A 57671-nucleotide genomic window follows, 5' to 3' on the forward strand; every position below is an offset into this window, starting at 1 on the left:
AACCATGCCGCCGCCGCTTTCCAAGCGCAGCACCACTTCGTCCTTGGGCGTGGCCAGGGTCAACAACGCGGTAATTTCGTGGCGCAGGCTGTCGGTGGCGGACGCCTTGATGTCACCGTCGAAATCCAGGACGAACACCCGCGGCTTGGTATCGGGCTGTTTCTTCTGCTTTTTCTCGGCCTTGCCCTGGGACTTGCGCAGCGCCTTAAGTTGCTCTTTGCCCAGCAGCGCCTGCTCCAGGCGTTCGCGCAGGTCCTTGTAGAAGTCGTTGAGCTTGCTCACTTGCAACTGCCCGGACGCCTTGCGCCGGCCCTTGCTGCGCAGGGCGGCGAAACTGGCCAGGACCACCAGAATTGCGATCACCAGGGTCACGGTTTTAGCCAAAAAACTTGCATATTCGGCAAGAAAATCCACGGATGCTCCTTATATAAGCGGTGCGGCGCGACGCACTCTGCCGCGCAAGGCCCCAGCATACCCACGCGACCGGTCGACGGCCAGCCGCGAAACGCGGGGCAGCCAGTCTCCAACGGGCATTTCAAACAAGCGTATGTTTTTTCATTGACAGCTCTTCGCCATCCCCATAACCTCGCCCCACTTACAACGTACCGGGACGACGCGGACGTGGGCAGCATTTACCTGATTCGACATGGCCAGGCCTCCTTCGGTGCAGACGACTACGACGTGCTGTCGCCGACCGGTATTCGCCAGGCAGAAGTGCTGGGCAGCCACCTGGCGCAACTGGGCTTGAGCTTCGATCGCTGCCTGTCCGGCGACCTGTTGCGCCAACAGCACACCGCCCGTTCGGCACTGGAGCAATTCAGTGCGGCCGGCATGCCGATACCGCCGCTGGAAATAGACCCGGCCTTCAACGAATTCGACGCCGACGCCATCCTCCGTGCCCTGCTGCCCGGCCTATTGCCCGATGAGCCCGAAGCCCTGCATATCCTGCGCAACGCCGTGCAAAACCGTGGCGAGTTCCAGCGCATCTTTGCCCTTATCATCAGCCGCTGGCTCAGCGGCACCTACGACACCCCGGGCCTGGAAAGTTGGCTGGGGTTTGTCGGGCGGGTCCAGGGCGGGTTGCAACGTATCCTGGAGCAGGCCGACGACACCCAGAAAATCGCCGTGTTCACTTCCGGCGGCACCATCACGGCCCTGCTCCACCTGATTATCCAAGTGCCTGCCGCGCAGGCCTTTGAACTGAACTGGCAAATCGTCAACACCTCGCTCAACCACTTGAAGTTTCGCGGTCGCGAGGTTGCCCTGGCTTCCTTCAACAGTCAGACCCACCTGCAACTGTTGAAGGCCCCGGAACTCATCACCTTTCGGTGAGTGCCGGCTTACTGTGACCCTTGTTGCAATCAACCCTAAAAGGATCGAACCATGACCTCCGTAGCTGACGCCGTACAAGCAATGAAAGCCAAGTTCAACCCATCCGCCGCTGCGGGCCTGGACTTGGTGTTCGGTTTCCGTATCGATGAAGAAAAGAACTTCTCCCTGGTCGTCAAGGACAGCACTTGCGAGCTGCAAGAAGGCGTCAACCCTGACGCTCAGGTGACCCTGGTGATGGACAGCGAAACCCTGCAAGGCATCGTCAGCGGCGAAACCGACGGCATGCAGGCCTTCATGGGCGGCAAGCTGCGCGCTGAAGGCGACATGATGCTGGCGATGAAACTGAGCGAACTGTTCCCAGCCTGATTCCCTGGCCGGCCAACAGCGAATCCCGCCCTTGTGGCGGGATTCGTGTTTCTGGGCCTGCCCGGCGCCTTGGCCTACAATGGCCGCCTCCTTGCCGACCTGAAACCCCATGGACATCGACCTCGCCCGCACTTTTCTGGAGATTGTCCGCAGTGGCAGCCTCGCGGCCGCCGCCGAAAAGCTCCACGTCACCCAAACCGCCATCACCGCTCGGGTGCAGAAACTCGAAAGCCAATTGGCCAGCACCCTGTTCGTGCGCAACCGCGCCGGTGCGCGCCTGACCGCCGACGGCGAAGCGTTCGTGGTCTACGCCAATCAACTGGTGCAGACCTGGGAAGCGGCCCGCCGTGACCTGCCGCTACCCGACGGCTATCGCAACGTGCTGCACATCGGTGGCGAGGTGAGCCTGTGCAACCCGCTGATGCTCAATTGGGCCCGGGCGCTGCGCGAGCACATCCCCGGCCACGCCTTGCGCACGGAAATCCGCGACGGCGAGCACCTGCTGCGCCAATTGGAGCTGGGGGTGCTGGACGCCGCGCTGGTTTACCAGCCGCAGTACTGGCCGCGTTTGCAGGTGGAGCAGTTGTTGGAGGAAAAGCTGATCCTGGTGCGCCTGGTCGCCCGGCCCGAACCCTATGTGTACGTCGATTGGGGCGAGGATTTTCGCCGCCAGCATGACGCCGCGCTGCCGGAACGGGCCCGCGCCGCGCTGAGTTTCAACCTCGGCCCGCTGGCTCTGCAGTACCTCCTGGAAAACGGCGGCAGCGGCTACTTCCGTACCCGCGTTGTGCAAAGCTACCTCGACAGCGGCGTGATGGAGCGCGTGCCCAAGGCTCCGGAATTCAGCTACCCGACCTACCTGGTGTACTCGCGCGACCGCGACTCGGCCACCCTGCAACAGGCGTTCGAGCTGCTGCGGGCACTGGTGCGGGCCGACAACGACTGGTCACAGCGCTGGGACCCGATGATCTGAGGTGTCCGCTTGTGGCAACCCTGGCCCCGCCATTGGCCGAGGAGGCGAACCGGGGCTAGGCTGCTGTCACTGTGCCCACCTGCGGAGCGTACCGTGAACCCCACCACCCAAGCCTTTCGCCAGCGCTATCGTGCTGGCGTCCACCCGCGCTACAACCCCTGGTTGCACGGTGGTTTCGTGCTGACGTTCGGGCTGCTGGCCATCGGTTTTTTCGCCAGCACCCTGCATCAGGTCATCGCCCTGCAATGGCTAGCACTGCCGGCCACCCTGCTGTTGTTCAACCTGGGCATTTACCTGGTGCACCGCTACCTGGGCCACCATAAACGGGGCTGGGCGCGGCTGTTCTACGCCCGTCACACGGGCGATCACCACAGTTTTTTCAGCCCCGGCCACATGACCTACGACAGCCCCCGGGACTGGCGGGTGATTCTGTTCCCGGCCTGGCTGATCGTCGCCCACAGCCTGCTGATAACCCTACCAGCGTGGTGGCTGTTGCAGTACTGGGACGCCAACGTGGCCGGGCTGTTTGGCGCGGGGATGATTCTGGGCTACCTCAGTTATGAAGTGTTCCACGCCTGCGAGCACCTGCCGCCCGAACACAGGCTGGCGCGCCTGCCGTGGATTCGCCAAATGCGCCAACTGCACGCACTGCATCACCGCCGCGAGCTGATGCAGGGGCGCAACTTCAATATCGTTTTGCCCCTGATGGACTACCTGTTCGGCACCCTACACTGGGAGCCGGATGACACCCACTCGCCAAGCAGCACCATGACCTGCCTCCAGCATCAGGTCGACATCCCGCACCCACCCCAAGCCGTGCTGGCCTATGCCAGCAGCGTCAGCCAATGGCCGCAGTGGCACCCCTCATCCCTACGGGTCGAGGCGCCGCCCGGGCCGCTGGCGGCCGGCGCACATTTCGAGGAAGACATCCACGCCGGCGGGCGCGCCGGGCACCTGAGCTGGGAGGTACACGAATACTTGCCCGGCCACCGCTGGGTAGCCCACGCCCACGGCGAAGGCCTGCACCTGCGCCTGACTTACGAGTGCCAGCCCACCGCGAGCCTGGGCACGCGGTTTATCCGCACCCTGGAATATCGCTTCAGTAGCAGGTGGATGCGCCTGGCCAACCGGCTCTTGCTCAAGCGGCGGATCGAACGGGAATCGGCGGCCTCGATGCTGGCCTTGCGGGACGTGGCACAGCGGGCATTGGCAGGGTAGAAACAGCAGGCGGGGCCATTTGGCCCCGCCCTGGGTGGAACGAATTCAGGAAGGTGCGACCAGGCGCTGGGAAATTTCATCCTTGAGGTTCACTCGCTTCTCCTTGAGCTTCTTCAGCTCTTCATCGCTGCGGGCCTCAGCCTCGGCCTGGAGCACTTGTTTATCGAGGTTGGCGTACTTGTCGATCAGTGCATCAAGATGCGGATCTTGCGCCCGACGTCCTTGAATCTCGTCGTGCGAGCGGTTCAAGTCCTGGCACAGGTCATGTTTCACCGGCATGGAACACCTCCGTCTAGTGATCGGAAGCCAGCACAGGGCATCGTGCTGGCCAGTCAACAGCATGGCCTCGGCGATAACCTTCTGTCGACCTCCCATCAGACCAGCGGCCCTTTTAACCCTGTAGCAAGCGGGTGCGCAGCGGCCGTAAAAATCCGCCAGGCGCCACACTGCTGGAGGGCTGCTACGCAGCGCAGCGCGGGCAAGCCCGTTTGCTACATACGGGGTCAATCGCTGCCGTACTTGGGCGAACGCGGGCCGTACAGCAGGCCGGCAGGTTGCCCGGCCGAGAGCAGGCGCTGGCTGGCGACGCCGGCAATCGGGTGCCCAGCGTCAGTGGAGCTGTTGATGACCTGCTTGACCGCAGCGGTAATCAACATGCCCACCAACCCACCGGCGTTGGCGTTGTTGCCCTCCTCGCTCGAAGCCCGGGCAGTGCCGGTCCACAGCGCGGCGCCGGTGCGCAGGTCCACCAGGCGAGCGCTGGCAGTCACGGCGGTTTCGCTGGTAATCAGCATGTAGCTGGTGCCGTACTCCTTGACCGTGATGTACAGCGCCGCGTCCGCGCCAAAGATCTCTTGCAGCTTGGCCGGCGACACCTGGTGGATATCGCCTGGGGTGTTGAGGCCGTTTTGCTTGAAGGTCTCGTCCACCAGGGCGATCGGCATCACGTAGTAGCCAGCCTCGGCCAGCGGGTACGTGACCTGGGACAGCAGACTGTAGGTGGCTTTGACATCCGGCGACTCATTAAGTGGCGGCAGCACCAGGATAGTCTTGGGGCGGCTCTGCTTGAACGCCGAGTAATCCACCGTCTTGGGCGTCGCGCAGCCGCCCAGCAAGGCCAGGGCACACAAGCCCACCAGGGTTTTAACCATGCGCAGGCTCATTTGGCGTCTCCGGTCTTGGCGTTCTTGAGCAAAAAGTCCATGTACGGCCCCGATTCGGGGAACAAGGCTTTTTCGGTGCGCAGCTGCTGCACCATCTGGTCATCCTTGCCCATGCTCAGGTACAGCATGCCCAGGTGGGCGTGGTAACCCGGCGGTGCCTTGTTGCCGGTGGAGGCGATTTTCTGCAAGTCGCGCTCCAGGGCTTCGGCCTGGGCCTGGGCAGGCTCTTCGCCCTTGAAGTACTCGTACACCTGGGGTTGGTAGCCTTCCCATTGGTAGAGGGTTTTCGGGGCGCTGGCACAGCCGCTCAGCAGCAGGGCAGCGGCCAGCGCGCAGGCCGGCAGCGCCCGTGAAGTCTTGATAAAGCCCATTGCGATGAAACTCCCTGTGTTCGCCACGTATCAGTTCGAAGGTTTCCAGGCGCCGGCATCGATGCCTTCGACCAAGCGATTGATCGCCTCGCGCATGGCCAGGTCGAGCACCTTGCCATTGAGGGTGGAGTCATAGCTGGCGGTGCCGCCAAAGCCTATGATTTCGCGGTTGGACAGTTCGTACTCGCCCGCGCCCTGGGTCGAATACACCACTTCCGAGGTGCTGATGTTGACGATGTTCAGGTTGACCTTGGCGTAGGCCACTTGGGTCTTGCCGCGCCCGAGGATGCCGAACAACTGGCGGTCGCCCACTTCCTTGCGGCCGAACTCGGTGACGTCGCCTGTGACCACGAAATCCGCGCCCTTGAGGCGTTGGGCCTGGCCCTTGAACTGGGCTTCCTGCTGGATTTCGCCGAGGTTGTCGCGGTCCAGCACATTGAAGCGGTTGGTCTGCTGCAGATGGGTAATCAGGATGGTCTTGGCCTGGCCACCGAGCCGGTCCACGCCATCGGAAAAAATCCCGCGCATGTAGCTGGAGCGGTTATCGAACTTACCAACGGCCATCGGTACACGCACGCCGGAATACACCCGGCTGGCGCTTTCGACCTTGGTCACCGTCAGCGCGCGGGAGCTTTCGGTGGCGCAGCCACCCAAGGTGCCCAAGGCCGCGACGGCAAGACCAGACAACAAAAACCGCGAGATCATTCTCACTGTGCACTTCTCCTGAAAAACCAATAAAGGGTGACGTCCTGGACGAAACCGCGGGCGATTATGACGAGATACCACCCGTGCGCACAGAAAAAAAATCATTCGCACTTCTCAAAACCTACAAAAAAAACGCCCTGAAAAGCCTGCCTATCAACGGAAATCCCGGCTGCGCACGGCGATACCTTCAAGCATCGCGCTCAGGTCCGTGAGGCGCCCGGCGATGACGTGGACCACGCCGTCCTTGGTCTCCAGGGTGCCCTCGACCTTGAGCAGTTGCGCCCCCACCAGCACCCGCCGCTGGCGTTCGGCCAAGTCGCGCCAGACCACCACATTGAGGTTGCCGAACTCGTCTTCCAGGGTGACAAACGTCACGCCGCTGGCAGTGCCGGGGCGTTGGCGCCCGGTGACCAGCCCGGCGACACGCACCGCCCGCCCATTCTCGACCGCCAGCAAGGCTTTGGAACTGCGGCAGCGCAAGGCGTTCAAGGACTCGCGCAACAGCGCCAGCGGATGGGGCCCCAGGGTGGTGCCCAGGGTCAAATAGTCGGCTTGCACGTCTTCGCCAACGCTGGGGCTGGGCAGGCGCACCTCCGGTTCGGCCTGCTCCGCCAAGCCGGCGAACAGGCCCAGTTGCGTCTGCACCCCGGCCACCGCCCAACGGGCGCGGTGGCGGTCGCCGGCTAAACCGCGCAAGGCGCCGGCATCGGCCAGCAGTGCCTGAGCGCGGGCGTCCAGCTGTGCGCGCTCGGCCAGGTCGGCGATATCGCGAAAAAGCGCCCCTCGGCGCGCCGCTTCAAGGCGCACGGCGTCTTCCTGGGCAAAGCCCTTAATCATGCGCAGGCCCAGGCGAATCGCCGGTTGCGCACCGGCCATGGGCTCCAGGCTGCAATCCCAACTGCTGGCACCCACGTCCACCGGGCGCACCTGCAAGCCATGGCGGCGGGCATCCTGGAGAATCTGGTCGGGGCTGTAGAACCCCATCGGCCAACTGTTTATCAGCGCACAGGCGAACGCCGCCGGTTCGTGGCATTTGAGCCAGCAACTGGCGTAGGTCAGCAGGGCAAAACTGGCCGCATGGGATTCGGGAAAGCCATAGCTGCCAAAGCCCTTGATTTGCTCGAAGATCTGCGCCGCGAAGGTTTCGCTGTAACCGTTGTTCAGCATGCCCTCACGCAGGCGCACTTGGTGGTGCTGCAAACCGCCGTGGCGCTTCCACGCAGCCATGGAGCGGCGCAGCTCATCGGCCTCACCGGGGCTGTAGTCGGCGGCGACAATCGCAATCTGCATCACCTGCTCCTGAAACAGCGGCACCCCCAGGGTGCGCTTGAGCACTGACTCCAGCGCAGGGGATGGGTAGGTGGCGGCCTCCTCGCCGTTACGCCGGCGCAGGTACGGGTGGACCATGCCGCCCTGGATCGGCCCGGGCCGCACGATGGCCACTTCGATCACCAGGTCGTAAAAGGTTTTCGGACGTAGGCGCGGCAGCATGGACATCTGCGCCCGGGACTCGATCTGGAACACGCCAATGGTGTCGGCGCGGCTAATCATGGCGTAGGTCTGCGGGTCTTCGGCGGGGATGCTTGCCAAGCTCAGTTCCAGGCCGCGCAAGCGGTAGATCAGCTCGAAACTGCGGCGAATGGCGCTGAGCATGCCCAGGGCCAGGATATCGACCTTGAGCAGGCCGACCCGGTCCAGGTCGTCCTTGTCCCACTGGATGATGGTGCGTTCGGCCATGGCCGCGTTCTCCACCGGCACCAGGGTGTCCAGGGGCTGCTCGGAGATCACGAAGCCACCGGGGTGCTGGGACAGGTGCCGGGGAAAACCGATCAGTTGCCCGGTCAGCCCCAGCACCCGCCGCAGCACTGGGCTGTCGGGGTCAAAACCGCCCTCGCGCAAGCGCTCGAGGGGCGGCGCCTGGTCGCTCCAGCGCCCGCAGCAATCGGCCAGGGCATTGATCTGGTCGGGCGGCAGGCCCAGGGCCTTGGCCACATCGCGCACCGCACCGGCGCCGTGGTAGGTACTGACCACCGCCGTCAACGCCGCCCGGCGCCGGCCATAGCGCTGGAACACGTATTGCAGCACCTCTTCGCGGCGCTCGTGCTCGAAATCGACGTCGATGTCCGGTGGCTCGTTGCGCTCGCGGGACAAAAACCGCTCGAACAGCATGTTCATGCGGCTGGGGTCGATTTGCGTGATGCCCAGGGCGTAGCACACCGCTGAGTTGGCCGCCGAACCGCGCCCCTGGCAGAGGATTTTTTGCGTGCGGGCAAAGCGCACGATGTCGTGCACGGTGAGGAAATAGCTCTCGTAGCCCAGCGCCTCGATCAACGCCAGTTCTTTTTCGATCAGTTCGCGCACCTTGGCGTCGGCGCCCTGCCCTGGCCAGCGCCAAAGCAAGCCGTCTTCGGTCAACTGGCGCAGCCAGGACGCAGGCGTGTGCCCCGCCGGCACCAGTTCCCGGGGGTACTGGTAGCGCAATTGGCCCAGCCCGAACGTGCAGCGCCGGGCAATGTCCGCCGAGGCTTGCAGCAGGTCGCGGGGGTAGTGGCGCAGCAGGTCGTCGAGGCTGCGTAGATGGCGCTCGCCGTTGGGGTACAGGCGTTGGCCGGCCTCGGCCACCGGCACATGGTGGCGAATAGCGGTCATGGTGTCCTGCAGGGCCCGGCGCCCACGCACGTGCATGTGCACATCGCCACAAGCTACCAGCGGCAGGCCCAGGCTGGCGGCCAATTGGCGCAGGCCGGCGAGGTGGCGGGCATCGTCCTGGCCGCAATGCAACTCCACGGCCAGCCACAGGCGTTCGCCAAACACGCCGCGCAACCAGTGGCCGGCGGCGTGGTCGTGGGGGCCATCGGGCAACCACAGGGCCAGCAACCCCGGCAGGCCACCTTCGAGGTCTTCGCGCAGCACCTGGTAGTGGCCTTTTTCACTGCGGCGCCGGGCCTGGGTAATCAGCCCGCACAGGGCTTGATAACCGGCAAGGTTTTCCACCAGCAGCACCAGTTTCGGGCCGTTTTCCAGGCGGATTTCGCTGCCCACGATCAACGCCAGGCTCACCGCCTCGGCCGCCTGCCAGGCGCGCACGATGCCGGCCAGGGTGCATTCGTCGGTAATGGCCAGGGCCTGGTAGCCGAGGCGCTTGGCTCGCTCGAACAATTGTTGGGCACTGGAGGCGCCGCGCTGGAAACTGAAATTGGACAGGCAATGCAACTCGGCGTAGTCCGGGGTCATGCGAACCAGCCTTGCAGCCACAACGGCCCGCCCTCGCCCACGCTGCGATAGGCCCAGCCCTGTTGGCCGTCACGGGTTTGCACCAGGTAATAGTCACGGCGCACGTCCTCCCCGTCCCACCAACCAGACTCGATGCGCTCAGGGCCCATCAGCACTCGCACCGCGCCATCGGCCAAGGCCTGGGGCTGGGCCAGCAGCCACCCGGGGCGGCGCACGCCGGCGGCGCACGGACCGGGCGGCACAACGGGGCGCGGCACCCAACTGTGTTCTGGGCGGTGGTCGGCCACCCGGCCCAAGCCGTGTACCGCGTCATCCCCCAGCCGCGCGCGCAGGCGTTCGCGCAGTTGCTCCCAGGGCAAGGATTGCTGCGGGCGCTCGTCGAACAGTTCACGGTGCTGGGGGGCAAAGGCCGGCAGGTCTTCGGCCACCAGGCGCACACCCCGCACCGGCGCCTGCACCTGCACTTGCTCCAGGCGCCCCCGGGCCAGCTCAAACAGCATGGCCGGCTCGCGCTCGGCGCTGAGCAGGCCCACCGGGATGCTGCTGTCCGGGCGCCCGGCATGCTCCAGGTGCAGGACAAAACGCTGCACGCCGCAGTCACGCCCACAGAGGAACGCAGCCAGGTCAGCGGTCAAGCGGCGCAAGGGAAACAGCAGGGCCTGATGGGACAGGACGTCGTAGTTCAACTCGATCCGCAGGTCGAAGTACTGCGGCGGCTGGTAGAACGCCAGGGCCAGGGGCCGCTCGCCGAGCAGGGTGTCCAGGTGCTTGAGGACCTGGGCCTCGAAGCGCCGCGCCAGGCTTTGCCGGGGCAAGGCGCGCACCTGATCCAGGGTGCGCAAGCCCATGCGCGACAGGGCCGTGGCCACGTCCTGGGGCCAGCCGAGGCGCTCGACCGGCATTTGCCCGAGCATGCGCTGCAACGCCGGGGCATCGGCCACGGCCAAGCCGTCATAGGCATTGGCCAGCACCCGCGCCGCCAGCGGGTTGGGCGCCGCCACCAAGCGATGACGAAACCCCAGGGCCGTCAACTCGGCCCGCAACCGCGCCTCGAACTGCGGCCAGGGGCCGAACAGGCCCAGGCTCGACTCGATCTCCAGAAGCAAGGTGCGCGGGTAGTCGAGGCTGACCTGGGAGCTGAAACGGTAGGCCCAGGCCGCGAGAAACTGTTGCCAATGTTCGATTTGCGCCGGGTCATGCTCGGCGCAGGCAAAGTCCTTGCAAAGGGCCTGGGCCGCCACCAGCGATTGCCCGGGGCGCAGGCCCAACGCCCGTGCCGGCGCATTGACCGCTTGCAGGACCCGGCGCTGGGCGCTACCGCTGAGCAGCACCAACGCCTGGTCCGCATCGGGGCGCTGGCGCAGCACGGCGTCCAGGGCCAATTGGGGGAAGACAATACACACCCAGCGCATGCCAACCTCACAAGCCCTGGGCGAAGGCGATCGGCGCCGAGCGGGCCAAGCCGCCACGGCACTTGAGGACGCGCAACTGCGCCGGGTGAGCGTCCATGGCCAGGCGCAAGGCCGCAGGCGATGGGTTGATGGCGTGGGTCAGGTCACGGTAGGCAAATGCTAGGGTCTGCCCCGTTTCGGCCGCCACCTGCAAACGGCGCAAGGCGCGGTCGTCCGCGTGGTTTGGCCAGCACAGCACCGCGGCGCAACTGCCCGAGCGCAGGCACTGTTCAGCGGCCCACAGGGCCTCGCGCTCGCCAGCCCGCACCAGCGCCAACTGCGCCAGGTCTACCCCGACGCTCTGCCACGCCTGCGGATAGGGCACATGGGGCGGCGCCACCAGCACCACCCGTTCGCCCTGGGCCGTCAGCCGCGCCAGAGTCGGCCAGAGCAAGCGTAATTCGCCAATGCCGGGGGCGGCGGTGAGGATTTCCGTCAGCGCCCCGGGTGGCCAGCCGCCACCGGGCAGGGCCGCGTCCAGCAGGCTATGGCCGGTGGGCTGGGGGCTGGCCACGGGCGCTGTTGGGCGCCCTTTCCATACCTGGCCGGCGTTGAGCAGGCTGTCCAGTGCGACGACGGCGCCCATCAGCCTTGCCTCAGCAAACCGCAAAACACCCCTTCGATGGCCAGGTCCTGGTCGGCCCGCACCACGATGGGCGCATACGCCGGGTTGCGCGGCAGCAGGCGCACGCTGCCGGCGCGGCGCTCCAGGCGCTTGATGGTCACCTCACCGTCGAGCCGCGCGACCACGATCTGGCCGTTCTCGGCCTCGGCGCTGCGGCGCACGCCCACCAGGTCGCCATCGAGAATGCCGTCGTCGATCATCGAGTCGCCCTGCACCCGCAGCAGGTAGTCGGGTGGGCGCGAAAACAGCGCCGGGTCCAGCAGCAAGCGGCTGTGCACCTCGGCATCCACCCCGATGGGCGCGCCCGCCGCCACGCGGCCCAGGACCGGCACGTCGAGCATCTGCGCCGCTGGGGCCTGGCCGAGCACGCGAATACCCCGCGCCTGGTTGGGGTTGACCTCGATAAACCCGGCCTCGGTCAACGCCAGCACATGCTTGCGCGCCACGCTCCGGGAGGCAAAACCAAACGCCTCGGCGATCTCGGCGAGGCTGGGGGGCTGGCCCTGGTTCGCGATGCGCTCGCGGATAAAGGTCAGGATGGCGGTACGGCGGGGGCTGAGTGTGGTCATGGAGTACATTTGTACTCCTGTGGGAATTCTCTGACAACTGCCTTCAGTCAGGTCAGGCTCGGGCGACGAACGTGCCCTTGCCCTGAATTTTGAAAATCAGCCCTTGGCGATGCAGTTCGGCCAAGGCCTGGCGCACGGTAATGCGGCTGACGCGAAATAGCCGCCCCAGTTCGCTTTCCGAGGGCATCTGAGTGTCTGCGGGGTATTCGCCGTTCACAATGCGCGCGTGCAGCACGTCGTACAGCTGGCGGTACAACGGCACATAGGCCAGGGGCAGGATGGGGTGGGAAAGGTCTGTCATGACGATCGCGATTCACACAAGGGAGGCGATCTTAAAGAGCACCCGGCGCGGCAAAAGTTGCCGGGTGCTGGATAAAAAACTATCGCCACGCGGGCGACAGGGGCCGTCAGGCCGGGCGCAGGGCGCGCAGGTCGAGGCGGCCGTCCTGGAGCGGCGGGCACCAGTAGTAGCCACCGGTAATCGGCCGGCTCATGCGGTACAGGCCATCGACGATGCCGTCTTCCAGGCCACTCATGCGCCGCAGTTGCACCTCGAAGGCATCCAGGGAAAAGCCGAACGCGAGGAACATCAGGCCAGCGCGGTTGCCCTCCACCCAAGGCATGGAACGGCGTACTACAAAGGCCTCGGGCGCGAAGCTTTCCTGGGCGGTGCGCTTGACGTGGGCCGATGCGGGCGCGTCGTCGAGTTCTTCGTTATCGCTTTTGCGCCGGCCGATGATGTGGTCCTGCTCCTGGCCCGGCATCGCGGCGAAACCGTCCAGGTCATGCTGCCATTGCTGGATCGCGGCGAAGCTGCCGCCCACCAGGCCCTCGCGGCCCGCAGGCACCAGCGCGGCGGCAATGGCGGCTTCGTCGTGGGGGTTTTCGGTGCCGTCTTCGTAACCGGAGAGGTCGTGCCCATTGAGGTGGCGGAAGCCTTCGGTCATCTGTACCAGGCGCAGGGCCGGGGCCAGCGCGGCTTCGACGGCGCGGCTGCGGTGCAGCAGTTCACCGCGGTCTTCGCCGTGCAGCCAGCACCACAGGGCATGCTGGGTGGAGGGGTTGTCCACGCCGACGCCGCTCATGGCCGGGAACGTGCGCAGCCCCTCGACCTGGGCGCCCATGGCTCGCACCAGCGATTCGCCCAGCCCGATCACCGCACGCTCGTTCACCAGGGGCAGCAAGCGGTCCAGTGCCGCTGGCAGCGCCGCGGTGGACTCCAGGACAAAAAACAGATGGCGCGCCTGCGGCGGTACGGGGGTGGCGAGAATGCCGGGCTGGTAGTAACTCATGACAACTCCTCTGAAAAGCCGCGCAGTTTACGCTGCACCTCACCGTTTGTGGGGTTTATGCAAGCTGCGAGGTGACGCCGGTCATGTACCCCGACCGGCAAAAGCGGCTAGGCTTGCAGCTCATACCCAGACCTGCCCTGCCCACTGCCAACCGATATCGCTCTCCTTCATCGCCAGCACCAGACACAGGGTAATGCCATGACCACCGCCGCTTTCCTCGACTCGCTGTTCCCCCGCGCCACCGACATCCCGCCTGCCTACCGCCTCGATGGTCCCATCGAGCAGCGCGAGTACCTGGTGGACGGCACCCTGCACACCTGGCCCGGCGCCCTCGCCCAGGTCCGCAGCCCGGTGTACCTGGCCGGCGAGCACGGTGACGAGCAAGTCATCCTCGGCAGCACGCCGCTGCTGGACGCCACCACCGCACTGACCGCCCTCGACGCCGCCGTGCGCGCCTATGACCGGGGCCAGGGCGCGTGGCCAACGATGCGCGTGGCCGAACGCATCGGCCATGTACAAGCCTTCCTCGCCCGCATGCGTCAGCAGCGCGAGGCGGTGGTCAAGCTGCTGATGTGGGAAATCGGCAAGAACCTCAAGGACTCGGAAAAAGAGTTCGACCGCACCTGCGACTACATCACTGACACCATCAACGCCCTCAAGGAACTGGACCGCCGTTCGAGCCGCTTCGAGCTGGAACAAGACACCCTCGGCCAGATCCGCCGCGTCCCCCTGGGCGTGGCGCTGTGCATGGGGCCCTACAATTACCCGCTCAATGAAACCTTCACCACCCTGATCCCGGCGCTCATCATGGGCAACACCGTGGTGTTCAAACCGGCCAAGCTCGGCGTGCTGCTGATCCGCCCGCTGCTGGAGGCCTTTCGCGACAGCTTCCCGGCCGGGGTTATCAACGTGATTTACGGCAGCGGCCGCGAAACCGTCAGCGCCCTGATGGCCAGCGGCAAGGTCGATATCTTTGCGTTCATCGGCACCAACAAGGCCGCCAGCGACCTGAAAAAACTCCACCCGCGCCCCCATCGCCTGCGTGCGGCCCTGGGCCTGGACGCGAAAAACCCCGGCATCGTGCTGCCCGACGTGGACCTGGATAACGCGGTCAACGAAGCCGTGACCGGGGCGCTGTCGTTCAACGGCCAGCGCTGCACCGCACTGAAAATCCTGTTTGTGCATGAGCGGGTGGTGGAGCAGTTCATCGAAAAATTCAACCGCAAACTCGCCAGCCTTGCCCCGGGCATGCCCTGGGAAACCGGCGCGGCCCTGACGCCCCTGCCCGAGGCGGGCAAGGTGGATTATTTGCAAGGGTTGGTGGCCGATGCCGTGGCCAAGGGCGCGCGGGTGGTCAACGAAAACGGTGGGCAGACCCGCGCCTCATTCTTCTACCCGGCGGTGCTCTACCCGGTCAGCCGCGACATGCGCGTATACCAAGAGGAGCAATTCGGCCCGGTGGTGCCCATCGTGCCCTACAGCGACCTGCGCACCGTGATCGACTACGTGCTGGAGTCGGACTTCGGCCAACAACTGAGCCTGTTCGGCAACCAGGCCAGCGAAATTGGGCCACTGGTGGACACCTTCGCCAACCAGGTCGGGCGCATCAACCTCAACGCTCAATGCCAGCGCGGCCCGGACACCTACCCGTTCAACGGGCGCAAGAACTCCGCCGAAGGCACGCTGTCGGTGCACGATGCGCTGCGGGTGTTTTCCATTCGCACCCTGGTGGCGACCAAAGCCCTGGATGGCAACAAGGCCTTGCTCAGCGAGATCCTGCGCAACCGCGACTCCAGTTTCCTGACCACCGATTACCTGTTCTGACCCCCACCGACGAGGACCTGCGCCCGCCCCATGATTGCCTTCCCCACCTTGCGCCTGCCGGCCTGGGCGCGCCGCTTACTGCGCCCACTGCTGGACCCGTACCGGCGCTACCGCCATGCGCGGCTGATCCATGCGATACGGGTTTCCCTGGGCCTGCTGGCGACCATCCTGCTGACCAGCGGCATCAACCTGCCCCACGGCGAATGGGCCTCAGTGACCATGCTGGTGGTCATCGGCGGCTTGCAGCACCATGGCAACATCGGCAAAAAAGCCGCCGAACGCGCCTATGGCACGCTGATCGGCGCCGCCGTCGGCCTGCTGCTGGTGGCCCAGCATGCGTGGCTGGGCATGCCGTGGCTGACCTATTTACAGATGTCTCTGGTGTGCGGCTTTTTCTCGTACCACGCCATCGGCAAGGGCGGCTACACCGCCCTGCTGTCGGCGATCACCGTGTTCATCGTTGCCGGCCACGGTGACAACCCCATCACAGACGGCTTGTGGCGCACCGTAGACATCCTGATCGGCATCGTCCTGGCCCTCGCCTTCTCCTTCGCTCTGCCGCTGTACGCGGTGTATTCCTGGCGCTACAACCTGGCCAGCGCCCTGCGCGACTGCGCCACGTTGTATGGGCGGATCGTCAGCGGCCAATCGGTCACCGACGATGAACACCTGAAACTGCTGAACCGCCTCAACAGCGCCCTGCTGCAACTGCGCTCGCTGATGCCCTCGGTGTCCAAGGAGGTGAAGATTTCCATGACCCAGCTCGATGCCCTGCAACGCAGCCTGCGCATGTGCGTCAGCACCCTGGAGATCCTGGGCAACACCCGGCCGACCACCGCGCAAGAGTTGGAACTGATGCGCGCCGCCCTCAAAAGCGAGCACCGCTACATCCGCGTGCAATTGATTGGCATGGCCCGAGCCCTGAAATCCGGCGCCGCACAACGCCTGGATCGACCCGGCAATGCACCCCAAGACCCAACGTTGAGCGAACCGATCTACACTGCCCTGGACGGCTACCGCCTACTGACCCGGCAATTGGCCGGCACGGTCGAAGACATGCGCCGGCGCCTGGGCAAAACGGCTAGGCACTGGAACATCTGAGGTCAAACGCCAGGCAGAAAAAAACCCGCCGAAGCGGGTTTTTTCATTCAATCAACGATCAGTCATCACGACCCATGATGCCGAACAACTGCAACAGGCTGACGAACAGGTTGTAGATCGATACATACAGGCTGATGGTCGCCATGATGTAGTTACGCTCGCCGCCGTGAATGATGGCGCTGGTCTGGAACAGAATGCAGACCGAAGAAAACAGCACGAAACCTGCGCTGATCGCCAGTTGCAGGCCGCTGATCTGGAAGAAGAAACTGGCCAGCACCGCGCCCATCAACACGAAGAAGCCCGCGGTGATGAAACCACCCAGGAAACTCATGTCCTTGCGGCTTATCAGGACGTAGGCCGACAAGCCACCGAACACCAGCGCGGTCATCGCAAAGGCCGAGCTGACCACTTCAGCACCGCCCTGCATGCCCAGGTAACGGTTGAGGATAGGGCCCAGCAAAAAGCCCATGAAACCGGTCAGGGCAAAAGCCGACACCAGGCCCCAAGCCGAATCACGAAGTTTGTTGGTCAGGAAGAAAAGACCATAGAAACCGATCAGCACCACGAAGATATTCGGGTAGCCGACCCGCATCTGCTGAGCGACATAGGCCATTACACCGCTGAATGCGAGAGTAAGGGCAAGAAGGCCATAAGTGTTGCGCAGGACGCGGCTAACCTCTAGCTGCTCAGCCTGCACGCCGTTATTAACTGCGTAATCCTGTTCGCGCATGGCGACACTCCTGTAGGTTTGAAACGTTCAGTCTCAAAGATCATAACAGACCCCTTGTAACAAGCGACGCAGAGAGTTTGACAGTGTGTTTCATTCGGGTATTATGGCGCCCGCAACGCAATACGGAGGTGTGGCCGAGTGGTTTAAGGCAACGGTCTTGAAAACCGTCGACTGTAACAGGTCCATGAGTTCGAATCCCATCGCCTCCGCCATTTTTGTACGCTAAAGCCCTGATTAGTCAGGGCTTTTTCGTTTCTGGGGTTTGGGGGTTTTAAGCTCTCATGCAATCGCTTCCGCACTTTTGGGGAGCATTTATGCGACCCCTGCCCTGCGCATGCCCTTCACCGCCAGATTCAGCAAACGTCTGCCCTGATTCTCCGAGAAGACGCCTGAGGTTGGTCGATACGAAAAAACCCGCCGAAGCGGGTTTTTTTCATCTTGGCCAGTACAAGTACCAAAGGCCGCCTGACCTCTTATGCATATAAACGGCGTTGGTGGCGACTGCCCGGGCAAAACCGAACTGCACGCAGATGTCCTTCGTCAGTCACGTGTGTTTGTCGAGTATGAGCCGCAAACACGGATTGAAGGCGATCTACAGCAGATGCCACCTGACTTCCCGGTAGTCGACCTTTGGCGTGTGCTCGCTGGTTCGGAAGAGGGTCGGCAATCACGTGATCAGGTAACGTTTTTCGATTCTGTAGGATTTGCGTTGGAGGACTATTCGACCCTCCGGTACATCAATACACAAGCCGAGCGACGAAATCTCGGCATCACCATCGAACTCGTTCCTTGGGCTCAGGATCCGAAGGATCTCTTCCCGTTTGCAGGCGGCTCTTCAGGAAAGGTCAAAGTGAGACGAGCGGCGTAAATCTAACCGAAGCCGCACACAATCCCCTCCAGTCACTGACAAGAGTTGGCGGCTTCAAAACTGGCTTTGGGACGGTTTAGACCTGCAGAGTTTTAGAGTTCGGGCAGGTCCATCCAGCCATTTTTGTAGAATGTCAGGAACTGATGAGAAAACTCCTCTGTTAACGCCTGCTGAGAGCTTTTGCTGGAGCGGATGACAAGGAATCCAGTATCCACTTTCACCGAGAGGGGGCGCATTTCGAGTCCCTTCCCCACAAAATCAAATGCTGTGGGTGGATCAACGATACTCACGCCGAGCCCCTGGGCAACGAGTGCACAAGCGGTATAAGACAAACTCGTTTCCAGCTGAGTGACTCGGGGGACTTGAGCCAGGGCAATCTGCACCCCAGAAGAAAAAATTGACCCTGGCCGAGGCGCGACAAATCGCTGCCCTTCAAAATCGCTCGGTGCCACGATCTCCAGCTTGGCCATGGGGTGGTTGCTGGGCATCACCGCAACCGCATCCATGTCCACAGACAGCATTTCGACGCCGTGCGGATTGATCGGTCCTTCGGCGTAACCGATATCGACTTGGCCAGCTGACACCATTTCCGCTACTTGATGCGATGGAACCCCCAGAATGCTGATCTGGAGGTTCGGTCGCTCCGGAAGAAAGTACGCCAAAAATCTCGGCAATAGCGTGTTTGCCACTGCCGGCATTGCCGCGATCCTTAACGAGCCCGCCGTGTGTTCTCTGATCCCAGATGCCAGGCGACCGATCCGATCAAGACCGATAAACGATCGCTCTACCTCGGGAATGAGGGCGTGCGCTTGAGGGGTAGGGATTAATTGACTGCCCCGCCTTTGGAATAGCGGTAAACCGACAGCCTCCTCAAAGTCCCTGATCAGACGTGTAACCGCTGGCTGTGTCACTGACATCAGGTTTGCGGCCCCAGTCATGCTGCCTGTTCGCATCACGGCGTGGAATGCCTCAACTTGGCGGTGGTTGATACGCATGATTCACCTCATAACATTTGCGCATACTTGAAGGGGGTATTTTTGATTTTGAATTATGCTCGGAGCATGCGAAATTGCAAAACATTAAACAGAACAAGAAAAAAATCGCGCCCCGCTGGCGCCAGTAGCACCAAGCATCCTGCCGTAACGCCACCCTGATAAGCGCGCTGTCGCCTGTGGAGTAATACCGTGAATTTCTTAGAAATAATGAACTTCGGTGACCAGGGATGGGCAACCGATATGTTGCTCGCCGCCTTGATGACGTGCGCGATATCGGTCTGCGGATTCCTATGTGGATCGGTCATCGGCTGCCTTGGCTGCTGGGCAAAGCTGTCACGGTCTTACCTCTTGAGATGGCTGGCCGACGTGTACACCACTGTGCTACGTGGGGTACCTGACCTCTTAGTCATCTACCTCTTTTACTTTGGCAGCAGCATGGTGCTGACCCAGTTGGCTCAATCCCTAGGACTCAAAGGATTCGTGGGGCTGCCCGGATTTTTCGTGGGCGTAGTGGCTATCTCTGTAATCAGTGGCGCTTACCAGCTGGAGGTACTTCGCGGTGCAGTGAACAGCGTTGCAATCGGTAGCATCGAGGCGGGCCGATCAATAGGCCTCAGCAAATTCAAGCTGTTCTCACTGATTATTGCCCCCCAAGCGTTGAGGCTTGCTCTACCAGGCCTTGGCAACGTTTGGCTACTGGTCCTGAAAGACTCTGCCCTGATCAGCGTTGTTGGGCTCGTAGAGCTGATGCGCCAATCGCAGATAGGCGCAGGTGCAACCCATCAACCCTTCCTTTTTTACTGCACTGCCGCTGCCCTGTATTTCGTCATCAGCGCATTCAGCAGCCATTTGATTGCGCGGCTTGAGCACAAGCTTGATAAGCCGATGAGGAGAGCATGATGGACTTCGCATTTCTGCTTGAGTGCTTCAAACGACTACTGGCTGGCGTCCCCCTTACACTGGGTTTATCGCTGTTTTCCTGCGCTATCGGCTTGATCCTGGCTTCAGTTATCTGCGCCATGCGCCTGTCAAAAAAAGTGTGGCTGGATTATCCCGCCCGGGGTTTTGTTTCCATATTCCGCGGCACTCCACTGCTGGTTCAGTTGTTTGTTATTTACTACGGTCTGGGCCAGTTCACTTGGCTACGTGAGAGTTTCGCTTGGGCCTACCTCAGAGAGGCTTACTGGTGCGTTCTCGCGGCACTGGCCTTGAACACTGCAGCCTATACCAGCGAGATCCTTCGGGGAGGCATCAATTCCGTCCAGCACGGACAAATTGAGTCGGCACTGTCCGTTGGCTTGCGTAAGGATCAAATCTGGCGGTGTGTAATTCTCCCGCAGGCGTGGCGCCAAATGTTGCCTGCTTACGGAAACGAAATAATCCTACAAATCAAATCTACCTCACTTGCTTCGATTGTCACGCTAATGGAGGTGACAGGTATTGCAGCAAAGTTGGTGTCGCAAAGTTATCGGCCTATCGAAGTCTTCGTATGTGCCGGTGCGTTATACCTGCTGTTCAATTTTGTAGTAACTCGTGCAGTAACACTGATGGAATCCCGGCTTACACGGGGTATGCGGCGTTGAAGAAGTTAGCAGCATAAATCTGCCAAATCTGAATTGAGGAAGCTTGCTATGCAATTTAAGAACTTGATGTTGAGTGCGGTATTGTTTTCCAGCGTATGCGCATCGTTCGCCAACGCTGAAGATTCCCAAGTCATCAGAATTGCCACAGAAGGCGCGTATGCACCCTGGAACTTTGTTAAACCAGGTGGGCAACTCGACGGCTTCGAGATCGAGCTGGCTCGGGACCTGTGTGATCGCATGAAGGCTAAGTGTGAGATCTCTGCGCATGATTGGGACGGGTTGATTCCATCACTGAACGGAGGGCAAATCGACGCAATCATGGCAGGCATGAGTATTACGCCTAAGCGCCAAGAGGTAATCGGTTTCAGTCGCACGTACGCAGCTCCACTCAACGGCTTTCTAGTGCTTGATAACAGCAGCCTCGCCAAGCTGCCTGGCGACGCTAAAAGCATCAATCTCGATAAAGACGAGACAGGGGCTGAGGCTCTCATCAACCAGATGGCGCCCCACCTCAAAGGCAAAGTAATCGGCGTACAAGGATCGACTACCGCTTCTGCCTTCGCTGAAAAATATCTTTCGAAGGTCGTCGAAGTTCGCGAGTACAAGACCGTTGATGCTCACAACATGGATTTGATGAGTGGTCGCATCGATGCGGTATTGGCTAACGCTGTCGTTCTCAAACTCGCAACTCAGGATCCGTCGCTGAAAGGCACGAATATGGCTGGCCCGATATTTTCCGGCGGGGTTTTTGGTCCTGGTATCGGCATTGGGCTGCGAAAGTCTGATACGGCCTTGAAGGCGAAGTTTGATGAAGCCATCACAGCGGCAGTCAACGACGGCACGGTGAAGAAGCTTTCTGAAAAATGGCTGAAATTCGACGTAACTCCATTGGAGTAAGAGCGAATATTCCAGGCTGAGCGGAGCGGCAACTTATGAGTGGTGTAACGATCGTTGTGGGCGGTGGATTGGTCGGTTTGGCGACTGCCTACGGCCTTGCCGACAGGGGACAGAAAGTTCTGCTGTTGGATCAAGGGGATACTGCCCTTCGAGCGGCACGAGGGAATTTCGGCCTTGTTTGGGTGCAGGGTAAAGGCTATGGGATGCCCGCCTATGCACGATTGACGCTCCGTTCTGCAGCAATGTGGCCCCGCCTTGCCAACGACCTGTTGGCCGAGACAGGAATCGACGTACACCTGCGCCAGCCGGGAGGGTTCAGTCTTTGTTTAACCCAAGAGGACATGGTTGAAGAGGCGGGTCAATTGCGCTGGTTGCGCGAGGCGCTGGAGGGCAAGTATCGATTTGAAGAGCTGGGCCCTGAAGAGCTGCGACGGCGGCTGCCTGGCGTGGGGCCAGATGTTGTGGGGGCTTGCTACAGCCCTGACGATGGTCACACCAATCCACTCTTGCTCCTAAGGGCGCTCACCTCAGCGGTTCAACAACGTGGGGTGAGCCTAGAAACCGGTTGTGAGGTCCAAAAGATCGAGAGCACTGGGTCGGGTTACCGGTTGACGGGTAACGGCCGGACATGGGAGGGAGACCGCGTTGTGTTGGCCGCTGGGCTAGGTAATCAATCCTTGGCACAGCAGGTCGGCATATCCCTTGGCTTGTCTCCAAATCGTGGACAAATCCTGATAACCGAGCGTCTGCCTCATTTTCTGGATTACCCCACCAACTACGTTCGTCAGACCAGCGAAGGAACCGTGCAGCTTGGGTATTCCAATGAATCCACAGGCTTGAATGACGGCGTTAGTGCCAACGTGATGTCAGACATTGCCCGACGTGCAGTTGCCTGTTTTCCGAGGCTCGCCAACGTTCAACTAGTTCGCGCGTGGGGTGCGCTCAGGGTGCTCACGCCTGACGGCTTTCCCATTTACCAAGAGTCTCCAAGCTTTCCAGGCGTCTTTGCGCTTACCTGCCACAGCGGTGTGACGCTGGCAGCAGTACATGCCTATGAAGTGGCGCCATGGATTGCGGGCGGGCCGGCACCGGACGAGCTCCAAGTATTCAGCGATCAGCGGTTCAAGAACCCTGACTATAAGGTGAACAGCAATGGCCACTAGCCCGTTGTTTCGATCTCTGGATGCCAGCACATCCGAGGTTCTCATTGAGTTCGATGGAAAGCAGATCAGCGTCGCGGACGACACGAATTTGGCGGCGGCTCTTCTCGAAGCTGGCGTAGATGTCACCCGAAAAACCGCCGTGAGCGGGGCCCCTCGTACGGCCTACTGCATGATGGGTGTCTGTTTTGAATGCTTGGTTGAAATCGACGGGGTTTCGAGACAGGCCTGTCAGGTCCGGACTCATGCGGGTTTGAAGGTCACAACCCATTCTCTAGCAGCGACCAAAGGTGGCACCCATGACTGACCATGTGCAGGCAATAGTTTTGGGCGCTGGGCCTGCTGGCATCGCGGCCGCAATGCGTCTTCACGCTGAAGGCGTGAAGGTATTGGTTCTGGATGAACAGGCGACACCAGGTGGCCAGATCTATAGAGAAGTAAGCCTCGCCTCACCTAAACGTAAAGAATTGCTAGGCAAGGACTATGCGGCGGGAAGCCTAGCGGTAGCCTCCTTCATAAAAAGCGGGATCGACTATGTTCCGAATGCGTCGGTGTGGCTTGTAACGGCTGAACGCGAAGTGCACTTTCGTGTTGCGGGGGTGACTCGTGTCATATCTGCAGAGCGCATCTTGTTCTGCAGTGGCGCTTATGAACGCCCCATGCCGGTTCCCGGTTGGACCCTCCCTGGTGTCATGACGGCGGGTGCAGGCCAAATTCTTCTGAAAACCGGAGCGCGTGTACCCAATGGAGCTGTAGTGCTCTCGGGTACAGGTCCGTTGCTCTACCTGCTGACTGTTCAATACTTGAAAGCCGGTGTGAAAATCAAAGCACTCGTGGATACGAGCGCTCGCAGCGACTTGATGGCAGCAGCTCGCTATTTGCCTGCTGCGCTGCCTGCCTGGAAGCAGCTCTTCAAAGGCATCTCTTTGATGGCTCAAATTCGACGGGCAGGCATCGATTGGTACCAGGGTGCGACCGACATCCAGATTGAGGGCAAGGTCAAAGCGCAGGCCATCAGTTTTACCCACAAAGGAGCACAGTGCCGGGTGGATTGCGACCTTGTGCTGCTGCATCAGGGCGTAGTTCCTAATACTCATCCGACACTGTCCATCGGAGCGGAACATCAGTGGGATGAGGGCCAAGTCTGCTGGGTCACCAAACAGGATCAGTGGGGAGCGTTGAGCGTTCCCGGTTTTTTCATCGCAGGGGATGGAGCTGGTGTGAATGGCGCCGAGGCCGCTGCTTTACAGGGGCGACTCGCGGGGCTAGGCATTGCAATATCGCTAGAAAAATTGACCTCGAAAGCTGCCGAATCAGAAGCGCAAACAATCCGTCGCTCCTGGGAAAAAATCCGCTGTATTCGTCCGATGCTGGAACGACTGTATAGACCTATCCAGAGTCTCCAGCTCCCGGCCGATGACACCATCATTTGCCGATGCGAGGAGGTCACTGCAGGCGCGGTTCGCCAATACGCAGCGCTGGGGTGCCTGGGTCCGAACCAAGCGAAAGCATTTGGCAGATGCGGGATGGGTCCCTGCCAAGGCAGGCAGTGCGGATTGTCCGTGACACAGATTCTGGCGGATGCCCGGCAGGTTTCGCCTTCCGAGGTCGGCTATTACCGAATCCGTCCTCCACTCAAGCCGATCACACTCGCCGAGTTGGCCAACGAAAAATAACCATGGAGCACACCTATATGACTTCAATCAATCGTATAGAAAGCAATGCCCGTTTGAGCCGAGCGGTCATTCACAATGGCGTCGTATACCTCGCAGGTATTACTGCTACCGATTGTACTCAGGACATTCGAGGCCAAACACGCGAAGTTCTAGCAAAAATCGACGAGCGCCTGAGCCAAGCCGGTAGCGATAAGGATCATATTTTGTCGGCGCAGATCTGGCTCGCCAATATTGTTCAGGACTTCGATCCGATGAATGATGAATGGAGCAAATGGCTTGGATCGGCTGGCCGTCCCGCTCGTGCAACATGTCAGGTAGCTTTCGACGAGCCGTCATTATTGATCGAAGTGATCATCACCGCTGCCACTCGGTAAAAACTGAAAGTTGCTCTGCAGGGATCAGAGCAATTCATTTCATCGTCAACCAGCACTATCCAGCGCCTAGCAGAACGTGATGTGCGCAGAGATAGAGAACAAGGTGTCTTATGTCCATCTCCTCAGAAGCGACATCCCGGAAAGTAGAAACTAATTCTCAGTCTTTCAATAACCGCGGAGCTGAGCCAAAACTCAGCATTTCAGGCCTCTGCAAACACTATGGAGAACATCAAGTTCTTCGTGGTGTATCACTACATGCTGATAAAGGTGATGTGATTAGTCTTATCGGTGCTAGCGGTTCGGGAAAAAGCACCCTTCTGCGTTGTGTGAATTTCCTTGAACAGCCGGACGCTGGAAAAATCCAGTTGGATGATTATTGCTTGGAGATTGGAGGTGCTGCTGGTAAACACAGCCTGCCTAAGGCCAGAGAACTCCAAAAGCTTCGTTCAAGGCTGGCGATGGTATTTCAGAACTTCAACCTGTGGAGCCATATGACGGTCCTGGACAATGTGTGCCTTGGCCCTCAAAAGGTATTAGGTGTATCTCGACAGGAAGCGGTTGAGCGCGCTGAGAGGTATCTCGAAAGAGTAGGTCTTCCATCCCGTACGACCCAGCAGTATCCATCAACGCTTTCTGGTGGTCAGCAGCAACGCGTTGCTATTGCGAGAGCGCTGGCGATGGAGCCCGAGGTGCTGCTTTTTGATGAGCCGACTTCAGCGCTTGATCCAGAGTTGGTCGGAGAGGTGCTCAAGGTCATAAAGTCGCTCGCCGAAGAAGGTAGAACCATGTTGATGGTTACGCATGAAATGGCCTTTGCACGTCAGGTTTCAAGCAAGATTGTACTCCTTCATCAAGGATTAATTGAGGAAGAAGGAGATGCCTCCATTCTCGACGCGCCGCAAAGTGAAAGACTGCAGAAATTTCTGGCCAATAGCTTGAAATGATCTTTAGCCAAAGCGTTGTAACTTGCCCGATAGGCATTGATAGCCTGTCAATAAAGCTGGAATTTTCTTGTTTGTATCGTGCAGGGATTTCAACTTAAAGACGCTGCGATAGCCGAATCGTCATTCACAATGGAGTTGCATGGATCAGCGGCATCGTCGCCGCTGATTGCAGTGAACACATTAGGGGCCAGACGAAACAAGTGCTGGAGCGACTCGTGTAACTTCTGAAGCAGGCAGGAAGCAACCGTTCACGGATATTGAGCGCTCAAGTCTGGATGAAAGACATGGCAGCTAACTTCGACATAATGAATGAGGCTTGGAGTCAGTGGTTTTCACCCAACGAAACGCCTGCGCGAGCAGCAGAGCAAATTGGTTTTGACGCCGAACAGATTCGACTTGAACTGATTGTGTTCGCTGCACAGTCGTTAACGGTGGGCTGATGGACGACTAGTTTTCGTCATTGCCCCACTTACGTAAATGGACATCAATATCGTCGTACCGCATCGGTGGTACTTGCATAGCATCATCCAACAAAACAAGAAAGAGAGAGAATGTCATGCGCTTTAAAAATAGCATTAAAACAATCGGGCTTGCTGCGTTGATTGCTATGACTGGTCTAGCTCAAGCTAGTGAGAGGACATTGCGCATTGGCATTGAAGCAGCCTATCCGCCATTTGCTTACAAAACCCCCGACAATAAATTGGTCGGTTTTGACTATGACATTGGTCAAGCATTGTGCGCAAAAATTAACGCAACATGCCAATGGATAGAAATCGAATTTGACGGCCTGATTCCATCACTTAAGGTCCGTAAAATTGATGCAGCTATTTCCTCAGTGTCAATCACTGAAGAACGTTTGAAGTCCGTTGACTTCACGACAAGCTATTATCGCTTACCCGCCAAGCTTGTCACACGCAAGGACAGCGGCATAAATACTGTACCTGGAGATCTGGCCGGCAAGCGGATTGGTGTGCAACGGGCCTCGAACTTTGAACGCTACGCGATGGAAAAATTTGAACCGGCTGGTGCACAGATCATCAAATATGGCAGCCAGAACGAAGTGTTTCTCGATTTGGTGGCCGGTCGACTTGATGCGTCCCTCGCTGGTTCTATTGTTATCGACGAAGGTTTGTTGAAATCACCAAACGGTGAGGTTTATCACATGCTGGATCAGAACTTTACCGATGAGCATTACTTCGGTACTGGAGCAGGGATTGCAGTACGTAAAAATGATCCTTTGGCGGGTGAGCTGAACAAAGCCTTAGCAGAGATGAAATCTGATGGGACGTATGACCAAATTCGTAAAAAATATTTTGCATACGATATTTCAGAAAGCAACTGATCCAGCTGGAGAAAAGAATGAAACTTGACAAAATCGAGTAGTTTGCATTGAGGCAACTCTTCAGTGCAGATGACACGTCAGGTCAGGTGACGCCAGCATTTCGTTACCAAGTAAAAGAGCGAAGGATTACCGAGGCGGGGTTCTTCTCCATATTGAAATGCCTTCAACCGTCAGTGCATATTCAGCCATTGCAAGAGGTAAGCAAGTCTTTTAGTCACCCTCGATTGAAAAGAGGGGGGATGTTTGTTTGCTGGGTTGAGCATGATTTGACACTTTGTCTGGAAGGCGTCGCAAAGAACAGAAACTGGCCTCCTGAACTTATACCCAAAGCATTGCAGGTACCTAATAGAAATTGAGTTTTCTACATAGCACTTGTGTGAACTTTCGATGCACGCAAGGGCTTCTCTATGTCTGTTTTAGGCGCACATTCGTCTGGAGCTTATCGTCGTCGCAGCCGTGAAGACCTGAGTTAGACACGTATGTGTTCTGTTCTCGAGCGTTCTCTATCAGAGTCAACTCATGTATGACAGCCAGGAGCTCCAGTTCATCAACGGTACGCCGTCCCGCATTCTGCTGGTTATCGAGCCGCGATCCAGCGAGTTTTGGATCGAGAGCGGCGCCACCGTGCGCGTGTTGGTAAGGGGTACGTCAACAACACCGAGGCTAGATGTCGAATACCTGAGTGGTGGACTGGTCATGTATGCCAGCGGCAGCAGTCAGGTAGAGGTTTACCAAAATGGCCGTCGCTTGGCCCAATACAAGCGTACCCGGAATATGGCGAAGAAATTGGTTTGTAAGGTTGTGGCATCAAATTGAAGGCCGGGCATTCATAACACGATGCATCTTCAGGTTGTCCGTTTTTGAAGACCCGGCGATGGTCATCAATGTTGAGTGGGCGACCATCGGATGCCCATGATTAAAAAAGGCTTTGGCACCTCACCGTCTTGCCCCAGCATCCTGTCTTGGAGAGTCAACGTGGTCAGCTTGGCATTTGGTCTGATGAATCGCTTCAATTACGCCAGAAAGTTCACACTGATTCTGGCGATCTTCATGTTGCCACTCCTAACATTAGCCGTGGGCAAATTAGACTCGCTATATGAGCGATATGCTGATGCGCGCCGGGAGCTCAACGGTTTGAATGGATTGCGCCAATACTTAACCGTCTACTTCAAGGCTGCGCAACTAGCGAGCATGTATCCGGCAGCTATGGTCAAGGGTGATGTTGGAGCCCGTGAGCAGTGGCAAAGCACCAACCAGGCGTTCTCACAGATCAGGGATACCTTTCTGGGCGAGCTCAAAGCTAGCGGGCACTCGCAACCACAGCCGGACAGCCTGACATTCAAACCCGAGTTGGAGAGATTCACCGGTCAAGGCATAGAACAGCTTTACAGCATCGAGATGGGGCCGGTGCTGGCCTTGGGCGGGGCGATGAAGGAGGTCGCAGTAGACTCTGGGCTCATGCAGGATTACGACCCGCAGGTCTATCGCCATATGGAGACAGTTTTCACCCGTCTATTACCACTCCATGCAACCCTCAGCCAGAGCTCGAGCTATTCTGGTTATGTCACGGCCTTCGGCTATTTAAATTCAGACTCCAAGAATGCCTTCCTCAGCCAGGTCGACGGTAATACCCCCATTTTTAGTACTCGCTAGAAGTAGACGTCAGGCCACGAGGGCCAACTTCTGTTTGGGGGTGATTCCTCCAAGGGCCATATTTGGCCGTTCGTGATTGTATGTCCAGATCCATCGCGTGGCGTGCTCTTGCACCTCGGCGATGGACTCGAACAGGTAATGCCCCAGCCAGTCGTAACGTACTGTACGGTTGTAGCGTTCGACATAGGCGTTCTGTTGCGGATTACCGGGCTGGATATGTTCTAGCCGGATGCCATGCTTCTCTGCCCACAGCATAAGCTTGCTGCTGATGTATTCCGGGCCGTTGTCACTGCGAATCGACTGGGGCTTGCCACGCCATTCGATCACTTGATCCAGCGCACGCACAACCCGCTCTGCTGGCGGTGACAGGTCGATATCCATGGCCAAGGCTTCGCGATTGAAGTCGTCGATCAGGTTGAACAGGCGCAAGCTGCGACCGTCGGCCAGTTGGTCGTGCATGAAGTCCATCGACCAGCAGTGGTTGATCGCCTCCGGTACCGCCAGAGGCTCAGGCTTCTTCCGAACGATGCGTTTACGCGGCTTGATCCGCAGGTTCAGCTCCAGTTCCCGATAGATCCGGTACACCCGCTTGTGATTCCAGCGGTGACCTTTCACGTTGCGCAGCTACAGGAAGCACAGACCGAACCCCCAGTTGCGCTGATTGTGCGTAAGCCGGATCAGGTGATCGGCTATTTCAGCATTTTCCGAAGACAGCCCAGGTTGGTAGCGATAGCAGGTAATGCTGATGCCAAAAACCAAGCACGCCCGTTTAATGCTGACCCGGCCTGAACGAACCGCGTGCTGGGCCATCTCTCGCTGCCGAGATGGCTTCACCACTTTTTTGCCATGGCCTCCTGAATGATTTCGGCCTTCAGGCGCTCCTCGGCATACATCTTCTTGAGACGACGGTTTTCGTCTTCCAACTCGCGCAGCCGAGTCATCAACGAGGCGTCCATGCCGCCGAACTTGGCGCGTCACTTGTAGAAGGTCGCCGAGCTGATGCCATGCTCACGGCACAGCTCAGGGACTGGGCTGCCGGCTTCGGCCTGCTTGAGGATGGCGATGATCTGGCTATCTGAAAAACGCGATGTCCTCACGCAAAATTTCCTTGATCCGATTAGGGGAAAATTCTACTTCTGACGAGCACTGATTTCAGGGGGGATTACCCGACAGGCTCGCGTTACGAACCTGTGTCGTAAGAAATAGATTCGGCGCATACAAGGGAACGCCGGACTTTCGATCAATCACCAAGCAGTGACGCTCACCTGACTGCATGACGAAAGACCGTACGCGAAGATCAAACATTGGCGCCTCTTTTTTACAAGCCCTCTAGGTGACAAATAAAAAAGTAGACACGAAATAACTAGACGTCAAAGAAAAACAAAAAGGCCCTGAAGAAACAGGGCCTTAGCTCGCAAAATTGACAGATATGTCTGTGGTAGATTCTAGAAGCCCATACTGAAGCTCACGGTCACCGCATGATCCCGGTTATCACTGGACAACTGCCCCGAGTAACCCAGACCCACCTTGCCCGCTGCTCCGACACTCACATCCAGACCCGCTTCGACCACCGCGGCATCCTTGGCGATGGGTACGCCCTGGGTGCTGAACGCAGCGCCGCCGTCGACGAAGCGCAGGTCCGCATCCGGGTGGGTGTCGCCGAAAGCATGCCGCCAGCCGAGGCTGCCGCGTGGCGTAACTGTGGTGCCATTATCCAGGGCGAACTGCTTACCCATGCGCAGGCCAACGGTGGTGAAGGTCGCGTCCTGTTTTGAACTGGCCTGCAGCGCCCCTGCCCCGCCCTTCTCCCGCGCGGTGTCGCTGTCGTAATTGACGTAGGCGATGCCCGCGAACGGCTCCAACGCCATGCCAGCGGCCTCAACGGCGTACCCCACTTCACCGAACACCTGCGCGGTGCCGGCCTTGTACTTGGCTTTCAGCTCTTGGCTGTTGCCACCCACGCCAGCATGACGCTTGCTGTCGATGTCGTGCCAGCTGTAGCCGACGCCCATGCGTGCGGCGAAGGCATCGAGTTGGTAGTTGAGGTAGCTCGCCAGGTGGTAGCTGTCGATCGACGCGTCGGCGTTGCGCTTGCTCGCATCGAGGCTGGTCTTGGTGTAACCGGCGGCGATACCCGCACGCCATTCATCGCTCAGGTTGTTGTCAAAACCCAGCATGAAGCCGGACAGATCGCGGTCGACGCTGGCAACCCCTTGGCCGCCGTCGTTGCTGGCCCAGCCGCCCAGGGCAGTGATCCAGCCCACGCCTTGGCCCTGGCAGCCGCTGCTGCTCTGCTGCCCGCTGGTGGGGGCCAGCACGCTGCGCGGGTCGCCATTGCCGCAGTCGCCCTGGCGCATGCGGTCGTTGACCGTGTTACGCACATAACGCGAATCCTCCAGCAATACGCTGGTGGTGCTGGCATGGATCTCACCGGACAGGCTGTCGAACGCAGCCTGCGCCGAGGCGCGGTCCATGGTGGTGATGGCACTGCGCAGGCTGGCCGGTGCGGCAGCCGAATCCAGGGCGGCGGCGACGCCACGCTGGTTGTCGCTCAGGGCGACGTCGGCGAACGCGGTATTGTTGCGTGCCATCGACAGGGTGACGTCATGGGCGCCGTAGCGCAGCGAGGTGTCGATGAAGGCCAGTTTCGAGGCAATGCCCAGGCTGGCGATGTTGTCGCTGTCGAACTTGCCGCTGATGCCGCCGTCGGCGGTCAGCAGGGTGTAGGAGGTATCACCGGTATAGGGCGCCGCCGCGAACACATTCAACGTACCGGCCAGCTTAGCGGTGCCGCCCACGGTCAGGTGGCTCGTCGGCAGCGGGGTCAGGTTGATGTTCAGGGCACCGTCGCTGGCGTTAGTGAAATCGCCGCTGACCGTCAGGTTACCGTTCGCGCCAGGCTGCACGATGCCGTGGTTGATAACGCTGTTGACCGTACCGGTACCGGTGAGGCCAGCACCGCCAGCGACAACGACGTTGGCAGCCAGCGTATTGCCGACCGGCGCGGCGAACAGGGCAAAGCGGGCAAACGAGGTGGCTGGGGCGCTGGCGGCGGTTTCACCCACCTGCAGCACGCCTTCCTGGATCACGAAGTCGCCACTGAAGCTGTGGTCGCCGTTGAACAACAGCGTGCCGGCGCCGCGCTTGAAGGCCGAACCGGTGCCGCTCAGGTTGCCGCCGAACGTGCCGTTGACGTCCTGCTGGAAGACCAGGCTGGCGTTGTCGACGATGTCGCCTTGCAGGCTGACGGTGTTGCCCATCAGCACACCGCCACTGACGGTGGTGCCACCGCTGTAGGTGTTGGCGCCCGACAGCACCAAGGTACCGCCGTCGAGTTTATTGATACCGCCGCTACCGACCAGTCGCGCAGCAATCAGGGCGGAGGTGTCACCAGCTACACGCACGCTGGCCAGGCTGCCGTCGGCGGCATTGACCGCCTCCAGAGCGCTGCCCGCATTACCGACCAACTGGTAGCCGCCGCTAAGGAACTGGATACCCGAGAAGGAGCGCTGGCCCTCGAGGGTGACGGTACCGCTCTGGCCGCCGAAGACCGCGAACTGGCCACCGCTCCAACCGTTGGCGTTCTTGCCGGTGGAGTTGGTCCAGTTGGTGTTCGCCCCCCACACACCGTCGCCACCGGAGATAGTGCCGTCGGCATGGGTCTTGGAACCGTTCCAGAACAGCAGGTCGCCGTCGCCTTCGTCGACCACCAGGTTGACCTGGTTGGCCAACGCGGTTTGCAAGGTCATCTGCGAGGCCAGGAAGTTGGCCGGCAGATTGCCCAGGGTCAGGCCGTTGTCGCTCAGGCTGCCGCCGTAGCGGAACAGTTGGTACACACCGATGCCGAAGCCTGAGGCATTGCTGATGTTGAGGATGCCGTCCAGGGTCAGGTTGCCGTTGACTTTCACCAGTGTGGTCGGCGTGTCCGGCGCACCGAGAGCGAAGTTCAGGTTGCTCGCCGAGGCCAGCGACAGGCCGCCGACGGTCAGCGGTGCAGTGGCACTGGCGACGTTCAGGGTGGCGCCATCGGCCAGGCTGACCTGGCCGGTGAGCGTGCCGCTGCCCGCGAGGCTGGCGCCGCTGGCGACCTGGACGTTGGCGCTGGCGAAGGTGCCGTTGACGGTCAGGCCGCCGGCATTGACTGCGGTGTTGCCGGTGTAGGTGCTGTTGCCGGTGAGCAGCAACTGGCCGCTGCCGTTCTTGATGAGCGCGCCGTTGCCGCTGAGCACGCCGCTCAGGCTCAGGTCGTGGCTACCGGTGAGGGTCAGTTGTTGCGAGATGGCGATGGCGTTGCCTACTTGCAACGCGGCACTGGTGTCCAGATGGGTGTTGCCGAGGACGGCCAGCGCGCCAGTGCCCAGTGCGGCGTTGTGGCCGAGGGTCAGGCTGCCGGCGTTGAGCAACGTACCGCCCTGGTAGCTGTTGCTACCGCTCAGGGTCAGGTGGGTGTTGCCGTTCTTCGCCAGGGCGCCCGCGCCACTGATGTTGCCGGCCAGGCTCAGGTCGTTGCTGCCCGCGAGGATCAGGCCGCCGTTCAGCACCATGGCATTGCCGAGGCTGACCGCGCGGTTGCTGTCCAGGGTAGTCAGATCCGCCGTGGTCAGGGTGCCGCTGCCCAGGGCCGTGTTGCTGCCCAGGACCAGGGTGCCGCCACTGAGCTGGGTGCCGCCGCTGTAGCTGTTGTTGCCATTGAGCACCAGGGTGCCGGCTTCAAGTTTGTTCAGGGTGGCGCTGCCGCTCAGGTTCACATCCACCGTGGCGGTTTGGCCGCTGCCCACGCGCACCCCGGCAAACCCGGTGGAGGCGTTTATCAGGTTCAACTGGCCCGCGTTGCCCGCGACCAGGCTGTAGCCATCGCTGGCGAACTGTAGGCCAGTGGCGGTCTGGGTGCCCTCGACCGTGACGGTGCCCGCCGCGCCCTGGAACACCGCGAAGCCGTTGTTCCAGTTCTGGTTGAAGTTGCCGCTGGCGTTGGTCCAGTTGTTGGTCGCCCCGCCCCAGGTACCGCTACCGCCCGCCACGTTGCCGGGGCCTGTTCCGGTGCCGTCCCAGAACAGCACGCTGCCCGCCGCGCCGCCGACCAACAGGTTGACCTGATTAGTGACGCTGGTTTGCACCTCCAGGTCGCCTGCCACCAGACCGCCCGGGATCGTGCCGATTGCCAGGCCGTTGTCAGTCAGGCTGCCGGTGTAGTCGATCAGGCGGTACACGCCCAGGCCGAAGCCGCCCACGTCAGTGACGTTGAGCTTGCCGTCCAGCACCAGGTTACCGTTGACCTTGAGCAGCCCTGCATCGCCCGCGACGGCGGCGCCGAGGAAAGCATCGAGGTTGGAGCCGTTGTTGAGGGCCAAGGCGCCGGTGGTCAGGGTGTTGCTGTGCAAAAGCTGCACGTGGCCACCATCGGCGATGGTCACGGCGCCGTTGACGCTGCCGTTGCCACCGAGGGTGGCGCCATTGGCGACGGCCAGCGAAGACGTGGTCAGCGCACCGTGAGCGTACAGGCTGCCCGAGGAGACGGTGGTAGCGCCATTGATGTTGCTGACGCCGGCCAGCGCCACGAGGCCGGAGGCGATGTTCAGGCTGCCAGTCCCGGTGAGGCTGCCGTAATAGGTGCCGTTGCGCAGGGTCAGGACGCTGTTGTTGTAGAGCTGGACGGTGCCCTGCCCGCTGAGTACGTGCAAGGTGCTGTCGGCACCGACGCCCAGCATGGCGCCCGCGCCTACGCTGACCTGCGGGGCATTGGTGCCATTGCTGCCCAACAGGTTGAGGCGGCCACCGTCGATCTGGTACGCGCCAAAGAAGTTGCTGTTGCCGGTCAGGTCGAGGGTGCTGGTGCCTTGCTTGACCAGGGTGCCGTTACCGATCAGCGCGCCACTGAGGGTCAAGTCATGGTTGCCGGCCAGGGTCAAGCGGGAGCCGGCGTTGACGCCGAGATTGATGGCGTTGCCCAACGTCATTGCAGCGCTGGTATCGAGGCTGGTCACGCCAGCGACCGTCAACTGGCCAGCGCCCAGGGCGGCGCTGTTACCCAGCACCAGCGTGCCGGCGTTGAGCGTGGTGCCCATGTAGTTGTTGGCCTGGTTCAGGGTCAGCGTGCCGCTGCCGTTCTTCACCAGCGCGCCATTGCCCAGGACCAGACCGTTCAGTACGAGGTCATGGCTGCCGCCCAGCGTCAACGCGCCATCGAGGTGCAGATCATTAATCAGGCTGAGCGCCGTGAGGGTGTCCAGGGTAGTGCCGGCGGCCGTCGTCAGGCTGCCGGAACCCAGCGCATCATTGTTGCCCACCACCAGGGTGCCCGCGCTCAGGCGGGTTCCGCCGCTGTAGGTATTGGCGCTGTTGAGCACCAGGGTGCCGCTGTCCAGCTTGTTCAGGAGGCCGTTGCCGGTGAGGTTGACGTCGAGGGTGGCGGTCTTGCCGCTGTCGACGCGAACCGCGGTGTAGCCACTGATCCCGTTGGTCAGTTGCAACTGGCCCGCACTGCCGCCGGCCAGGGTGTAGTCATTGATGAATTGCAACCCGCTGACGCTTTGGGTGCCGTCAACGGTGACAGTGCCCGCCGCGCCTTGGAACACCGCGAAGGTGCTGTTCCAGGCTTGGTTGAGCCCGGCGTGGGTGGTGGTCCAGTTGCTGTTGGTGCTGTTCCAGGTGCCGTTGCCGCCTTCGACGATGCTGTTGCCAGCCAACTGGCTGCCGTCCCAGAAGCGGATATCGGCGGCGCCGCCGACTACCAGGTTGATCTGGTTGGCGACGCTGGTCTGCAGCTCCAGCTCGTTGCGCGGAACGCCAGCCGGCAACGCGCCGAAGCCCAGACCGTTGTCAGTCAACAGGCCGCCGTAATCGAACAGGCGGTACACGCCAATGCCGAAACCGCCGGCGTCGGTGATGTTGAGCGTGCCGTCCAGGGTCAGGTCTGTGGTGACGTTAGCCAGCCCTGCCGCGCCCGGCGTAGCCGAGCCAAGGGCGACGTCGAGGTTAGAGCTGTCGTTGAGTACCAGCGAACCGAGCGTCAGCACTGAACCGCCGGCCAGGTTGAGGTGGCCACCGTTGGCCACGGTCACTGCCCCCCCCAGCGCGCCGCTGCCGGCCAGGGCTGCACCATTCTCGACCCAGACACTGCCGTTGCCCAGGTTGCCATCGACCCGCAAAGTGCCACCGGCAACGGTGGTCGCCCCGGCCAGATGGCTGGTGCCGCTGAGCAGCAGCGTGCCGCTGCCGTTCTTGTAGAGGTCGCCGTTACCGCTCAGGGCGCCACTGAACGTGCCCTCATCAACCCGCAATTGGCCAGCATCGAGCTGAACGCTGCCAGCGCCGTTGAGCTGGCCGGTGGCAGCCCCCGCGACCAATTGCAAGGTAGCGCCGGAAGCGACATTGATCGCACTCGGCTCGCCCAGCGTGATGGCCGTGCTGCTGACCAGGCGACCGCCATCGACGTTGTAAGTACCGTAGAAGCCGTTGCCGCCGTTAAGGGTCAGGGTGCCAGTGCCGGCCTTGGTCAGGCTGCCCATCCCGGTGACGGAACCGTCCAGGGTCAGGTTGTCGCTGCCCTGCACGGTCAGGTCACCGCTGATGGTGACGTCGTTACCCACCGTCAAGGCGCTGGCGCTTTCCAGCGCGGCGCTCCCGGCGACATCCAGTCGGCCATGGCCCAGTGCACCAGCATTACCCAGCACCAAGGTGCCGGCGTTCAACGTGGTGTTGCCCTGGTACAGGTTGGTGCCGCTCAAGGTCAGCTTGCCACTGCCCTCCTTGACCAGCCCGGCGGCGCCGGACACCACACCGTTGAGGGTGAGATCGTTGCCGCCGCTCACGGTGAGTTCGCTGCCGAGCGTGACGGCATTGCTGAGTGCGATGTTCGCAGCCGCTTGCAGGGTGGACGCCCCGCCCACCACCAGGCTGGCGTTGCCCAGCGATGTGTCCTGGCCCAGGCGCAAGGTGCCTTGGTTCAACGTGACCGTACCGGTCAGGCTATTGGCGCCGGCCAGGTTCAGCGTGCTGGCGCCGTCTTTAATCAGGTTACCGGAGCCCACCACCATGCCGGTCAGGGACAGGTCCTGGGTGCCGAGGACAGTCAGGTTGCCGCTGAAAAGCACGTTGTTGCCAACCGACACGCCGGGCAAGCGGCTGTCGAGCGTGGTGTTGTTGGCCGTATTCAACGCTCCCGAACCCAGGGCGGTGCTGCTGCCCAGTACCAGGCCACCGGCATTGAGCCAGGTGTTACCCAGTTGAGCGTTATTACCATTGAGCTCCAGGTTGCCGGTGCCGATCTTGACCAGGCCGCCGGCGCCACTGACCACACCATTGAGGGCCAGGCGGGTGGTCCCTTCGGCCGCAATATTGGACACGCCGGTGAGCGCCACATCGTTGCTCAACTGCACATCGCTGTTGTCGGCGCGCAGGGTGGTGCCGGAGGCGAGTCTCAAGGCGCTGCTACCCAGAGCGCTGTCGTGACGCAGCACCAGGGTGCCAGCGCTGAGGGTGGTGCCACCGCTGTAGCTGTTGTTACCGGCGAGGATCAGGGTCCCGGCACCGCTTTTCTGCAGCTTGCCGGTGCCGCTGAGGGGGGCCTCGATCCGAGCAGCGACATTGCTATCGACCGTCACGACCGCTGCGCCACCGGTGCCGTTGACCAGGTTCAACCCGCCTGCCGTGCCTGCGATCAACCCGTAGCCATCGGTCTTGAACTGCAGGGCGCTGACGTTCTGGATGCCTTCGATGAACACGGTGCCCGAGGCCGCCTGGAACACCGCCGAAACGCCTTTCCACACATCGTTACTGGCGCCGGTGGACTTGGTCCAGTTGGTGTTGGCTGTGTGCCAGATGCCGCTGCCACCGTCGACACTGCCGTTGGCGAGCGAGGTGTTGCCGTCCCAATACTGGGTACTCAGGGCTGGGGAATTGACGACGATGTTGGCCGTCTTGGCCACGGAGTCCAGCGACAGGGTGATCTGCCCCAGCACCACATCCGCGGGGAAGATACCCGGGTTGGCGCCGCCGTAGACAAGAGAGCCGGTGTAGTTGAACAGGCGGTAGATACCGTTGGCCAAGCCACCGACATCGCTGAAGTTAAAGGTGCTGTTGCTGATCGTCACGTTGCCGGTGACGTTGAGCATCGGTGTAGCGATGGTCGGCGTGCCCAGCCCGATATCCAGGTTGCTGCCGCTGGCGAGGGTCAGCGAGCCGGTATTGAGCGTGCTGGCGCTGGTGACGGCCAAATGGCCGCCATTATTGATGGTTACGCCGCCCATGAGCGTACCGCTGCCGCCGAGCGTCGCACCGTTGCCCACGGTGACCAGGTTGCTGGCCAGCTTGCCGGTGGAGGCAATGTTCAACCGGCCGGCACTGACCATCGTATTGCCGGTGAAGGCATTGAGGCCTCCCAGGGTCAGGGTGCCGGTCCCGACCTTGTTCAGGTTGCCCGCGCCGCTGAGTACACCGGAGAAGGTCGAACTGGCGTTGCCGGCGCCCACCGTGAACAGGCTACCGGAGGCGAGGTTCACCTGACCGCTGCCACCCAAGCTGTTGATGCTGCTGCTGGCCATGATGGACACGGAGGCACCGCTGCCCACGAGCAGGTCCGGGTTGTTGCCCAGGGCGTTGGCGACCGAGGCGTTGACGGTACCCTGGCGCACGTCCAGCAAACCGCTGAAGCTATTGCCCATGAACAGCATGAGTTCATCGGTCCCGGTCTTGGCCAGGGTGCCGCTGCCGCTGATCTGCCCCAATTGAATCACTTGGACATTGTTGGCGAACTCGAGTGTCACCCCGCTGTTGATGGCAATCGGAGTGCTCATCACCTGAGCCGCGTTATACGCCAAGCGGCTGTCGCCGGTGACGGTCACGGCGCCGCTGCCCAGGGCACCGGAGTTGGTGGCCACCGTCAGGGTGCCGCCGTTGAGCTCGATACCGCCCTGGAAATTGTTGGTGCCGGCCAGGGTCAGGTTGCCTTGCCCGGTCTTGATGAGTTTGTTGGCCGCGCCGCCGCTGATGTTGCCGTTGAGGCGCAGCGCGTTATCGCCACTGACCGTCAGGTTGCTGTTGAGGTCGACCGCGTTGTTCAACACCGCCGACGCAGTGCTGCCCAGGTTGGCTGCGCCGGAAACGGTCAACATGCCGCTGCCCAGTGCGGCGTTGTTGCCGACCAGCAGGGTCCCGCCGCTCAGGGTGGTGCCGCCGCCGTAGGTGTTGGTACCGGAAAGAACCAGCGTGCCCGCCCCATCCTTATTGACCACGGCAGTGCCGTCACCCTGCAGCGTACCGCTCAGGGCCAGGGTGCTGTTGCCCCCGAAGCTCACGGTGCCCGCCACGTTAAAGTTGTTGCTCAGGGTCGAGGCGCTGCCGGAGTCGATCCGAGTGCCGTTGGCGGCGCTGACGGCGCCTGTGCTTAAGGCCTCGCTGCTGCCGATAACGAGCGAACCGGCGTTAAGCAGCGTGTTGCCGGTGTAGGTGTTGCTACCGTTGAGGCGCAGCGCACCGGTGCCGTTCTTGGTCAAGGGCGAGGTGCTGTTACCCGAGATCACCCCGGCAAGGGTGATGTTATTGCTGCCGCTCACGGTCAGGCCGTGAATGCCTGAGAGGAAGTTCACCCCCAGGTTGATGTCGTTGGCCAGGATCAGCGTGGAGGGCGTGTGGGACATGAGGGTCGCGCCATTGGCGTTGATGTGGCTGGTGCCAAACACCGCGCCATTATTCACCGACAGCACGCCGCCGCTCAGGCTGGTACTGGTGCTGGCGCCGGTGAGCAGCGCGCCGCTTACCGTCCAAGTACCGCTTTGCACCAGCAGGTTGCTGAAGTTGAGGTAACCCGCCGACGAGATGTTGCCACTGCCCGCGCTACCAAAACCGCCACCCACGGCATTCTGCAGCGCCAAGGTGTTGGAGCCACCGGCGCCGCCATCGACCATCCCGGGGGCGACGAACACCAGGTCCGGGTTGGAGGCGACGGTCACGGCGCTGGCGCCGAAGACACCGCCGCTGTGCAGCGACGAGCCAGTGACGGCGTTGAAGCGGTTGTTGCCACCACCGGCGCCCATGGACAGGCTGCCCACCAGCGAGCCAGTGTTGGTGAAGACGTTGCCCTCGGCCGAGGCCTGAAAAGCAACCCGGCCATAGAGTTGGTTGGTGTTGGTCATCTCGACCTGAGCACCGCCGTAGACCGCCACGTTGGGCATGTCGGCCACTTCCAGCGTCGCCCCGAGGATCGGGTCGGAGAAAATGGTGCCGTTGTTGACGAGGGTCACCTTGCCGCCCGCGCCGGCCTGAACATCCAGCGCCATGCCCTTGAGGTCGAAAATGGAGGGGCCCAGGTTGGCACCGGTGCCGGAAATCCAGCCGGTGGAGTTGTTGGTGATCGAGATGTTCTGGGCATTGCTGTTGCCCACTTTCAGGCCAGTGGTCAGCTGGCTCTGCTGCCCGCTGTTGGAGGGGTAGATCTGGCCGCTGTTGACGAGGGTGTTGTTGCTGCCGGTGAGCTGGATCACCGGGCTGCCGCTGCCGCTGGAACTGACAATGGCGCTGGGAATAATGTTTACCGTCAGATTGCTGGCAGAACTGTCGAAATCCTGCTGATCTATCGCGGTGCAGGTGACGGTGACCCCGTTGGTGGGAACGCCGGGGGTGCAGGCGGCGAGCACATCCGCGCTGCTGAAGCTGGCCAGCAGCCCCGCGGCCGCCAGGCTGATCGACAGCGACAAGGGGCTACGGGCGGTGCGCGGTACTGCAGTTCTACGTCTGTCCACAACAACTCCTTATGTGGATCAGACTCATCCCTCCTGGCGACGTAGCAGCACTACGCGAGCGATTAACGGGCCTGACCTTGGCATGCTAATAAAATAGTGGCTTTTTTACATCAATGTGCCATTACTTGGCTAGAGGGGCACGCGTGTTTTTGTGCCCCCTGCGCAGGCCACGCAGTTTGCAAGCGCTGAACGCCTGGATACGGGCTCAGGCAAAGCCTGTGGCCGAGGTGTATGCAGCGCCTCAGCGTTGCCCTTCGAGCACCTGATTGAGCGCCGCACCGTCGATACTCAAAGTACCGCTGTTGAGCACCCCGTCCACATACGCCTTGGCAAGCTGTTCCTGGCGCTGCGCCCGGAGCGCCTCACGCAACTGGCCACGCACGTCATCGAAACTGGCCACACGCGCTGGCTGGGCCTCGGTCAATTTGATGATGTGAAACCCCAACGAACTGCGCAGCGGCTCGCTCACTTCCCCCACCTTGAGCTTGGGCACGACACCGCGGGCTTCCGGCAACAATTGCGCCAAGGGTTGCGGCCCGATATCTCCGCCGCGGGCCGCGCTGCCCTGGTCTTGCGAATAGGTGCGCGCCAACTCGGCGAAATCGGCACCCGCCGCGTGGGCGCGTTTGCTCAACGCCAGGGCCTGGTCGCGCACGCTGTCTGCGGCCTGCTCGTCGGGCACACTCAGGAAGATCTGGCTCAGACGGTAAACCGCCGGTACCTGCACAGAAGCCTTGCTGGCCTCATAGGCTTGCTCAAGTTCCGCCTCGCTCGGGTAGCTCTGCGGTACTTGGGTCATCGAGCTCAAATAGCTGCGTAGCACGATCTGCTCAACGGCCGCACGGGTCTGCGCCTGGACTTCAGGGCGCTGCGACCACCCCTTGGCCTCGGCTTGCTGGTACAACGCCTTTTCTGCCAGACGAGCGCGCAGCCAGGTTTCCAGGGCCGCACGGTCGCCCCGCAATTGTTGCTGCGACGCCGCGGGCAACTGCTCCAACAGCGCTTTTACATCCTTGGCGTCTACCTGGAGATCCCCCAGCCGCGCCACGGCTTCACTGCCCGCTGCATTCACCGCAGGCATGGCATCGGCAGTCGATGTCACCTCGCCAGAACGCAGCCCCAGCGCAACGGCCACCACCAGCACGGCCAACGCCCCCGCGCCGGCCAGAACAACGCGACGACTCACGAAGCCGTTACCGCTTCGTTCGGTACCGCGCCAGTCGCATTGCGGCTGTAGTCACGCAGGTACACCACCACTTCCTGCAACAACCGATCCCACAGCACCAGGCTGCCGAGCAGGTTTCTAGGGCTGACACCGTCAGCAACCACCACATCCATTTCCATCACCAAAAACGCGCCCTGTACCGAGAGCCGAGCAAAACGACGCGAGGCGTTCCACTGATTGGCCAGGCCTTGAGGCAACTCACCCTGAATATGCAGGGCACAGCTGTAGATGAAGTCCAGATAACGCCCGGATTCCTGCCCTTGATTACCAAAGCGCACCGCGAAACCGATACCCTGGCTGGCGGTGAGTAATTGCTCCACACCGTTCTGCTCGCCGCGGGTCACTCGGCAACCGGCGTCTTGCAACAAGCTGGTCAGCGAATCAGCGGTGACGAAGTCGATCAATTCGGTAGAGCTCATCCAGTGCTTTCCTTGTGAAGTGGCGCGTTTAAAAAACGCAATTTGTAGCACATTGATATCATGCTGTGCAGGGGGGGGTATCCGTTCTATCTACCTGCCGAAGATTAACTATCAAGACGGCACGCTATGGCGCCGTCGCTCGCCTGAACTCTTCTCGGCTCGGCATCGTCCAGTCCGACGCTGTTTTTTCATGGATCGGATCATCGTTAGAAGCGCCACCGTAGGTGAACATCAGCAAGTAAAAGCCGAACGCCGTGGCCGCTAAAGCGGCTCTGCCCATGGGGTTCGCATCTTTGGCTAAACCACCCGGCCCAAGCCCGACCCAGCCTCCTCGCAAGTAAGCAAAGACCGCCTGGACAAACCATCCATGCACCGCCACCGCACCAATGAAATCGCGTCCATCCCCGGCAAAGCGCACAAAAGCGTTTACCAGCGAGGCCGCGATCATCAGCGCCAGTAATAAATACCGATAGCGTTTCAAGAACGCCAAGACACTACTTTCCACCCCCATAAAACTTTATTCCCCTTCATAGCCATCAGTGGCACACAAGCAAAACCCGATATTGAAGCACCGTCCCAACTAGTACGGACCTGGGCACAAGCGTATGGTCTGCTCTTATTGCTCGTTAAGTTGCGCTGAACAAAGGAATGCACGAATGGATGTTGCCCTGGCTCTTGACATTGAGGCCGCCGAAAGAGAGTACCTGAGCTCAAGAGTCGAGAACCTCACTCGGCTGGATGGAAACCCTTATGGCGCAAGCGTTTTCTTCAATGCAAACGTGCCGTGCTTCCATGTGAAAGCAACGCCTAGCCCAATGTTCAACCGGATCTATGCCGACATCACGGGCGACTCCCAAACCCTGTTGAACTTGCTCAAGCAATCCGCGCACTACCGCCCAGTCACCCCGCTGATCGCGAAGCCCTCCGAACTGGCTCCATCCACTCAAATAGCAGGGCAGCGCCTTGAGCGTTTGAAAGGCTGGACTCATTTGCAATTGGCCTGTGCCATCGACAGCGCGGCAGTGAATCATCACCCCTTCGAGATTGAGGAGGTCACGCCACAGACTCTTGCGCAATTCGCCCGTATTCATGCCGGTGGTTTCCATACCAAACCGCAACAGCGCTTATTGAATCAAGCTTCCTTTGCAGGGTTTGCGTCGAGCGAACGGGCGAAGATCTACGTGCTTAACGTTGATGGAGACGTCGTGGCAGGCGCATTGATGTTTTTGGCCAGTAACGGCATCGCTTACCTTGGGACGGCCGCCACGCGCAAGGACGCCCGGGGACTTGGCTATCATGCAGCGCTGATAACTCACCGGATAAAGCAGGCCAAAAAGCATGGCAGCCGTATGATCGCCGCCACCGCCCTGGCCAACTCGCAAAGCCGGCGGAACCTACAACGAGCTGGCCTGACGGTATCCCACGCTCAAGGGCTGTATCGCTTGGCAGATAACTGACCTTCAACCGCAGTAGCCGCAATGCCCCTCAATCAAAGGCCCCACTGAGCACCTCGTATATAAGGCCAGTGGCCAGGGTGACCAGGATCAGATCGGTGCCCGCCTGCTGCCATTCATACCCGTCGTAATGGGGCAGCCTGCCCAGCAACCGTCCATCCAGCTTCTTGGCAATACCTGGCGGGAGCGGCTTACCCCGTGCCAGGTTCTTTTGGATACCGGGTGGCAACGACGGGCCGGGCGTCCAGTAGTCGCGATAACCTCCCAACACACCCAGCACGCTGCCTCGATCAACGCTGGGGCCATGGCTGCGTTCGCCTGGGCCAGGGTTTTTTCCTTTGTTCCCCGAGTTGTCATGGCCTTGGCCGCTTTGAGCGGCATGTTTGGTATTGCCCTGGCCTTTGCCGTTGCCAGGGTCTGCCAGCGCGCAAGCGGACCCCAATGCCAAAGCCATACAGGTCACGGCGACTGCAAACGAGGATGATCTGAACATGAGCTAACTCTCAGGCAGTGAACGGTCCCTGGAATGTAGCCGGTATTAGCCCCTTGGGTGACAGCAGATGAGGCTTAAGTGTACGGCTGCCCGCGACGTGGTGGCACCAGATGCCTTTCACCCACCCCCATGGCCAGCCACACAGGGCTCACACTCAACAACCGCGCCATTTCATCCAGCCGTTGGCGCGGCAACCCCCGGGCAAACCAGTTCGTCAAGCACTGGGGGCTAATGCCCACGAACTCGGAAAACGCCATCGGAGAAATCCCTAACTCCCCCAACAACGCCCGTAAACGCCGCCCCGAAGCTCGCTGGTTGCGACGCTGAACCGCCGGCGACACTTGCGTGTCCTCATGCAGATACCTTCCCTTGACCATCGTGCCACTCCTTTTATCGCCCTCGAGGTGATCCACAAGACTATAAACAGCAGCGACTTATCGCGAAGCCTTGAAGGATCGCGATCAGCACAAAAGGAACAAGCCTACACTTCACATCCCAATCACCTACAGACAAGAGCCATGATCGATGCCTGTAAAATTTGCGCCTCATCGTGCTGCGCCCCTACCTGCCGCTACGAACTGGCTGATCCGCCAGGCACTGCCCGCCGACGTGCCTGCACTGATCGCCATGGACAGCTATGCGGCGGCCCACGCCAGCCGTCGCGCCTTTATCGACGATGCTGTCATTGGCCGGCACTGCCTGGTAGCCGTCACCGCGGGCCAGCACGTGGGCTACCTGGTGCTGACCCATGATTTTTTCGGCCACGGCTTTGTGGCGCTGGTGGTTGTGGCCGAGGCACACCAACGTCAGGGCGCGGCACTGGGTTTGCTGGCGGCGGCCGAAGCCGCGTGCACCACACCCAAGCTGTTTACTTCATGCAATGCGTCCAACAGCGCGTCGCAGGCCCTGATGGTAAAGGCAGGTTTTGTGCCAAGCGGGCGAATCGAGAATCTTGACGAACAAGACCCTGAGCTCGTGTACGTCAAGTTCATAGGGTGATCGGGAGTTCGCCCAGGCCTTACGCCTGCGCAGCCTGACGAAAAGGCTATCCACGGCGCACAGGTGTCGGTGCAGGGTTCGCCTCCAGACAGGAACTGCTACTGATGTTCGTGGACTTCGGCGTATAGGGGTTGTTCGGGGCGCAGATCAGCGCTGCGCTCTTGGTCTTTCTCGGGATGGCATTGGCCTTCATCGGCCTTTGCGCTGGACATGCCACTACACATCGCCGTAGTCCTGGGGCCGAGCCGCCGGCCGCCATCCTTTGCGTTCTGGCATAGGCGTGTCGATACGCTCTTTCAAGGTATTGGCCCGCAAGTGGGCGCCGATGACGGGACCAAAGCCCTCCGCTGTCGTGAGTTTGGGGATCGGCTTGCCGGGTTGCCCTGCTTCTTGAATTTCCTTGGGCCAGCGAGGCGCCCAGCACAGCAGTAAAGAAATCCAATGGCACAGCGCGTGCAGAAGAATAAGGGGAGAAAGCAAAGTCCCCGTAACCACCGCGGCGATCTTTCCGCCGTTGCGCCAGAAGCCGGACATGAAACGAAGAGTGGCCCGGATAGGCTCGATGGGGGTGGGGCTTAGAGGCAATAACCTTTTAGGTTTGGGCACGGCTTGCGGCCCCTCCTCCATATAGCGGCGGATGAACTCCCAGAAACCGACTAGTTCATCATTGCCATGCATGGGGCGGCCTAACATTAGAACTTCGTCATAGCCTGCGCCCGTGTGTTCCGACATAAAGGCGAGTAAGAGAAAGCCCCCGATGCCCATAAAATCTGGGTCCTCCGGGTTGATGGCAGGGATTACGGCCTCCCAGGGCAATGTGACAATACCGCCGGCATAATCCGGGCGATTAACGTAGACTTGGCGCGTTTTACGGTTGAAACGGGCAATGAGATGGCGCTGGGTAAATAGTTCTACACGTATCCAACGCCACGTATACCTCCAGAGGAAGTAGTTCATAGCACACCAAATTGCTATTTTAATAATAGCACCAACCATAAAAGAAAAACCCCACTCACCATACAAAGAAGATCCTATTAAAAATCTTTCGAGCGACACCCAAAAACTCGCATAAAAAGCATACAAATTTAAAACTACGGCAACGGATAAAAAGGCGAACGCTATTAAACCCCGTTTTTCCTCCTGGAATGCTGCGCGCACATCAATATATTCATCACTAAACACGTAGATAGATTCAGCATCGGAAGGGTGATTGCTCGTCGACTCATAATATTCCCATACTTTATTGCTAATGCTAGAAGATGACATAATCACAGATGCAGGTTTTCCGCCTTCATTCACTGCCTTTTCCCAAAACTCCCGCTGTCCCGGGCTCTCGGTTCTACCAGACCATATCACTCGTTCAAATAAGAACATCAGACACTCACCATTTTGTTGAATGCATCTCCTAACATAACCAGTTCTTCACCCTGCCCTTTAAACCCTTTCGTTTTTTTATTCATGCGGAAAACTGATTTTTCGCACCATACCTCCACAATCTTTGGCTGCAACAGCCAAACTATCGAACTTATAGCTAGGCCAGCCCATGCGAGTCGTGCCAAACTTGCACGCATCAACCTCAACACATGCTCAGCTGCTAAACGTCTAGCGAAAAAGTCTAGCACTTTCAAAATACTTAAAATTATTGGATTTCCGGTACGATTCATCAACATACGTAAATAGGGCCCGCTACCCGAAACTGCGATACCGGCAATCAACGCAGTTACAGCAAAGGAGGCCATTGCTCTAATCAAATAGGCCACCGATAAATAGCTTCGATTTTTTTGATCTTGTTCAATCGAGCTCCCAATATCTAATACCCCACCAATCGCCCCAGCGACCGCCCCCAAAAAAACCCCATACAACCTCACCCCCCCACCCCAGTTTGCTGCAATCCGACCTGTCGCAGTCCCAGCCCCATACTTCTTGCTGGTCCACTCCGCCCCGGTGTGCATCAAGTCCAGCGCAACAGCGGTGGTCGCCAGCGCTGCCGCTGCAAACTCCGCTTTTTGCTTATTGCCATCCGGCATGGCCTGCGCTTTGTTATAAAGCTGGAACGCTTCGTATAGCCCTACGATCACGCCGATGCGCAACGCATAGAAGTTACCCACCTTGCCGGACTCCAACTCCGCTTGAACCGATGCCCGCACCCGTACCTGCAACTGCGCACGTACCCGATCTATGCTTTTTCCGGCACATGCGCCCACTACACATCGCCGTAGTCCTGGGGCCGAGCCGCCGGCCGCCATCCTTTGCGTTCTGGCATAGGCGTATCGATACGCTCTTTCAAGGTATTGGCCCGCAAGTGGGCGCCGATGACGGGACCAAAGTCCTCCGCTGTCGTGAGTTTGGGGATCGGCTTACCGGGTTGCCCTGCTTCTTGAATTTCCTTGGGCCAGCGAGGCGCCCAGCACAGCAGTAAAGAAATCCAATGGCACAGCGCGTGCAGAAGAATAAGGGGAGAAAGCAAAGTCCCCGTAACCACCGCGGCGATCTTTCCGCCGTTGCGCCAGAAGCCGGACATGAAACGAAGAGTGGCCCGGATAGGCTCGATGGGGGTGGGGCTTAGAGGCAGTAACCTTTTAGGTTTGGGCACGGCTTGTGGCCCCTCCTCCATATAGCGGCGGATGAATTCCCAGAAACCGACTAGTTCATCATTGCCATGCATGGGGCGGCCTAACATTAGAACTTCGTCATAGCCTGCGCCTGTGTGTTCCGATGGAAAAGCCAAAAGGAGGAAACCACCTATTCCCATAAAATCTGGATCCTCCGGGTTGATGGCAGGGATTACGGCTTCCCAGGGCAATGTGACAATACCGCCGGCATAATCCGGGCGATTAACGTAGATTTGGCGCGTTTTACGGTTGAAGCGGGCAATGAGATGACGCTGGGTAAATAGTTCTACACGTATCCAACGCCACGTATATTTCCACAAGTAGTAATTCATAACAAACCAGAGACAAACAATCAGAGCACCAAATAACCAACCATCAATACCTACAGTTTTATCAGTATTAAAATCAGCAACCAACACACTAATAACCGCCCATACAAAACCATAAAACATGTACGAGTTTAGCCCCACAGATAACCCCAAGAAGGCAAATGCAATGAGTCCACGTTTTTCCTCTTGAAAAGCTGCTCTGACATCAATACAGTTTTCTTCAAAACCATACAATGAATCCGCGCAAGTAGGAGTATCACTGGCAGACTCGTAAAACTCCCATAGCTTTGATTTTTCATCCGCACGTTCAGAAACCGAGCCCCCCCCCGTACCATTTTGCTCGGTTTCCCTTCTCCAGAATTCTCGTTTCTCTGGACTTTCTGTTTTGACAGACCACATCATACGTTCAAATAAAAACATCACTCACCAACCATACTAATGAAGGCAGACTCCAAGCCTACAACCTCTTCAGCTTGATTTTTAAATCCGCTAGATTTTTTATTTTTCCGAAATACTGACTTATCGCACCACGCCTCAACAGCTTTTGGCTCAAACAGCCATATTGCCCCACCAATTAGCAACAAGCCCCAAGTAAGCCGAGCCAAACCCACACGCATCATAAGTAGCGCTCGCTCTGCAGCCAAACGCGTCGCCACTAGTTCTAAAATAGAAAGCATTTTCAAAGCAACGATGTTTCCGGTCCTAGCAATTAGCATTCGCAAATATGGACCGCTACCAGACATGGCAAGCCCCATAGAAAGAGCCGCAACTCCGAACGTGGCAACGCCTTTAACACTATAGGCGAGAGCTAACGAAAATCTCTTTTTATGGATTTGATCAATAGCAGTGCTTACATCTAGCGAACCACCAATCGCCCCACTGACCGCCCCCAAAAACCCCCCATACAACCTCAACCCCCCACCCCAGTTTGCGGCAATCCGACCTGTCGCAGTCCCAGCCCCATACTTCTTGCTGGTCCACTCCGCCCCGGTGTGCATCAAGTCCAGCGCAACAGCGGTGGTCGCCAGCGCTGCCGCTGCAAACTCCGCTTTTTGCTTATTGCCATCCGGCATGGCCTGCGCTTTGTTATAAAGCTGGAACGCTTCGTATAGCCCGACGATCACGCCGATGCGCAACGCATAGAAATTACCCACCTTGCCGGACTCCAATTCCGCTTGAACCGATGCCCGCACCCGTACCTGCAACTGCGCACGTACCTGATCGATGCTTTTCGGTGTTTTGGCTTCTGCCAACTCCTCCAGGCGTAACTGCGGGGCGTATTTCCCAAGGCGCCAGCTCACCGCCGTGACCAGCACATTGGCCATGACCTTATCGACACTGTTGGGCGAGCCGTAGGTAAATACCCCTTTGGCCAGTTGCGCATACCAGCCCATCAACACGCCCATTTGTGAGCGGGCCAGCCAGTCCATGGGCGTCAGTTTTTCGCCATCGGCCAAGACCTTATTGGCCTTCTCGAAAGACGTGATGATGCTTTTACCGCGTTTGATTTCCTGGATGGCGATGGCGGCGATGTCTTTGAGCGGCAGGCTGGCGAACAACGATTTGCTTTCAGCCAAGCCCACGCGGGTGTCTTCGAGCAGTGCCTGTTGATTCAGGGCATAGCCGCGCCAGAACAGGTTGCCGTCGGCAATGTGCGTGTCTTCCCACCACTGTGCCAGCAAGGCCTGGCCAGGCGGGCACGCCTCCATGCCCAGCGTGCACAGGGCCGTTTGGATCGCGAACGCCCAACCGCGTGCCCAGTCCTGCGGGTCGTAGGCATACAGGGCATTGAGCAGGTAGGGACTTTGCAACACCGTCACATGATCGCTGGCCCGCGCTTGGGCAGTGGCTTCGCACTCGGCGGTTTTCGCGTCGAATTGTGCGAGTACCGCATCCACCTCATTCATATCGAGTTGATCGAACAACTTGAGCGCCTGCGCTTCGGCGCGTTTTTTACGCCGTTCGATGGCCTCTTCGCCCATGAGCTGGCGCGTGGCAGCCTTGGCCGACTCGCGCATGCTTTCGCGTGCCTCGGCACCGGTATCCGGGTAAAGCCGTTTCGCCTCTTTGCGAATACTGGACTCTTCAAGGATCAATTCGAGTTCGCTCATCCTCCCACTGCGTTGGCGCAGCACACGCTGAACGTAAGCTTCCCGTTCGTCTTTGTTTTTGTCTGGAAACATGCCTTGCAGGTTGTCTTCGGTGTGGCTGTCGTACGCCCAGGTGTCGATGCTCTCATCGGCTTTTTGAATACGGTGCTCACGTATGCCCTCGCGCACATCCTTGAGCCGCAAAGCAACTTGAACCCGCCAGTGGTTGTTGACGCCGTCCTGCTCTTCATTCAGCCAGGGCTCCGCGCCCTCCAGGGCGGCATTACGCCAGGCGTTCAGTTCCTGGGTCACCCCAATGCCATCGCGCAACACCAGGGCCGCGCCCTGCCCGTGTTCCAGCGTGTCGCGCAGCGTTTCAAGGCGCGCCTGTGACGCCATCAGACGCCCGCTCTGCAGCGCATCAGAAGGACAAAGCGGCGGATACGCTTGCTGATTCAGGGCATTGAGCAGTGCTGGGGAGCGCGCGGCCAAATGCGTCGGGGCCGCATCTTGAGCCGTCGCCGTGGCCCGGATACCCAGCGCCTTGTACTCCAACACCCATTGCGCCAAGGCGCTGGGCTCAAGGCTAAACGGCTGCTGGCGGCGACCGCTGACCCAGTCTGCCGGGCTAAACCGTTGCATTTTTCCGTCATGGGCGAACGCCGCCGCAAACGCTTGGTATTCGTCCAGCTTGGCTTCGGACAATGGGTCCGGGGTGTACAACCAGTACGTGCTGTTCACCTCTTGCGGTTTTTCAATACTCACCACCGAGGTAGAAGCCGCGTTGGCGTCCCGATAGCAACTGAAGGCAAGGCTGGGTGACGGCGGATAAAGTGGCGCGAACTGGTAAAGCCGCGCATCGTCGGTCACAAAGTACGACTGCCAGGTTTTCAGCCCTTTACGCTCCACCAGCACATACAGGTAACTTTTGCGCAACATCCGCGCACCGAAACGTACCTGGGGAAAGTCGAAGGATTCACCCAGCGACACCACCGAGACTTTATCCAGCAACTGCGGGCTTTCGCTGCAGAAAGCCGAGTGCCGCAATGGAAAGATCAGCAAGCCCTGCTTGTCACAGAAAGAGCATTTGCCAGGCGTATTCGCCAACACTGAATGTTGGACGGCTTTTATTATTGGATTGCTCACAGCAATATCATCCGATGAGTGACTCGATCGACACTTTGGCGTTGCCTCGGTCTATGTATGCTCGTGGCGTTTGTCGCCCGGACAGTGACCACCTGTGATGTATTCAGCATTGCCCCCTGCAACTGCGTAAAAAACACTGAGGGGCTGACAAAACTAGCCTGCATGGGTCTGTTCCATTTCCTGCTTGATACGTAGAAGTTCATCGCCGCTCATTGCATCTATCGCTTCACCAAAGCTGCTCCCCACTTTCCGGGCGTCCTCCAGCACTTGGCGAATACGAGGGTGCTGGTCAAAATTGCGATGCAACCAAACGCCTAACACTGCGAAAGTTGCTTGCTCCATTCCTCCCGTGAGGCCTTGTCCAATCGCGCGCTGGACTAACAGGGTTATTTGAGCGACCCAGTCACGCTCATAGGAACAACCCAATGTCCGTAATACTTGAACTGCCGAGTTAACGACTTCAACCTGCTTTAATGCTGACCACTGCTCGGCACTCGCGAGAAACGGCGCTCGACTTATAGCTGCAGAGGAGGGATATGTCGTTTGCTGTAACTGTGCCCCCTCATTCAAATAGTTCCATTGCTCGACACCACTCTCGAGTTGCATCACCTGCGGCATGTCGAAAACAACAGGAAGTTGTGCCATCACTCGAGGGTCATAGAACCGCAGCCGGGCCTTACCATTAGCGTGCAGCAGCTTGAGCTTCGAACTTAACAGGCTCGCCAACGGCGCTGGGGACAGCGAGGAAAATAACCAACCACCAACCTGCCGTAGACGACACGCAGAACTCATCGTTTGTTGTACTGCCAGGTCAACACTGGCATCCAACAACGGGTCGTGACGATCCTCTAACCTCACCAGTAGTGGCGCTTTTTGAGGCCATTGAGCGAAATCGGAATGCTTCAAGTACGCCATATTTTCTTGCGCCCGATCCCGCACAACTTGATCCAATGCGTGAGGACGCGCCATGTCCAGCAAAACATAGGTGTTGGGATACACCTCCACCTTGTTAAACAACTGGTCCTTGATTGCACTGATGTCGACCTCGTCCATAGAAGTCTCCCCTTTCCTAAACAACTGATGCACCTGTCATGTCCGCTTCGCTATTTTTGAACTCACAACTCGTGAACCGGCCTTTATTCAACACAACTGGATTAGGGGCCCCGCTCTTTGGGCCCGTTAAGGCATGACGCTGCGCCTTGAACGTCACCGCCCCCGGCGCGTGGATTTCAATGTTGTCCCCTCCCAGCCGGATCGTTGCCCCTTGCACGTTCAGCGACACCTGCTGTTTGCCCTGGACATGGGCGCTGCCTTGGGTGCTGACCATGCGTATGTTCTGCTGTGCGGCAACGCTGATTTTGTCGCTTTGCGCTTGTACGCTGACCGCGCCCGTGGCGGCGTGCAGGGCGATGCCGGTGTTCGCGATGGGCCGGTTGTCGCCTGCTGTGCCTCGGGTAAACAGCACCAGGCCTTGGGCGGCGAGGAAGGCTGCGTGGCCTTGGGCGGTGAGGTTGATGTCGGCGCCGGCGTTGAGTAGGCATTGCGTACCGGTGGCCCAGATCTGGTGCTTGGGGGTCAGGCTGAGTACGCCCGCTTGGCCATAGAGCGCGAGAAGCGGTTTACTCCATGCCGCGACTTGCCCTTCGCCACCGCCGATGCCCGAGCCTGCTGCGCTTCCCTGTTGCGTTGCCTGGAGACTTTCCTGGCTGTTTTGCAGGGCTTTACGGGTGGGCAATGGCTTGCCGTCGTGGGCGAGCCCGGCATTCTGCTGGGTGGCGCTGTCGGCTAATTGGTCCACTTGCTCTTGGGCTTTTTCCAGCTCGGCCAACAGCCCCTTGGCCTGCATTTGCTGGTCCGCCGGCTCCGTGGTCAGCAAGAGCCCGGTGCCGGCGCGTAAAGCGCCTTGGGCCCGGGTGTGCAGTTCGATGCCGTAGCCTCGATCGGTCAGGCGTTTGTTGTCTTGGGTCTGCTTGAGGTGCCCTAAGGTGAGGCCAGTGTCTTGGTCGGTGGTGTAGAGCTGGACGCGGCTTTGCCCGGGGGTGTCGTCGAACTGAAGGTGTCGATAGCCGCCGTTGCCGGTGGCGCTGGTGGACAGGTCTTGGGTTTTCCAGCCACTGAGTACCCCCGCGTGCTGGTTACCGGGGAACCACGCCGGGGCATTGCCGGTACTGCCCGAGGGCCCGCCCGCGATCTGGTTATGCGCCGCCTCGACCTGGCCCCGGCCGTTGTACAACGAGCCGATGACCACGGGGCGGTCGATATGCCCTTCAAGGAACTCTACCAGCACCTCCTGCCCGACCCGAGGCACCCAGGCGCTGCCCCAATTGCCGCCGGCCTGGGTCGCGGCCACGCGCACCCACGTGCCCACGCTGGCGTCTGCCGGTGCATTGTCGGTCGCGCGCGGGTGGGGGCGATGGCTGGAGGAGCGTTCACCGCGCTGCCAGTGGAATTGCACCTTGATGCGTTGGTCACGGTCCGTCAGCACCGGGCCGCCGTCGCCGATCACAATGGCGCTCTGCGCGCCGTGGACGGTTGGGACAGGATGCAGGCGGCGGCCGTGACCGTCCTGGGTTTGCGGGCGATAGGGGTGGCTGGCGGGGATCAATGTGAAGTGGTTGCGATAGACGGCCTGCGGCTGGTCGGGCAGCGGCCCCAGCCCTGCTAGCACGGCCGCTTGCAGTTGAGCATCCAGGTTATTGCGGGCCTGATGGCGCACACGGATGCACAGCATGGGTTCGTCTGCCTGAACGCTGTCGTGGTTACTCAGACACAGGAGGGAGCCCGCTGCCAGGCGCCGCCATGTCCCCTGGCTGTGCACTTGCCGACGCGCAACCTGTTGGGCATTGAGGTGCTGACGGGCACGCTGCTCACCCTGGGTGGTGTCCGTCCAGGCGTAAGGGCCGGCCGTGTCCTGGTCCACACAGCCGCTGATGCCCGTGTCGCCCTGTGCGTGCGCTGACAACAATGAATGGCTGCGGTAGTCCCAGCTTTGGCGCTGTACCTGCCCCACCCTCCAACGTTGTTCTTCTGCCCAGTGCTGAACACTGTCCTCTGCCTCGGTGACGTCGCTGCGGTGAAAACGCACCGATACCGGGGCATGCGGGGCCAGTTTGCTGTTGCTGTCGGTCAGCACCAAGGTATGGCTGCCCAGGCTGGGGGCCTGGGCATCGCCGAGATGCTCAACGTGATAGGCAATGCCTTCCTCAGCCAGCAAGCGCTGCACAAACGCCAGGTCACTTTCCTGATATTGAGTCGTCAGGCTGCGCTTGCGGTACACGCCCGGATCCGCCAGGGCCCAGCGCCACCGCGGCTGAACCACGCCCTGGCTATAGAACCCGAAGATTTGCTCGCAAATCTGCATCACAGTCAGGTCATGAAAGGCGTAGCTGTCTTGCCGGTGTTGCAGCAGGCTCAGCCACGGCTCGATACGCAACTGATAACGGGCCAAGCCCCCATTGCTGCCAACGCGGGTGCAATGGCTGACATGCCCATGAAAGGCCCGCATATCCGTGCGCGAGTCAGCACACTGCATCTGCAACAACACCGGTGCGCCGACCAGTTGCTCAATAGGCAAACGCTCGTCTGCGGACAAGGCACTGAGTTGCAAGCAATAGCCTTGCTGGTCCAGCGCCTCCCAACCGTCGAGGTACTCGGCGACCAGCGCGTCTGCGCCCAAAGGGGTGTGCAGTTGCAAGAGGCGTTGCTGTTGCGTTAAGGCGGTGGAGAACGTCACAGGTCATCCTTCCCGATGGAGTTCACTTGATCTGGTAGGTAAAGCCGCGCTTATTGGCACCGACTTTGATTCGAGACAGCGCCTGCCCCTCGGCCATGCGTGCCAGAACGGCGTCGGCGATTTCCGGAAGCAGGCTGCCATTGATGATCTGGTCAACGGCACGGGCGCCGATGTCCACTTCAGTGCAACGCACCAGCAATGACTCAACCAGCGCATCGTCGTAGTGGAACTCAGCTTGGTGATTGGCCTCGACACGGCGACCGACGCGATCCAGTTTCAAACGGATAATCGCGGCCAACGACTCATCGTTGATCGGGTAATAAGGCACCACATCCATGCGCCCCAGAAAGGCAGGCTTGAAGGTCTTGTACAGCGTGGGGCGGATCAGCTCCGACAACTGTTTGACATCCGGCAGTTCATCGGGCGTTTTGTTGAGGCATGCCTGCATGATTAGCGACGAGGCGGTATTGCTGGTGAGGATTATCAGCGTGTTACGAAAGTCGATTTCGCGGCCTTCGGCGTCGTCCAACACGCCTTTATCAAACACCTGATAAAACAGTTCGAGCACATCCGGGTGAGCCTTTTCTACTTCGTCGAGCAGCACCACGCTGTACGGGTTACGTCGCACGGCTTCGGTCAGTTGCCCGCCTTCGCCGTAACCGACATACCCGGGCGGCGAGCCTTTGAGCCCCGAAACGCTGTGCGCCTCCTGGTATTCACTCATGTTGAAGGTAATCAACTTGCGTTCGCCACCGTACAGCGCATCGGCCAAGGCCAGAGCGGTCTCAGTCTTGCCTACGCCGGAAGGTCCGACGAACAGGAATACCCCCTTGGGTTTGCTGGGGTCTTCAAGATAAGCACGCGCGGTACGCACCCGCTGTGCGATAGCGGCCAAGGCGTGGGGCTGACCGATCACCCGGGTCTCCAGTACGTCACCTAAAGTGCGCACCGTGCGAATTTCGTCCTTGACCATCTTGCCCAAAGGAATGCCAGTCCATGCGCAAACCACCTGGGCAATGACATTGGCGTCAACCTGCAAGGGCAGTAACGGACTTTCCCCTTGCACCTTGGCCAAGGCGCCCAAGGCCTCGTCCAGCTCCAATCGCAGCGGCGACACGGAAACTTTTTTACGCCCTGGCGCAGGAGGATTGATCGAGGAAGGTGCCTGCTCTAATTCGGCTCGCAGTTCAGCGATACGTTGGACCAGCGAGGCTTCTTGCTGCCAAAGCGCATTGGCCTCGTCCAACTGTTGGGTCAGCGTCTGCGATTGCGCTTGCAACTCAATCAAGCGTTTCTCATGCTGTGCGCCACTGGCTAGCTCACGGTTCAAGGCCTGGCGCTGGACCTCCAGTTGCTCCAACTGTTTCTGAAGATCGGCAATCAGCGCGGGCCGTACTCCTTGGCTCAAGGCGACCCTTGAACAAGCCGTGTCTAACACGCTAACGGCCTTGTCCGGCAGTTGCCGGGCGCTGATATAGCGATGCGACAGCCGCACCGCTTCAGTGACCGCCTCATCCAGCACGCGGACATTGAAGTGCCGCTCCATCAATGGAACCAACGCTCGTAACATCGCGGCCGCTACCGGCTCAGACGGCTCATCCACTTTGACCATCTGAAAGCGACGGGCCAGTGCCGCATCTTTCTCAAAATACTTTTTGTACTCGGACCATGTGGTGGCCGCCAAAGTACGCAGCTCCCCGCGCGCCAAGGCAGGCTTGAGCAGATTGGCAGCATCATTTTGCCCAGCCGTGCCCCCGGCACCGATCAACGTGTGGGCTTCGTCGATAAACAGAATGATGGGGACCGGGTGCTTTTTGACTTCTTCAATGACGTTTTTAAGGCGCAGTTCAAACTCACCTTTGACGCTGGCCCCGGCTTGCAGCAACCCCATGTCCAACGCCAGCAATTCAACGCCCAGCAACGCGCTAGGCACATCGCCGGCGACGATGGCGTGCGCCAGTCCTTCGGCAACGGCCGTCTTGCCCACACCGGCTTCGCCGGTGAGGATCGGGTTGTTTTGCCGCCGGCGCATGAGGATGTCGATCACCTGGCGAATTTCCATCTCACGCCCGATTACCGGGTCCAGTAGCCCGTCACGGGCGCGCTGGGTCAGGCTGGTGGTGAACTGATCCAGCGCCGGTGTTTTCACCCGCACAGCGGCCCCCTCACTGGCCTCTCCTTCAGGCGTAGCCCCGCTGACATGATCCTGCTCCTGGGAGCCTTCGGTGAAGCGATCGAAATGAGCCCTAAGGTCTTCAGGCGACAACTGCGCCAGAACTGTCGAACTACGAGTCGCCCGTTGCGCCAGGGCCGGCTGGGTCAGTAATGCGAGGAGTAAGTGACCGCTACGAATAGCCCCGTCCTGTGCTTCCAGAGAGGCAATCAGCCAGGCACTTTCGAGCCATACCGGCAGTTGCATCGAGAACACCGGGGTGCGGGTGTTACCGTCGCGTAGCGTGCCCAGCTCCTGACTGAGTTCCGCCTCCAGTTGCTCCAGGCTCAAGCCGCTGCGCTTGACGATGACGGACACATCACTGTGGCGCTGCTCCAGCAAGGCCAACAACAGATGTTCAACCTCCACCTCAAAATGCCCGCGCGCCCGACAACGGCTGGCGGCTTGTTCGGCGGCTTGACGGCAGGTGGTGTTGAGTTTGGCGATCAGGGTTTTCAGTGAAATGCTCATCGTGCGTCCTAGATAAATGTCGTGGTCAAGCCGTCAGCGTTGCCCCACGTGTTCAATGCAATGTGACGATCTGGTAACGGGCATCGGTGCGATCCATGTGTTGCGCCTGGGTGACCAGGAACGCATCCCTGCCCAACCGTCTGCTGCCTATTGGTGACAGGGTTACCCCGCCCACCTGATCGGCTTTCAGGACCAGGCACACCTCAAACTCCAGGCTGCTGCCGACCATCAAGGTCAGCCATGTTGCCAACGCCTTAGCGGCGTTCGCACCGGGCAAAAAGTCATCAAACGTTTCGCGTAACAG

45 protein-coding genes, 1 tRNA gene and 3 pseudogenes (2 of these 49 running past the window's edge) are annotated in these 57671 nt (G+C 60.0%); 22 read left to right on the forward strand and 27 right to left on the reverse strand.

The features are described 5' to 3' along the window. A protein-coding gene (gene sohB / locus CKW13_RS17150) for a protease SohB (protein ID WP_095109784.1) crosses the window boundary here: on the reverse strand, nucleotides 1-414 show its start. It extends 609 nt beyond the left edge of the window; the window shows 414 of its 1023 coding nt (coding positions 1-414); the start codon lies at nucleotides 412-414; its stop codon lies beyond the left edge, outside the window. Between the two features lie 207 nt (nucleotides 415-621). On the opposite strand from sohB, the gene CKW13_RS17155 reads away from it, so the two are divergent. The 4 genes from CKW13_RS17155 (at nucleotide 622) to CKW13_RS17170 (ending at nucleotide 3889) form a co-directional block, all read left to right on the forward strand. Beyond that, nucleotides 622-1332 (forward strand): histidine phosphatase family protein, encoded by a 711-nt coding sequence (locus CKW13_RS17155; RefSeq protein ID WP_095109785.1) that lies wholly within the window; start codon nucleotides 622-624, stop codon nucleotides 1330-1332. 51 nt (nucleotides 1333-1383) lie between these two features. Continuing rightward, entirely contained in the window at nucleotides 1384-1698 is a 315-nt protein-coding gene (locus tag CKW13_RS17160) for an SCP2 sterol-binding domain-containing protein (RefSeq protein ID WP_095109786.1), read from the forward strand. 109 nt (nucleotides 1699-1807) lie between these two features. Further along, nucleotides 1808-2671 (forward strand): LysR family transcriptional regulator, encoded by an 864-nt coding sequence (locus CKW13_RS17165; RefSeq protein ID WP_095109787.1) that lies wholly within the window; start codon nucleotides 1808-1810, stop codon nucleotides 2669-2671. A 93-nt stretch (nucleotides 2672-2764) separates the two neighbouring features. After that, nucleotides 2765-3889, forward strand: a complete 1125-nt coding sequence (locus CKW13_RS17170) for an SRPBCC family protein (RefSeq protein WP_095109788.1) — start codon at nucleotides 2765-2767, stop codon at nucleotides 3887-3889. 45 nt (nucleotides 3890-3934) lie between these two features. Here CKW13_RS17170 and CKW13_RS17175 read toward each other — a convergent pair whose 3' ends face one another. The 10 genes and pseudogenes from CKW13_RS17175 to CKW13_RS17220 form a co-directional block, all read right to left on the reverse strand. Continuing rightward, on the reverse strand, nucleotides 3935-4168 hold the full coding sequence (locus tag CKW13_RS17175) for a YdcH family protein (protein WP_095109789.1): 234 nt from the start codon (nucleotides 4166-4168) through the stop codon (nucleotides 3935-3937). 224 nt (nucleotides 4169-4392) lie between these two features. Next, nucleotides 4393-5052 carry a DUF799 domain-containing protein gene (locus CKW13_RS17180; protein WP_095109790.1) on the reverse strand — a complete coding sequence of 220 codons (660 nt, stop codon included), beginning with the start codon at nucleotides 5050-5052 and terminating at the stop codon, nucleotides 4393-4395. Continuing rightward, nucleotides 5049-5423 (reverse strand): DUF4810 domain-containing protein, encoded by a 375-nt coding sequence (locus CKW13_RS17185; protein WP_095109791.1) that lies wholly within the window; start codon nucleotides 5421-5423, stop codon nucleotides 5049-5051. The genes CKW13_RS17180 and CKW13_RS17185 overlap by 4 nt, the downstream gene beginning before the upstream one ends. A gap of 30 nt (nucleotides 5424-5453) precedes the next feature. Next, nucleotides 5454-6128, reverse strand: coding sequence for a CsgG/HfaB family protein (locus CKW13_RS17190; protein ID WP_176465133.1), 675 nt, complete (start codon nucleotides 6126-6128; stop codon nucleotides 5454-5456). 153 nt (nucleotides 6129-6281) lie between these two features. Next, nucleotides 6282-9383, reverse strand: coding sequence for an error-prone DNA polymerase (locus CKW13_RS17195; RefSeq protein ID WP_218192058.1), 3102 nt, complete (start codon nucleotides 9381-9383; stop codon nucleotides 6282-6284). Then, the gene (locus CKW13_RS17200) at nucleotides 9359-10774 is read right to left on the reverse strand and encodes a DNA polymerase Y family protein (RefSeq protein ID WP_095109794.1); all 1416 of its coding nucleotides are present in this window, start codon (nucleotides 10772-10774) and stop codon (nucleotides 9359-9361) included. Before CKW13_RS17200 ends, CKW13_RS17195 begins: the two co-directional genes overlap by 25 nt. A gap of 7 nt (nucleotides 10775-10781) precedes the next feature. Further along, a complete protein-coding gene (gene imuA / locus CKW13_RS17205) occupies nucleotides 10782-11399 on the reverse strand; it encodes a translesion DNA synthesis-associated protein ImuA (protein WP_095109795.1) in 618 nt (205 codons plus the stop codon). Further along, nucleotides 11399-12016: a transcriptional repressor LexA gene (lexA, locus tag CKW13_RS17210; RefSeq protein WP_095109796.1), complete on the reverse strand. Its 618-nt coding sequence runs from the start codon at nucleotides 12014-12016 to the stop codon at nucleotides 11399-11401. Before lexA ends, imuA begins: the two co-directional genes overlap by 1 nt. Before the next feature lie 49 nt (nucleotides 12017-12065). Beyond that, nucleotides 12066-12308 (reverse strand): annotated as a pseudogene (locus CKW13_RS17215) (GntR family transcriptional regulator); the annotation flags it as partial. Between the two features lie 106 nt (nucleotides 12309-12414). Beyond that, nucleotides 12415-13299: a Dyp-type peroxidase gene (locus tag CKW13_RS17220; RefSeq protein WP_095109798.1), complete on the reverse strand. Its 885-nt coding sequence runs from the start codon at nucleotides 13297-13299 to the stop codon at nucleotides 12415-12417. A 198-nt stretch (nucleotides 13300-13497) separates the two neighbouring features. On the opposite strand from CKW13_RS17220, the gene CKW13_RS17225 reads away from it, so the two are divergent. Both CKW13_RS17225 and CKW13_RS17230 read left to right on the forward strand, forming a co-directional pair. Further along, nucleotides 13498-15123, forward strand: coding sequence for an NADP-dependent glyceraldehyde-3-phosphate dehydrogenase (locus CKW13_RS17225; protein WP_095109799.1), 1626 nt, complete (start codon nucleotides 13498-13500; stop codon nucleotides 15121-15123). Between the two features lie 30 nt (nucleotides 15124-15153). Beyond that, nucleotides 15154-16224, forward strand: a complete 1071-nt coding sequence (locus CKW13_RS17230; RefSeq protein WP_095109800.1) for an FUSC family protein — start codon at nucleotides 15154-15156, stop codon at nucleotides 16222-16224. A gap of 58 nt (nucleotides 16225-16282) precedes the next feature. Here the strand turns inward: CKW13_RS17230 and CKW13_RS17235 are convergent, their stop codons facing one another. Next, nucleotides 16283-16954 (reverse strand): Bax inhibitor-1/YccA family protein, encoded by a 672-nt coding sequence (locus tag CKW13_RS17235; protein ID WP_095109801.1) that lies wholly within the window; start codon nucleotides 16952-16954, stop codon nucleotides 16283-16285. Nucleotides 16955-17078: 124 nt separating this feature from the next. Here CKW13_RS17235 and CKW13_RS17240 point away from each other — a divergent pair. Together CKW13_RS17240 and CKW13_RS17245 are read left to right on the forward strand one after the other, a co-directional pair. Further along, nucleotides 17079-17166: transfer RNA gene (locus CKW13_RS17240), tRNA-Ser, on the forward strand. Between the two features lie 257 nt (nucleotides 17167-17423). After that, nucleotides 17424-17822: pseudogene (locus CKW13_RS17245) on the forward strand (ornithine cyclodeaminase); the annotation flags it as partial. A gap of 92 nt (nucleotides 17823-17914) precedes the next feature. Here the strand turns inward: CKW13_RS17245 and CKW13_RS17250 are convergent. Beyond that, nucleotides 17915-18817, reverse strand: coding sequence for a LysR substrate-binding domain-containing protein (locus tag CKW13_RS17250; protein WP_095109802.1), 903 nt, complete (start codon nucleotides 18815-18817; stop codon nucleotides 17915-17917). 189 nt (nucleotides 18818-19006) lie between these two features. On the opposite strand from CKW13_RS17250, the gene CKW13_RS17255 reads away from it, so the two are divergent. The 12 genes from CKW13_RS17255 (at nucleotide 19007) to CKW13_RS17310 (ending at nucleotide 28446) form a co-directional block, all read left to right on the forward strand. Next, the gene (locus CKW13_RS17255; protein ID WP_256576611.1) at nucleotides 19007-19717 is read left to right on the forward strand and encodes an ABC transporter permease; all 711 of its coding nucleotides are present in this window, start codon (nucleotides 19007-19009) and stop codon (nucleotides 19715-19717) included. Continuing rightward, the gene (locus CKW13_RS17260; RefSeq protein ID WP_095109803.1) at nucleotides 19717-20400 is read left to right on the forward strand and encodes an ABC transporter permease; all 684 of its coding nucleotides are present in this window, start codon (nucleotides 19717-19719) and stop codon (nucleotides 20398-20400) included. Before CKW13_RS17255 ends, CKW13_RS17260 begins: the two co-directional genes overlap by 1 nt. 48 nt (nucleotides 20401-20448) lie before the next feature. After that, on the forward strand, nucleotides 20449-21297 hold the full coding sequence (locus CKW13_RS17265; RefSeq protein ID WP_095109804.1) for a lysine/arginine/ornithine ABC transporter substrate-binding protein: 849 nt from the start codon (nucleotides 20449-20451) through the stop codon (nucleotides 21295-21297). Nucleotides 21298-21332: 35 nt separating this feature from the next. Beyond that, nucleotides 21333-22460 carry an FAD-binding oxidoreductase gene (locus tag CKW13_RS17270; protein ID WP_095109805.1) on the forward strand — a complete coding sequence of 376 codons (1128 nt, stop codon included), beginning with the start codon at nucleotides 21333-21335 and terminating at the stop codon, nucleotides 22458-22460. Further along, nucleotides 22450-22764: a (2Fe-2S)-binding protein gene (locus CKW13_RS17275; RefSeq protein ID WP_095109806.1), complete on the forward strand. Its 315-nt coding sequence runs from the start codon at nucleotides 22450-22452 to the stop codon at nucleotides 22762-22764. The genes CKW13_RS17270 and CKW13_RS17275 overlap by 11 nt, the downstream gene beginning before the upstream one ends. Continuing rightward, on the forward strand, nucleotides 22757-24133 hold the full coding sequence (locus tag CKW13_RS17280) for an NAD(P)/FAD-dependent oxidoreductase (protein WP_095109807.1): 1377 nt from the start codon (nucleotides 22757-22759) through the stop codon (nucleotides 24131-24133). The genes CKW13_RS17275 and CKW13_RS17280 overlap by 8 nt, the downstream gene beginning before the upstream one ends. 17 nt (nucleotides 24134-24150) lie before the next feature. Next, nucleotides 24151-24507 carry a RidA family protein gene (locus CKW13_RS17285; RefSeq protein ID WP_095109877.1) on the forward strand — a complete coding sequence of 119 codons (357 nt, stop codon included), beginning with the start codon at nucleotides 24151-24153 and terminating at the stop codon, nucleotides 24505-24507. Nucleotides 24508-24617: 110 nt separating this feature from the next. Beyond that, on the forward strand, nucleotides 24618-25451 hold the full coding sequence (locus tag CKW13_RS17290) for an ABC transporter ATP-binding protein (RefSeq protein ID WP_095109808.1): 834 nt from the start codon (nucleotides 24618-24620) through the stop codon (nucleotides 25449-25451). Between the two features lie 224 nt (nucleotides 25452-25675). Further along, nucleotides 25676-25891 carry a Rid family hydrolase gene (locus CKW13_RS17295; RefSeq protein WP_256576616.1) on the forward strand — a complete coding sequence of 72 codons (216 nt, stop codon included), beginning with the start codon at nucleotides 25676-25678 and terminating at the stop codon, nucleotides 25889-25891. A 116-nt stretch (nucleotides 25892-26007) separates the two neighbouring features. Next, nucleotides 26008-26793 (forward strand): transporter substrate-binding domain-containing protein, encoded by a 786-nt coding sequence (locus CKW13_RS17300; protein ID WP_095109809.1) that lies wholly within the window; start codon nucleotides 26008-26010, stop codon nucleotides 26791-26793. Nucleotides 26794-27312: 519 nt separating this feature from the next. Further along, entirely contained in the window at nucleotides 27313-27609 is a 297-nt protein-coding gene (locus CKW13_RS17305; protein WP_095109810.1) for a hypothetical protein, read from the forward strand. 96 nt (nucleotides 27610-27705) lie between these two features. Further along, nucleotides 27706-28446: a hypothetical protein gene (locus CKW13_RS17310; protein WP_141233987.1), complete on the forward strand. Its 741-nt coding sequence runs from the start codon at nucleotides 27706-27708 to the stop codon at nucleotides 28444-28446. A 9-nt stretch (nucleotides 28447-28455) separates the two neighbouring features. Here CKW13_RS17310 and CKW13_RS17315 read toward each other — a convergent pair. The 5 genes and pseudogenes from CKW13_RS17315 to CKW13_RS17335 all read right to left on the reverse strand — a co-directional run bounded on the left by CKW13_RS17315 (nucleotide 28456) and on the right by CKW13_RS17335 (nucleotide 42318). Next, nucleotides 28456-29543 (reverse strand): annotated as a pseudogene (locus CKW13_RS17315) (IS3 family transposase). A gap of 348 nt (nucleotides 29544-29891) precedes the next feature. Then, nucleotides 29892-40184 carry an autotransporter-associated beta strand repeat-containing protein gene (locus tag CKW13_RS17320; protein WP_095109812.1) on the reverse strand — a complete coding sequence of 3431 codons (10293 nt, stop codon included), beginning with the start codon at nucleotides 40182-40184 and terminating at the stop codon, nucleotides 29892-29894. Between the two features lie 241 nt (nucleotides 40185-40425). Continuing rightward, complete coding sequence (locus CKW13_RS17325; protein ID WP_095109813.1) at nucleotides 40426-41370, reverse strand: peptidylprolyl isomerase; 945 nt, start codon at nucleotides 41368-41370, stop codon at nucleotides 40426-40428. Then, nucleotides 41367-41828 carry a YbjN domain-containing protein gene (locus tag CKW13_RS17330; RefSeq protein WP_095109814.1) on the reverse strand — a complete coding sequence of 154 codons (462 nt, stop codon included), beginning with the start codon at nucleotides 41826-41828 and terminating at the stop codon, nucleotides 41367-41369. Before CKW13_RS17330 ends, CKW13_RS17325 begins: the two co-directional genes overlap by 4 nt. A 124-nt stretch (nucleotides 41829-41952) precedes the next feature. Further along, complete coding sequence (locus tag CKW13_RS17335; RefSeq protein WP_256576612.1) at nucleotides 41953-42318, reverse strand: hypothetical protein; 366 nt, start codon at nucleotides 42316-42318, stop codon at nucleotides 41953-41955. A 166-nt stretch (nucleotides 42319-42484) separates the two neighbouring features. On the opposite strand from CKW13_RS17335, the gene CKW13_RS17340 reads away from it, so the two are divergent. After that, nucleotides 42485-43285 (forward strand): GNAT family N-acetyltransferase, encoded by an 801-nt coding sequence (locus CKW13_RS17340; protein ID WP_095109816.1) that lies wholly within the window; start codon nucleotides 42485-42487, stop codon nucleotides 43283-43285. A 28-nt stretch (nucleotides 43286-43313) separates the two neighbouring features. Here CKW13_RS17340 and CKW13_RS17345 read toward each other — a convergent pair whose 3' ends face one another. Continuing rightward, nucleotides 43314-43775: an anti-virulence regulator CigR family protein gene (locus CKW13_RS17345; protein ID WP_095109817.1), complete on the reverse strand. Its 462-nt coding sequence runs from the start codon at nucleotides 43773-43775 to the stop codon at nucleotides 43314-43316. A gap of 525 nt (nucleotides 43776-44300) precedes the next feature. Between CKW13_RS17345 and CKW13_RS17355 the strand changes: the two genes are divergently transcribed. Next, complete coding sequence (locus CKW13_RS17355; protein WP_095109819.1) at nucleotides 44301-44774, forward strand: GNAT family N-acetyltransferase; 474 nt, start codon at nucleotides 44301-44303, stop codon at nucleotides 44772-44774. A 216-nt stretch (nucleotides 44775-44990) separates the two neighbouring features. Here CKW13_RS17355 and CKW13_RS17360 read toward each other — a convergent pair whose 3' ends face one another. The 8 genes from CKW13_RS17360 to tssG all read right to left on the reverse strand — a co-directional run. Beyond that, the gene (locus CKW13_RS17360) at nucleotides 44991-46148 is read right to left on the reverse strand and encodes a DUF6708 domain-containing protein (RefSeq protein ID WP_141233988.1); all 1158 of its coding nucleotides are present in this window, start codon (nucleotides 46146-46148) and stop codon (nucleotides 44991-44993) included. Then, on the reverse strand, nucleotides 46148-46882 hold the full coding sequence (locus tag CKW13_RS17365) for a hypothetical protein (protein ID WP_141233989.1): 735 nt from the start codon (nucleotides 46880-46882) through the stop codon (nucleotides 46148-46150). The genes CKW13_RS17360 and CKW13_RS17365 overlap by 1 nt, the downstream gene beginning before the upstream one ends. A 95-nt stretch (nucleotides 46883-46977) precedes the next feature. Next, entirely contained in the window at nucleotides 46978-48135 is a 1158-nt protein-coding gene (locus tag CKW13_RS17370; RefSeq protein ID WP_095109822.1) for a DUF6708 domain-containing protein, read from the reverse strand. Next, the gene (locus tag CKW13_RS17375) at nucleotides 48135-50951 is read right to left on the reverse strand and encodes a T6SS effector BTH_I2691 family protein (RefSeq protein WP_371856240.1); all 2817 of its coding nucleotides are present in this window, start codon (nucleotides 50949-50951) and stop codon (nucleotides 48135-48137) included. Before CKW13_RS17375 ends, CKW13_RS17370 begins: the two co-directional genes overlap by 1 nt. A gap of 153 nt (nucleotides 50952-51104) precedes the next feature. Then, nucleotides 51105-52004 carry a DUF4123 domain-containing protein gene (locus tag CKW13_RS17380; protein WP_095109824.1) on the reverse strand — a complete coding sequence of 300 codons (900 nt, stop codon included), beginning with the start codon at nucleotides 52002-52004 and terminating at the stop codon, nucleotides 51105-51107. Between the two features lie 16 nt (nucleotides 52005-52020). Beyond that, on the reverse strand, nucleotides 52021-54684 hold the full coding sequence (locus CKW13_RS17385; protein ID WP_095109825.1) for a type VI secretion system Vgr family protein: 2664 nt from the start codon (nucleotides 54682-54684) through the stop codon (nucleotides 52021-52023). A 22-nt stretch (nucleotides 54685-54706) separates the two neighbouring features. Beyond that, nucleotides 54707-57361, reverse strand: a complete 2655-nt coding sequence (gene tssH / locus CKW13_RS17390) for a type VI secretion system ATPase TssH (protein WP_218192062.1) — start codon at nucleotides 57359-57361, stop codon at nucleotides 54707-54709. A 58-nt stretch (nucleotides 57362-57419) separates the two neighbouring features. Then, nucleotides 57420-57671: the final stretch of a type VI secretion system baseplate subunit TssG gene (gene tssG, locus CKW13_RS17395; RefSeq protein ID WP_095109827.1), read on the reverse strand. It continues 831 nt past the right edge of the window; only the last 252 of its 1083 coding nucleotides appear in the window; the start codon falls outside the window, past its right edge; its stop codon occupies nucleotides 57420-57422.

The sequence above is a fragment of the Pseudomonas sp. Irchel 3E20 genome (assembly GCF_900187645.1).
GTDB lineage: Bacteria > Pseudomonadota > Gammaproteobacteria > Pseudomonadales > Pseudomonadaceae > Aquipseudomonas.

Bases quoted from the DNA above. Each gene is read 5' to 3' on its own strand.
- CKW13_RS17330 (WP_095109814.1), bottom strand. From the start codon at position 41,828: ATGAGCTCTACCGAATTGATCGACTTCGTCACCGCTGATTCGCTGACC.
- lexA (WP_095109796.1), bottom strand. From the start codon at position 12,016: ATGTACTCCATGACCACACTCAGCCCCCGCCGTACCGCCATCCTGACC.
- CKW13_RS17305 (WP_095109810.1), top strand. From the start codon at position 27,313: ATGTATGACAGCCAGGAGCTCCAGTTCATCAACGGTACGCCGTCCCGC.
- CKW13_RS17290 (WP_095109808.1), top strand. From the start codon at position 24,618: ATGTCCATCTCCTCAGAAGCGACATCCCGGAAAGTAGAAACTAATTCT.
- CKW13_RS17230 (WP_095109800.1), top strand. From the start codon at position 15,154: ATGATTGCCTTCCCCACCTTGCGCCTGCCGGCCTGGGCGCGCCGCTTA.
- CKW13_RS17225 (WP_095109799.1), top strand. From the start codon at position 13,498: ATGACCACCGCCGCTTTCCTCGACTCGCTGTTCCCCCGCGCCACCGAC.
- CKW13_RS17300 (WP_095109809.1), top strand. From the start codon at position 26,008: ATGCGCTTTAAAAATAGCATTAAAACAATCGGGCTTGCTGCGTTGATT.
- CKW13_RS17175 (WP_095109789.1), bottom strand. From the start codon at position 4,168: ATGCCGGTGAAACATGACCTGTGCCAGGACTTGAACCGCTCGCACGAC.
- CKW13_RS17160 (WP_095109786.1), top strand. From the start codon at position 1,384: ATGACCTCCGTAGCTGACGCCGTACAAGCAATGAAAGCCAAGTTCAAC.
- CKW13_RS17200 (WP_095109794.1), bottom strand. From the start codon at position 10,774: ATGCGCTGGGTGTGTATTGTCTTCCCCCAATTGGCCCTGGACGCCGTG.
- CKW13_RS17345 (WP_095109817.1), bottom strand. From the start codon at position 43,775: ATGTTCAGATCATCCTCGTTTGCAGTCGCCGTGACCTGTATGGCTTTG.
- CKW13_RS17310 (WP_141233987.1), top strand. From the start codon at position 27,706: ATGATTAAAAAAGGCTTTGGCACCTCACCGTCTTGCCCCAGCATCCTG.
- CKW13_RS17250 (WP_095109802.1), bottom strand. From the start codon at position 18,817: ATGCGTATCAACCACCGCCAAGTTGAGGCATTCCACGCCGTGATGCGA.
- CKW13_RS17280 (WP_095109807.1), top strand. From the start codon at position 22,757: ATGACTGACCATGTGCAGGCAATAGTTTTGGGCGCTGGGCCTGCTGGC.
- CKW13_RS17380 (WP_095109824.1), bottom strand. From the start codon at position 52,004: ATGGACGAGGTCGACATCAGTGCAATCAAGGACCAGTTGTTTAACAAG.
- CKW13_RS17235 (WP_095109801.1), bottom strand. From the start codon at position 16,954: ATGCGCGAACAGGATTACGCAGTTAATAACGGCGTGCAGGCTGAGCAG.
- CKW13_RS17270 (WP_095109805.1), top strand. From the start codon at position 21,333: ATGAGTGGTGTAACGATCGTTGTGGGCGGTGGATTGGTCGGTTTGGCG.
- CKW13_RS17285 (WP_095109877.1), top strand. From the start codon at position 24,151: ATGACTTCAATCAATCGTATAGAAAGCAATGCCCGTTTGAGCCGAGCG.
- CKW13_RS17360 (WP_141233988.1), bottom strand. From the start codon at position 46,148: ATGTTCTTATTTGAACGAGTGATATGGTCTGGTAGAACCGAGAGCCCG.
- CKW13_RS17355 (WP_095109819.1), top strand. From the start codon at position 44,301: ATGCCTGTAAAATTTGCGCCTCATCGTGCTGCGCCCCTACCTGCCGCT.
- CKW13_RS17180 (WP_095109790.1), bottom strand. From the start codon at position 5,052: ATGAGCCTGCGCATGGTTAAAACCCTGGTGGGCTTGTGTGCCCTGGCC.
- CKW13_RS17220 (WP_095109798.1), bottom strand. From the start codon at position 13,299: ATGAGTTACTACCAGCCCGGCATTCTCGCCACCCCCGTACCGCCGCAG.
- CKW13_RS17260 (WP_095109803.1), top strand. From the start codon at position 19,717: ATGGACTTCGCATTTCTGCTTGAGTGCTTCAAACGACTACTGGCTGGC.
- CKW13_RS17185 (WP_095109791.1), bottom strand. From the start codon at position 5,423: ATGGGCTTTATCAAGACTTCACGGGCGCTGCCGGCCTGCGCGCTGGCC.
- CKW13_RS17265 (WP_095109804.1), top strand. From the start codon at position 20,449: ATGCAATTTAAGAACTTGATGTTGAGTGCGGTATTGTTTTCCAGCGTA.
- CKW13_RS17370 (WP_095109822.1), bottom strand. From the start codon at position 48,135: ATGTTTTTATTTGAACGTATGATGTGGTCTGTCAAAACAGAAAGTCCA.
- CKW13_RS17190 (WP_176465133.1), bottom strand. From the start codon at position 6,128: ATGATCTCGCGGTTTTTGTTGTCTGGTCTTGCCGTCGCGGCCTTGGGC.
- CKW13_RS17340 (WP_095109816.1), top strand. From the start codon at position 42,485: ATGGATGTTGCCCTGGCTCTTGACATTGAGGCCGCCGAAAGAGAGTAC.
- CKW13_RS17275 (WP_095109806.1), top strand. From the start codon at position 22,450: ATGGCCACTAGCCCGTTGTTTCGATCTCTGGATGCCAGCACATCCGAG.
- CKW13_RS17165 (WP_095109787.1), top strand. From the start codon at position 1,808: ATGGACATCGACCTCGCCCGCACTTTTCTGGAGATTGTCCGCAGTGGC.
- imuA (WP_095109795.1), bottom strand. From the start codon at position 11,399: ATGGGCGCCGTCGTCGCACTGGACAGCCTGCTCAACGCCGGCCAGGTA.